Below are 49,055 nucleotides of genomic sequence, written 5' to 3'. Positions count from 1 at the left end.
GGCGACTATCGGGTAGGTCACTGCGTCCGAAAGAATTGGAGATCGTGGATAGGGTCTTTCGTCTTGTGACGGGCCAGCCGTGGTTCGACAAAAACGAATATTGTCTGGATGGTTTTGCTGTGCGGCTCAGTAATCTCGTTCGATCCGGCATCGTCAATCCATGCCAGCTTGAGACCGTCGCCGTCTTGTGGGCAATGACCGATTTCAGCCATGACATGACGGCCAGCCAGCGCGCGAAACTGATGGCGGCCCACGAAGCGAAGAGGCATCGACACCATGGACGATAGTTGGGTCGCGTCATAGACGCCGATCACTGCGACAGTGCCGCCGCCCACATCCCTGCTCATGAGGAATGCTCCGTGAGAAATTCGTTATTGCAGACAATCCAGCGCCAATCACCCTTCCCCACAATTTAGGAGGAAGCTGTTGATCTTGGAGGTGGCAATTTCTCGAACCATTTATATCCCCTTTGAATAGGGATTTGCTACTCGTTTGGATATTCTCGCCGCCGGTTCGTATCCCATCAAGACCTTTGCGGTTAAAAGTGGCGCGGGGCGTTTTTATTCCATGATTACATAGCAACTCGCCTTTCAGGCGATAGCTGCCTGAGACGATCTGCGTCACGCCCTGGCGGCAGTCCAAAGAGCCGGCTGTACTCCCGGCTGAACTGCGACGGGCTGTCGTAGCCGACGGAAAAGCCGACCGATGCGACGTCTTCGGATTCGGCGATGAGGCGCATGCGCGCCTCCTGCAGCCGAACCTGCTTCTGATACTGGATAGGAGTCATCGCGGTGACGGCGCGGAAATGGCGGTGGAACGTCGAAAGGCTCATGCCGGCGCGTTCGGCCATGTCCTCGATCCGGATGATCTCGGCATAATGGCTGCGGAGCCAGCGGATCGCGTGGCTGATCTGTGACAGGCGGCTGTCGGCAAGGCCGATCTGGCGGACAAGCCCGCCTTGGTCGCCGTTGAGCAGGCGCCAGAGGATTTCCCGCTCCAGGCCCGGCATAAGGATGGGGATGTCCTTCGGTCTTTCCAGCAGGCGGATCATCCGCAGGATGGCGTCGAGCAGATCCGGCGGGGCCGGGCTGACACCCATACCGGAAATCTCGACAGGAGGGCCCTCCGAGATCATCGCTTCGAGAAGAAGGGAAGCGATCGATGCCGGTCTCAACGTAAAGGCGACGGCAAGGAATGGCTCCTCTTCGTTGGCGAAGGCGATGTGACTGGTGATCGGCAAATCGACCGAGACGACGAGATATTGTCCGACGCCATAGTCGAAAATGCGCTCGCCAAGCACCGTCTGCTTCTGCCCCTGAATGACCACCACCAGCACCGGTTCATAGACATGACCGATCGGTTCGGTCGTGGTGCGGCAGATGGAGAGCTTCATGCCGCCTATGGCTGTGGGGATCGTGGCCAGTTCCTCTGGGCCGGTATGGCGTATGATGCGTTCTCGAAGCTCGATCAGGGGTTCCATGACTGGATATTCCATCACCGATCGAACTGTCCGGCAAGGGTAGGACGTATGAATCGAGCGTCATTGACAGGATCGTGCAAGAGTTTGCCATCATCGATCTACCGCATTGGGCTTGCTGCCTGCTTCAATCCCGTTGAAGCGCGCATTGGCCGAAACAGCCTGCGCCCCGGAAGGCAATCCGCTCGGCGGAGCCGCCGATCCTCGATAGAGTCAGGGAGAATAAGCATGAAACAGGTCCAACTTGGCAGTCAGGGACTGGTCGTCAGCGCCCAAGGGCTGGGCTGCATGGGAATGAGCACGACCTATGGGCCGAGCGACGAGCAGGAAAATCTGAGCACCCTGGCCCGGGCGCTCGATCTTGGCGTCACGTTCTTCGACACGGCCGAGGTTTATGGCCCCTTTGCAAACGAAGAATTGCTGGGCAAGGCCTTTGCCGGAAAACGCGACAAGGTCGTGCTGGCGACCAAGGTTGGGTTCGAGTTCACGGCTGACGGCAAGCTTGCGATGGTGGATGGAAAACCTGTGGTCACCGGCAGACCGGCGTATGTCCGGGCAGCCGTCGAGGGATCGCTTCGGCGTCTCGGGACTGACTTTATCGATCTTCTTTATCTGCACCGGATCGATCCGGAAACACCGATCGAGGAGACGATCGGCGCCTTGGCCATGCTCGTGAGAGAAGGCAAGGTCCGCACGATCGGCGTTTCCGAGGCGTCGGCGGCGACGATCAGAAAGGCGCATGCCATCCATCCGCTGACCGCCGTCCAGACCGAATATTCATTGTTCGAGCGTGGTGTCGAGTGCAACGACGTGCTCGGGACGATCCGCGAACTGGGCATTGGCTTCGTCTCCTATTCGCCGCTCGGCCGTGGCTTCCTGTCCGGCGAACTGAAAAATCTGGACAGTCTCGCGCCGACGGATTTCCGGCGGTTCGATCCGCGCTTCCAGGGCGATAACCTTCAGGCAAACCTGCGCCTTGTCGATCGCATCACCGAGATCGCCGCGAGCAGGGGCGCCAAGCCATCCCAGCTTGCCATTGCCTGGACGATGAACGCCGGGACTGTGCCGATCCCCGGCACACGACGGGTGAAATACCTTGAGGAGAATATTGCCGCCGCCGATATCATCCTGACAAGCGATGAATTGGCTGCACTCGACGAGGCCGCTCCGATCGGTGCCGCGACCGGGGATCGGTATTCCTCCGCCATGATGGAAACGCTGGGACACTGATCATGGATGCGTCAGCGAAAATCATCCTGGACCGGCGGGCATTGCTTCTGACGGCAGGCGCGGTGGCTACCGCCGCCGGGCTGCGACCGGCAAGCCTGAACGCAGCCGATAACGCCGCCAACACCACTTCGGAGATCACGATGCCTTCACTATCCCAAGAGATGCTCTACACCACCTCGCTGACGGCCACCACGCTCACCGGCGAGGCGGCAGATCGCGTCGCCATACGCGAGCTGATCGATGCCTGGGCGCATTTCGCCGACCGCAGGATGGCGGAAAAGCAGGCGGGTCTATTCACTGCGGACGGCGGCTACTCGATCTACGACGGCGATCCCATGACGCACCAGCCAATCGGAGCCCGTCGCGGCTTTGCCGGCATCGTCGAGGCGTTGGGAGCTTTGAACAAATACATACATACCACGCACTTCAACGGACAAAGCACCATCGTGATTAAGGGCGACCGCGGTGTCGGCGAATCCTATTGCCTGGCGCACCAGCTTTATGAGGAGAATGGTGAGCGGAAGCTTCAGATCCTGTCGATCCGTTATTATGACGAGTTTGCCCGCCAGGGCGGCCGGTGGCTGTTCGCCGACCGGAAGCTGATCATCGACTGGAGCGACACGCGGTCCTGGATGCCATAGGCTTCCGACCTAAGGCAATTCCGGCGATGGTTGTTTCAGGAGGCTCCCCTTTTTGAAGGGAGCGCAGAAAATCCGGCAGGTCCGGTGCTTGTGGCCATCAACGGTCCGCACGACATGCCGCGGCAGCGCTTCGTTCCCTTATCGGAACCAAAAAAATGGCCGGAAAAGGCAGTATTCTCTTCAAAAAGGCGCAATGGCGTTGTCCGGGGTAGCGTCGGAGCTCAGGTTCCGTTTAGCTTGCTTGCACAAAAACCTCCGGCTTGACGCCCATCATCGCGCCCTTGCGGCCATCAGTTTCAGGAGATAGGGACCGCCGACAATGGCGGCGAACAAGCCTGCTGGGATCTCATAAGGAAATATCACGTTGCGGCCGAGCCAATCGGCGGCAACCATGACAAGCGCTCCGATGGCGGCTGCGGCATAGGACTGGAGGAGAGGCTGCTGGAAGCCGGCTCTCGTCGCCATATGCGGAGCTAGGAGGCCGACAAAGGTCAGTGGCCCAACGGCAAGTGTTGCGGTTGACGTCATCAACGCCGCGAGGAGTATCAGTATGAAGCGTGAAAGGCTGAGATGCAGGCCGACGGCGCGCGACATACCTGTACCGAGCGGCAGGACCGTCAGCCATCTGGCAAGCGGCGGCAATGTCGCTAACAGCGCAAGACAGCTCGCTATGAGAAATGATGCTCGCGCTTGAGTCATTCCGTAAGTGCTGCCTGATAGCCATGCAAGCAGCGCGCTCATGCGCGGATCGCCCGATATCATCAGCAGCGCCGCGATAGCGCTGAACAGGGTACCGACGGTAATGCCGATCAAGATCATCGACTCCGGCGAGAAGCTCTGCCTGTGGCCGAAGAAGGCGATAGGTACCAGGATGGCGAGGGCACCGATCGCTCCTGCGCCAAGCTGTGTGCCGATGTCAGGTGCAGGAACGAGAAAGAGTAGAGAGATTATCCCCAGGCTCGACCCGGAGGAAACGCCGAGGATTTCCGGCGACGCCAGGGGATTCGCAGTCAGTCGCTTCATAATGATGCCCGCCACAGCGAGCAGTGCCCCTGCCGCCAGTGCAGCCATCGTGCGCGGCATCCGTAGCGCGTCGAGCTGCGGAAAGACCGATGCGGCACTGAAACTCCATCCTTGCGGGCCGTGCCCACATTCGACGGCAAGCAAGGTCAGGACCGCAACCGATAGCACAAGCAGGAATAATGCCACGCGGGGATGGCGTAATCGCCTGACTGCGGCTTCGGTCAGTCGCGGTGCTTCGCTCGTTTTCATCCGACGAATGAGAACAAGCAGGATCGGAGCACCGATCACGGCCGTTGCTATGCCTGTCGGCAATCCGGCACCGGGCGGCAGCAACAGTTGCAACAGTTGATCGGTTGCCAGCAGCATGGCGGCCCCAGCGGCTGCCGACCATAGGATTTGATCGCGAATACCATGCCGGCCACTCAGCCGGGCAAGCGCGGGCGCGGCAAGCCCGACGAAGGCTATGACGCCGACGACGCTCGTCACCAATGCCGTTGCGACGACCGTCACCGCCAGTGCGGCCAGTCGCACGTTACGGACGGACAATCCCAGGCCACGCGCACCCTCGTCGCCGAGTGTAAGCACTGTTAGGGATCGGGGGATGATGGTGACGGCGACCAGGCCGAGCCCCACCACCCAGGGCAGAAGGAGAAGAACCTTGTTCCAATCGTTCTGCACCAGGGATCCGGCACCCCAAATGTAGATCCCTTGCAACGCCTCCTGATTGAGAAGCAGGGCGATCGCCGAAAATGACCCGCAATAGAGCGAGATCAGCAGGCCACCGGAAATCAATCTGGCGGGGGAGAGTACTCGGTCCCAGGACAGCGCCAGTACCACTAGTGTCGCGGCCGACGCCCCGATCAGGGCCGCTATTTCGCGGCTGGCGGCCGGCAGTGCTGGAAACCAAAGGCCGCAGGCGACCAGGGCCAGTTGCGCTCCTGCGGGTACGCCGAGCGTCGTCGGTTCGGCGAGCGGATTCCTGAGGGTAAGTTGCATTAGCGCGCCGCAGCCGCCGAGAGATGCACCGGCGATGACGGCCATCGCGAAGCGAGGTATTAGGCTGTAGCGGAAAACGAGCTGGCGGATATCGTCGGGATCGCCGCCGAACATCGCCTGCCACCATTGCGCCAGCGGCAAAGCCCGTTCCAGATTATAAAGACTGGCAACGACGGCGAGGAGCGCGAGCGCTATCAACGGGATGATGCCGCCACGCGCAAGCCATGTCGGCCGTATTGATTGCGTTGCTGGCATCGTCATTTCGATTCCGCCAGTGCCATGCCGGCATGATCTGCAAAGCGGCCGGCGCTTGCGACACCGCCAAAGAACCACATGCTCGGCAATATGCTGATCCGCTTTTGCCGGACGAAGGCGAGGCTACGCCAGACAGCGCTCGTGGCGGCGATCTGTTCGAGATCCTGAGCCCCAAGGCCAAGATAGAGCAGATGCGCCTCTTTCTCGCAGACAAGCGCATCGATGCCGACAATCCCGAAACCCCAGGCACTTGTCGCACCCTGCCAGGCATTCGCAACGCCCATGCGATCGAGAACGTCCTGAAAGAGGCTGTTCCGGCCGAAGATCATCAGATGATCGGGATCGACGAAACGCGCGAGATAGACAGGGCACGAAAAGCCGGCCACTTGCTCGGCCGCCCTTGCAATGGCGCGATCAGATGTCGCGATGGCGGCCTCTGCTTCGGAGATGCGGTCCAGCCTGCCGCCGAGCCGCCGCAGTTCGGATGCCGCGTGCATATAGGGCGAGCCCGTGACCGCGTAGATGGATGCGGACAGGCAGGGCGCGATCTGCGGCAGCAGCGATATGGACGCTTCCTGGTTTTCGTTGGCGAGGATCAAATCCGGGGCGATCTGAACCAGCATTTCGAGATTGGGATTGCCGCGTAATCCGAGCTCGACGACATCGGTCGGCAGCAGCGGCTCACCAACCCAGGCGCGATAGCCCGCCACCTCCGTGAGCGCTACCGGAACCAGATTTAACGACAGGGCCATCTCCGCCAGGGTCCAATCCAGCACGGCAATGCGCCTGGCAGCGGGAGACGTTGCGGAAACGCCCTGCCGAGGGAGGACCGCGAGGTACGCTCCACCGGCAAGGGACAACAGATGTCTCCGCCGCGTTTGCATCACCATTGGTAAGTCAGCGTGCCCAAGACGCTGCGGCGATCGCCGTAGTAGCAAAGCGTCCCGCCATTGCAGGCTGCGACATATTCCTTGTCGAAGAGATTGCTGGCATTCAACGCGGCCCTCCAACCCTTCATCTTTGGATTTGCGGCACCGAAATCATAGGAAATCGCCGCATCGACCAGGGCGAAGGAGGGTACCTTGAAGGTATTGGCATCATCGCCGTAACGATCGCCACGATAACGAACCCCGGCGCCCAACCCGAGGCCGTTAAGCGGCCCGGAAGACACTTTGTAGTCGAGCCACAGAGAAGCCGCGTTCTTGGATGTGCCGACCAGCTGCTTGTCAAGCGTTGTCGGGTCGTTTGTCTTTGAATTCACCGCGAGCAGATAGGCATAGCTGAAGCGCAGATTGAGATCGTCGTCGAGGCTGGCCACGGCCGATAGTTCGATGCCTCTTGAATGCACTTCACCGGTTTGAACCGAGAAACCGGTACCTCCGGGGGAGGTATCTGGCGTCGTGACATTCGTTTGACGCAGATCGAATGCGGAAAGCGTGATGAAGCTGTCATAGCCGACAGGCTGGTATTTCACGCCGATCTCGTATTGCTTGCCTTCGGTCGGCTTGAACGGATTGCTGGAGCGGTCCGTTCCCGATGTCGGCTGGAACGACGTCGAATAGCTGGCATAGGGTGCGATGCCGTTGTCGAATTGGTAGACAACACCCAGCCGCCCCGTCGGCTTGTGATCCTTGATGTCCTGGCTCGTACCAGAGATCCGGTCGTCCGTATCGGTATCAGTCCAATCGTAACGCAGGCCGCTGACCACGGTCAGCCTGTCCAACGTCACCTGATCCTGGGCATAAACACCCAGCTGGCTAAGGGTCTGATAGGTATGACCGGTTATGGCAGGCTGGGAAATTCCCAGATTGTAAACCGGGTTGAAAATGTCCAAGGTTGGCACGCTGAAGTCTATGCCAAAGGTCTGCTCCAGCGTCGTGCGCTGATAGTCCAGGCCCACGAGGAGCTTGTGTTCGATATCGCCCGTATCGAATTTGACTTCGGCCTGATTATCGACTGTCAATTGGCCGAGCTGGTCGCGATCGTACAGGGCGTAGCGGTTCAGCGTCCTGAGATCCGGTTGCAGCCCATAGGCAAGTATGCCGCCGAATTTCGCATCCATGCTGCCGTAGCGCAGGTTCTGGCGAACAGTCACCGAATCGTTGAAGCTATGCTCGAACGAATAGCCGATGGTGCTGCTTTTCCTCGAATAGATGTCGAAGCTCGGATCACCGATGTTGCGGCTTGTCGGGATCCTGCCATTGGGATTGGGAAGAACCGTTCCCTGCGAGGGGAGGGTATAATATTCGCCGAGATCCGGATCGTACTGATAGCTGCCAAGCAGCGTGAGCTTCGTATCTTCGTCTGGTTTCCAGGTGACCGCCGGCGCAACGGCGAGCCGCCTGTCCTTGGTGAAGTCGACCTGCGCGTCGGCCAAGCGCCCGAGCCCGGTCAGCCGGTAGAGAAACTGCCCTTCCGGATCGACGGGGCCGCTGAAATCGAACATACCTTGCAGATGGTCATAATTGCCGCCCTGAATGGAAACTTCGTGGAACGGCTCTTCGGTCGGCATCTTGCTGACCATGCTGATGATCCCGCCCGGCGAGGCCTGACCGTACAATACGGAAGCAGGCCCACCGATCCGCTCGACCCTTTCGAGAAGATAGGGGTCGATCTGATTGATACCCCAAGAGCCGTCCGTCAGGCGAAGTCCGTTGAGATACTGGCTGGCAAGAAATCCGCGCGAGTAGAGATTGTCCCTGCGTGATTCCGAACCAAGCGGCTGCTCGACGCCGGCAACATAGCTCAGAGCATCACTGACGCTCTGGGCCTGGCGGGTCTCTATTTCCTTGCGACCGACAACTGAAATGGTTTGCGGAGTTTTGATGAGCGGCGTGTCGGTCTTGGTGCCCGTCGCGCTTTGCGTGGCCACATAACCGCGGATCGGCCCCCAGGCATTTTCCGCACTTCCCTGCACGACGATGGGGGCAAGCGCGGTCGCGTCGCCTGCCGTGGCGGAGGCGCTGCCATTGCCTTCCGATCCCGAGATCGTCACGCTTTTGGGGCCGGTAAAGCGATAGCTGAGCCCTGTTCCCGCCAGGATGCGTCCGAGCGCGGCCTGAGGAGTGAGCGTACCGCTTATGCCGCTGCTCTTCAGTCCCTGCACCCGCGCCGTATCGTAGAAGACCTGGATACCGGCCTTGTCTGCGAACGAAAGGATGGCGGCGTTCAGACTTTGAGCCGGGATCTTGAACACGATCGTTGCAGGCTCGGCGGCAGCCTTGCTCGTGGCACTCTGCGCGGAAGCGCCGCTCGCAAACGTCATTCCCAATAGCAGCGCCGTCGTGCTTGTCGCCCCTGCAAGTCCAACCAAAGCCGAGCGAACAAGGCTCTTCCCCTTCACTGTCATGAAATGCCCCTGAATTCGTCTGTCTCGCGTCCCCCTCGGACGCTTCTTAAAATAGGACGATTTCAGTCATGTTTTTCAGTAAGGTTTTTTGCAATTTTTTAATTTGGCTGAATTAACTGAGTAAAATCAATAGAGTATGGTGACAAACGGTGGAACCGAAATGGTGCGAATCTGGAGCTCCGTAGCAATCCGGGCAAGAGAATTTCCCAAGTCGCTGGTATCGAAAACCCCGCTGACATGAAGACGCGCAAGCGAATCCCGTGTGATGACGATCCGACCGCGCCGATATCTGTTCAGCTCGGCCACAACCTTGGAAAGTGGGACGTCGTTGAAGATAAGCTTGCCTCGCCTCCATGAGGTCAGTTGGTCGACATCTTTCTGTTCGATCTCGCCGAGGACACCGTCCGCCGAATATCGCACGGCCTGACCCGGCGACAATAGCACGTCGTGCGCGGTATCGGTGGGTCCGTTGACTGTAACCTTCACCCTGTGTTCGACGACGGTCACGTCAACGCCGTCATCACCATTGTCGACGGCAAATTGCGTGCCGACAGCCTGCGCCGTTCCGATGCCGCTTTTAACGACAAAGGGACGCGTCTCGTTGCCGGCTCTGGGAGCGGCGGTGAAGTAAGCCCTGCCGGAAAGCAGCTCGACACGCCGCTCGTGCTGGTCGAACTCAACAGTCAGCGCAGAATTTGAGCCTAGGTCGACAACGGTTCCATCCGTCAGCGTTACCGTCTTTTGCTCGCCGGGGGCGGTGGCATAATCGGCGGACATCAGGGCAAATGGATTTCCAAACCAGAAGAAGCCGAGGCCTATGGCGAGAAGAAGGGTGGCGGCAAGCGCCAGCGCCGGCCGATATCGGTATGGGTGCTTCGGAGGACAGGCTGGTGTCGTGTGAGATGGCCGCGGCATCGATCGCGTGGCTTGCGTTCCGACGATCTGCTTGAGACCCGCCAGCTCTCCCCATGTGCGGTTCGCAAGTTCAAAGGCGTCGCGATGGCGGGCATCGGCGGAAACCCATCTCTCAAAACGGAGGCGCTCGTCTGGCGAGACATGCTCCGCCCCAAGACGAATAACCCATTCGGCCGCCGCTTCCTCGATTTCCTTGCCTGCCTCTTCCGCGTCTGTCACGTCCGGATCCTGTATCTGTTTCACCACGACTCGAACCGCTGCAATCATAGGACGCTTCGAGGTGCCCTATCCGGTAAGCGTGGCGGGATTTTATTTTGCAGCCGACTTCCGAAGCCGTGTGGTGATGTGCAGCAAGGCCTTGGAAAGATGCTTCTGGACGCTGCTATCGGATATTCCCAGGTGGGCCGCGACCTGTGAATAGGTGAGCCCATCTATTCGATTGAGAATGAAGATCTTGCGCGTCAGCTCGGGAAGCTCGCCGATCAGCAGGTGGAGGCGCTCGAGCCGCAGTCGGGCATCGGCCTCGTCTTCCAGTGTCGGCCGGTCGTCCGCAATATCGGCCATGTCATCATCGCGCGTTGCATCGGTCTTCCTGCGCTGGCTCTGGCGGACGTGATCGATCGCGAGATTGTGGGCCGTGCGGTAGAGATAAGACCGCTCGTTGGAGATCGCTCCTCCGGCCGGCGAGGCAAGTTCCGCGTAACGCAGAAACGTTTCCTGGGTGAGGTCGGCAGCCGTGTCTGCGTCGCGAAGCTTCCTTGTCAGATAGGCCTGCAACTCGCGCCTGTGTGCAAGGAATAATCCTTTGAGTACATCGTCAGCCATATCGAGCGCCCGGTCAGAATGTCTTCCTAGCTCTATTTTAAAAGGGCTTCTGCTGTAAACCCACCAATTCGACCTGCCTCTTCGCATATTCACGACAAGCGCCGTGGCGATTAGCTGAACGAGCCCAGCCCCCCACAGTCGCGGTTAACGACGACAATGGACGATCCCCGTCGGTGATCATGGCGCATGGGAGCCCAAGCTGGACCGTCAGACACAACATCTTGTCGAGCATCTCCTTGATCTTGCTCTCCGGTTATTTGCGGTAGCAGAAGAGAGGAAGCGCCCGCGCGAAGGCTGGAATGGGCCGAAGCGTTTGACGAACAAGCCCAGATCGAGCAGGTGCTCATAGCACGGCCACCGTTTCGCTGGGAGGTCCGGGTCCGACTTCATAGGAGGTGTATCATCGACCGATATCGTCGCATCCCCTCCTTCTGCGTTCCAGCTCGTGCGCAAAGGCGCAAAAACGTCCCCAGGAGCACATCGCTCGCACTCCGTCATGCGGAACATGCCGGATCCAGTCCTCAATGCATGCTTCGCTGCGATGATCGCGGTTACTTTGGGTGACCAGGGCACGTCGATTAAAGGTTGGCCTCCTCCTCCTTCGGCTTGTGGAGGTCATATAGCTATCTTCTTGAGCGGTTGAACGAGTTTGATCTCACCTATTTTCATGGATAGTATTTCAAGGCGGAGGACGGCACAGCCACATCGCTTTTCTCGAATGTTTCGTCTTACTTTCGCAAGCACTGCCGCGGCAGATTGACAGTCAATGGAGGTCTCGCGAAGAAGAGTGCATCGGCGTTAGTCGAAAGCGGCTCGGCGACCCCCAACCTTATTGAACACTTTCCACAAAACCTGTCGCTTGCCGTCGCATGTGAAGAATTCTTTTATGCAGGTGGCGATACCGGCTATATCGACTTGTCCATCATACGACGGTGATTGAACGGTTCCGGCGTCGGGAAGGGGTAACGGACCCGACTTAACGCGTTATAGCGACTTGTAGGATTGCAACGGCACAACCGTCGGCCTGTCTGGGAGACCATTCCTTTCGGGTGAGCTGAGCTTCTATCACGGCTCCAAGTTCGCACTCGAAGGTCTGTCGGAAGCGCTGGGCAAGGAAGTTAAAGGCTTCGGGATCGCCGTGACGGCTGTCGAGCCTGGCTCGTTCCGCACCGACTGGGCCGGCCGTTCGATGAAGCGCGCTCCGCGCGCGATCGACGACTATGACAGCCTGATGGACCCGATCCGCGAGAAACGCCAGTCGATGAGCGGCAAGCAGATCGGCAATCCGGCAAAGCTCGGCGAGGCGGTGGTAAGGCTCGCCAACAGCGACAACCCGCCAGCCCATCTGCTGCTCGGATCGGATGCTGCAGCACTTGTCGACAGGAAGTTGGCCGATCTCAAGGCGGAATACGACGCCTGGAAGGACGTAACATTGTCGACCGACTTCACGGATGGCCAGGCGTCAGGCAATTGCTGGGCCTGACTTCGATAGATCGGCCTTCCGGCACATGTTGCCGAGGGCCGATTTCCCAGCAACAGACGTACTATCGCTTCCGGAAGGAACCGAACATGTCATCTGTCACGATCGCCGAGCCTCGAAACGCCGTGAGTAGAACCCGACTGGGATGGCTCCATGGATGTCTGGCCGCGCTCATATGGGGCGGCTATCTCGCCGTCTCCCGACAGGGGATAGTGGCGGGTCTTCAAGCCGCGGATCTCGCATTCTTGCGGTATGCCACGGCCACGCTGCAGATCGTCGGCCGGATCATCCTGACGACAGGTCTTGTCATCGCCGTCCGAGCCGGCACGGGCTCTTACAGATAATGAAACCAGAAGAAACCGTAAAAATGGTCGGTGTGAATTTCATCAATACGGCGGACAGCCATGGTCCGTACTCGACGGACGAACTGATCCACAAAGCTCTTCATCCCTATGACGGGTTCGCCCAGCTCGACGCTGCGGCATGAATATCCACCGAGGACAAGAAATCCATTCGGCCTCGGCGCAATGCGCCTCGGTCAATCAAAAGGAGAAACGAGATGGAAAATTCACCGGTATGGTTCATCACCGGCTGCTCGACCGGGTTTGGCAACGAACTCGCCAGGCAGGTTATCGCGAAGGGCGACCGCCTGGTTGCCACGGCACGTGACAAGGCGCGGCTGGCCGATCTCGCCAATGGCCATGACGATACAGTGCTCGCTCTCGATCTCGACGTGACCAAGCCCGACGAAATCGAGGCGGCGGTGGCGGCCGCGAAGGCGAAATTCGGCCGCGTCGATATCCTCGTGAACAATGCCGGCTACGGTTACATGTCAACGATCGAGGAAGGCGAGGAGGCGGAAATCCGCAGGCAGTTCGACGCGAACGTCTTCGGTCTCTTTGCGATGACACGCGCAATCCTGCCGCTCATGCGCGATCAACGAAGCGGACATGTGATCAACATCACCTCGGTCGCTGGCATCATCGGCTTTCCGGGTTCCGGTTATTACGCCACCAGCAAGCACGCGGTCGAGGGTTTCTCGGACGCGCTCGCGGCGGAAGGCAAGCCGTTGGGCATCAAGGTCACCTGCATCGAGCCCGGACCGTTCCGGACCGACTGGGCCGGACGCTCCATGACCCAGACGCCGAACAAGATCGCTGATTATGCCGAGACCGCCGGCGTTCGCCTTGCGGGCACCAAACAGGTGAGCGGCAAGCAGCCGGGTGATCCGGCCCGCGCCGCTGCCGCCATCATCGCCATTGCCGGCAGGGAGGATGCGCCTCGGCATTTCGTGTTCGGCGCCTTCGGCGTCGACCAGGTGGCGAAGCGCCTCAATGCGGCTCTTGAAGAGGTCGCGGCATGGCGTGAGGCGGGTCTTGCCACGGATTTCCCGGCTGAATAGCCGGGGTATCGAAACGACGGGCTGAATATCCTCCAACCCGTCCCGGATACGTCAGCAAGAACGCGGAAGATGACCTGGCGTGTCTTCGGGCACGCCAGCATGCCTCTGCGCGCCAGCTCTGGAAGAACTGCAATGGAAGACAATCAAAAAGCGCGTGGCCGGCTGGCCCTGCTCGCCCAGGCGATCGGGAGCTTCTGCATCGGCACATCGGAATTCTCCAGCATGGGCATTCTCCAGTTGTGCGCGAACAGAAGCTTTTGACGGAGGTTTTGACCGAGCTTCGCCGCTTAATGCCGTTCCTGCTGCTTGGCATTGATACGGACAACGATAGCGTATTTATCAACGAGACGATCAGGGACTATTGCGTTAATTCAGATATCGAATTCGCTCGCTGTCGCCCATACCGCAAAAATGATCAGGCTTATGTGGAACAGAAAAATGGATCGGTAATCCGGCGTATCGTTGGCTATCATCGGTATGAAGGCGTTGAAGCTGCGGCGATACTCGCGGAGCTTTATCGTTCTGTGCGCTTGTTCGTGAACTTCTTTCAACTTTCGTTTAAATTGCTGGAAAAGCGGCGAAATGGCGCGATGCTTAAGAAGCTATATTCTTCTCCTGCAACGCCACATCATCGGCTCTTGTCGGATGCACGGGCGGCGGTGGAGGTATGCAACCGCTTGTTGCGCATGCGCGAGCAATTCGACCTTGTGAAGCTCCTCCGCGACATTCGTGCAGGACAACAGCGGTTCGCCGACATCGCGCACCAGGGAACACCGTCAACCGAGGCTCCTAATATCGAGAGCTTTTTGCAAAGCCTGCGTATCGCGTGGACAGAAGCCGAAGTTCGTCCGACAGCGAAAGCGAAGCCAAAACTAAAACGTGAGCGACGGCGGCTCGACCCGCTGGTTAACGTCACAAATGATCTTTACACATGGTTTGAAGACGAGCCATGGAGAACCGGTCGGGAGCTACGGGAGCGGCTTCAAAGCATTTATCCAGGTGAGTATCCTGATGGACTAATCCGTACGGTGCAACCACGGGTGAAAGGCTGGCGCCGCGAGCGCGCGCATAGAATAATCTTCGGAATCGAACCTGGCAAAGCTGAACAGCTACCAGAGCTCACCGGAGGATGGGAGCATTCTGGTGAGGCAATATGCTATCCGTTCGGAGGCATTCTCCGATGAGGCATACGCGTCTCATCTTAGTTGTCGCGCTGCATGCCGCGACGCTAACAGTTTGATCCGCAAGGCGACGCATCATTCCAAGCCAAGCGACTGTTTGAGTTCGTCCGTCCGCTTCTAAGTGCCAGCCTTGGTAAAATCCTCAGCATATCGGCAGGCTCGGCGCCGATCATTGGCGCACTGAAGAGCATGGAATGGTCGGTCATTACGTCTCTCCGTTGCCGACAGAGGCGCGCATCACGTTTTGTTCTCTTTCAGGTTGTGTCACATTAGCATTTTGCGGCGCAATGGAAACATTTTGCGAACGCGATAATCCCAAGTTGGGTGCATTCGGCAGTGCGGCTTGACGGGTGGACGTAATACCGGCCATCAACCCGCCCCGATAGGTTGCTCTACCATCCGTCATTTTGACGACAATCAGCGCTTGCAAAGACTGCAGACTATCTCACCGCCATTTCGTGGAGGCAGCGGAGAAAGGTAGTTTTCGACGCGTTGCAGCTGCACTGGGCGTGCAACGATCCACGATCAGCCGATGTGTTCGCGATTTGGAATAGTAAATCGGCTCCAGTTTGTTTGAGCGCAATCATGCCGGTGTGCGCCTCACCGAAGCCGAGCAATATCCATTGGTACTCGCGGGCTGCTCCGCCGTGTGCCATGTTGGTCACATTCATACACCCACAGCATCCCAAATAAGGTCGGCGATCTCCTTCGAATGCGAAATCAACGACACATGGCTGGCGTCGAGTTCGATCGTTGTCGCCCCCATGCGCTTGGCCATGAAGCGTTCGAGATCGGGATCAATGGTCCGATCCTTGGTCGAAACCGCATAGTAACTGGGCTTGCTGCGCCAGGCAGCATTGGTGGTGCGTCCTGCGAGCAGTTCCTTGTGAAACGGCCATTGAACCGCGTAGAGTGCCCGCGCCTTTGCCTCTGGAAGGTCGCCCGCGAAATCGCGCAGGAAGGCTTCCTCGCTCAACCGTCCTTCGTCGCCGTCGAAGACGATGCCGGCGCTGGCAGGCGGCGTCGGGAATTTCTTCGCGAGCGCGCCATAATCCTCATCAGCGTCGGGTGCCCGCGCGGCGATATAGACCAGTGCGGACACGTTGGGATGCATACCCGCTTCGGTAACGATCATTCCCGAGAAACTATGGCCGGCAAGCACGGTCGGCCCGTCCTGTCGGTCCAGCGCCCGCCGCGCCGCGGCGACTGCGTCGGGAAGCGTAGTTAGCGGGTTCTGCACCGAGGTGACATTCAGCCCGCGCGCCTGCAGGCGCGGGATCACCTCGGACCAGGACGAACCATCGGCGAACAGGCCATGCACGAGCACAACATTGCGGGCTCTCGTGCCGGAAAGCGCCTGAGCCATTGTGCCACCGGAAGCGGCGACCGCGCCGGCGGCAATGGCTGTCTTCATGAAGCTGCGTCTATTGATCGTCATCGGAATGTTCCTTTCTTACTGTGTAGATGAGGCCTTTCCTTCAGACGCGCTGGTGCCAGCGGGTCCCCTTCATATTCGGCGATGAACTGGCTCGGGACGAGCTTCGTCCGCGGATCGCGTCGTGGGCCAGCGCCTGGCCGGCCCATGATCGGCGTCACTCAAACGCGCACGAATGCGAGCAGATCCGGGTTGATGACATCGGCGTGGGTCGTGAGCATGCCGTGCGGATAGCCCGGATAGATTTTCGAGGTGCCATTCCGCAGCAGCTTGATCTGCTTCAGCGCGGCATCCTTGTAAGGGACCACCTGATCATCATCGCCCTGCAGCACCAGCGTTGGCACGGTGATAGTCTTCAGATCCTCGGTCTGATCTGTCTCGGAAAAAGCCTTGATGCCTTCGTAATGGGCGAGCGCGCTGCCCATCATGCCCTGGCGCCACCAGTTGCGAATAACCGAGTCGTACACCTGCGCTCCCGGGCGGTTAAAGCCGTAGAACGGGCCGGACGGCACATCGATGAAAAACTGCGTGCGGTTGGCGGCCAATGCCGTGCGAAAGCTGTCGAACACCTCGATGGGCGTGCCTTCGGGATTGCCGTCGGTCTTGAGCATCAACGGAGGCACTGCGCTGACCAGCACGGCCTTGGCGACGCGGCCCTGCGGCTCGCCGTATTTGGCGACGTATCGGGCGACCTCGCCGCCGCCGGTCGAGTGGCCGATATGGACGGCGTTCCTCAGGTCGAGATGTTCGGCCACAGCTGCTGCGTCGGCGGCATAATGATCCATGTCATGACCGAGATCGGTCTGGGAGGATCGGCCGTGACCACGGCGATCATGCGCGACGACGCGATAGCCGTTGGCGAGGAAAAACAGCATTTGCGCGTCCCAGTCGTCGGCCGAAAGCGGCCAGCCGTGGTGGAACATAATCGGCTGGGCGTCCTTGGAGCCCCAGTCCTTGTAGAAGATCTCGGTTCCGTCCCTGGTTGTCACGTAAGCCATTGTCAGTCTCCTTCAGCTTTAGGGGCGAAGGCGGCCCCGGCGCCACCGGCAGGTCCGAGCCGGTCTCGGTCTGCGAGCGGGCATCAATGCGGCGACCAGAGATCGTCTGGCTTCAGGTCCGCGGTCGAGGCGCGTCCGATAAGCGCAAGAGTGCGATCCATCTCGGCACGCAGTAGGTCCAGCACGCTGATCACTCCGCGCTCGCCGTGTGCAGCGAGGCCATAAAGAGTCGCGCGACCCATGAGGACAGCACTGGCCCCCAGGCACAACGCCTTCACGATGTCCTCGCCGCGGCGGAAGCCGCTGTCGACGAGGACGGGAAGATTGGTCGCCGCGCACACCGCCGGCAGGCACTCGATCGGCGCGATCGCGCCGTCGAGCTGCCGCCCGCCGTGATTGGACAGGATGATCCCGTCAGCGCCCAGTGTTGCGCATTTCTGTGCATCCTCCGGGCGCAGGATTCCCTTGACGATCAACGTACCGTGCCAATTCTCGCGCAACCGCGCGAGCGCGTCCCAATCGAAGCTGGCGTCCATCTGGCGCGACATCAGTGCGGCCTGCGCGTTCACATCGTTCGCTTGTGCTGAAACGAAGTTGGCGAGTTGCGGCACGCCGTGCAGCAGGAAGTCGAGCGACCAGCGTGGATGCGTGGCACCGTCGAGAATCGTGCGAGGCGTGTAGCGCGCTGGGACATCAAAATGATTGCGCAGGTCACGCTCGCGATTGCCGTTCACCGCGACGTCGGTGGTCAGCACCAGCGTGCGATAGCCACTGTCCCAGGCGCGGCGGGTGAATGCGTCGGCCAGATCGCGTTGGACGACGTAGAGCTGGAACCAATGCTCTCCGCCCGAGCGCTGCGCGATCTCCTCGATGCTCATGTTCGATGCGGTTGAAAGCGCGAAGGGAATGCCGGCACGCTCGGCCGCACGGGCGAGCTTGAGATCACCCTCATGCCTGAAGATGCCGTTGAGGCCCGTGGGCGCGATGACCAGCGGCATGGAGACTTGGCGGCCGAACAGCGTGGTCGACAGATCTCGTTTGCTCACATCGGCCAACCGATGAGGTGCGAAGCGCGATGCTTGGATGGCGGCGTGATTGTGCCGGAGCCCGGCTTCGTCATCGGCTCCGCCTTCGAGATAGTCGAACACCATGCGCGGCAGGCGACGGCGGCCGAGGCGACGATAGCCCGCGACATTGAAAGGCGTGGCCATCTCATGCCTCCTTCGCCGCGGTGGTGACTTCGATCAGCGTCGGCATGCGGGCCTGGAGCGCGGCGGCGAATGCCTGCTGGAACTGCGCGTCGGTTTCCGCGCGGCTGGCCGAAAGGCCATAGCCTTGCGCCAGCGACACGAAATCGATCCCTGGCACCTCCAGCCCCGGCACATAGTTGGCGCCAAGCACGCCGGCGAACCATTGCAGGGCGCCGTAGATGCCGTTCTTCATGATGACGAAGATGACCGGCACATCATGCTGCGCGGCGGTCCATAGCGAGGTGATGCTATAATTGGCCGAGCCGTCGCCGATGACGGCGATCACCTGCCGGTCGGGTTCGGCCAACTGGATGCCAATCGATGCCGGCATGGCGAAGCCGAGGCCGCCAGCCGCCGCGAAATAATAGCTTCCGGGCTGATCCATGCGCAGCCGCTGCCACATATCCGCGGTGGTCAGCGTCGATTCGTTGACATAGATGGCGTCGCTCGGCGCGAGGTCATCGATCATGTCGAAAACGCGGCGCGGCTGGATGGAGCCGGTGCTGACCGGCAGCTTCGCGAACAGTTTGCGTAGCTCCGGCGCCGGGCGGGCGCTCTGCGCAACGCGATCCGCAAGTGCGGCAAGGATCGCACCAACGTCGCCGACGATCGCATCGCCCATCGGGGCGCGAACGGCCTCGTCGGGATCGCAGGTCACGGCGATGAGAGATGCGCCTGTCGGCAGGAACTGGCCGGGATCGTATTGGTGATAGCGGAAGACCGGTGCACCGAAGACCAGTACGAGGTCATGACCTGCCAGCCGTTCGGAAATCGCCGCGATGCCGGCCGGCAGCAGGTCGCGGAACAGCGGGTGCGTTGTCGGGAACGGGCAGCGCGGCGCGGAAGGGGCGACCCAGACCGGCGCGTTCAGCCGCTCGGCAAGGCGCACCGCATGGCCATTGGCGCGGGCGGCATCGACATCGGGACCGAGCACGATCACGGGATTGGTGCTGCCTTCGATCCGCTCGATCAGCGCCGCGATGGTGGCATTGTCCGGCAGACCGGCCGCTGTAACGCGCCGCCCGATCAGACGGGCGGATTCAGGGTCCGACGGCCTCGACCAGTCATCGTAGGGAATGGAGAGGTAGACCGGACCGGGTGCCGGGAGACTGGCCAGGTGGATCGCACGGCTCATGGCGAGCGGGACATCCTCGGCGCGTGCCGGCTCGGCCGACCATTTGACGAGTGGCCGCGGCAATTGCGTGGCGTCGATGTTGGTCAGCAGCGCCTCGACGCCGACCATGGCGCGGATCTGCTGACCCGAGGTGACCACTAGCGGCGAATGGGCGTTCCAGGCATTGGCGAGGCCCCCCATCGCATTGCCGGTGCCGGCCGCGGAATGCAGATTGACCAGTATAGGCCGTCCGGTCGCCTGGGCGTAGCCGTCGGCCATGCCGATGACCGCGCCCTCATGCAGACCGAGGATATATCGGAAGTCCGACGGGAAATCCTGGAGGAACGGCAGCTCGTTCGAGCCGGGATTGCCGAAAATGGTGGTCATCGCCTCCTGGCGGAGGATCTCGTAGCTGACTTCTCGAACCGTCTTCATGGTGAAGCCTCCTTGCTTTACTTTCGAAAAAAGGTACGCCCCGCTCATTCATGAATCCAATGAAGTGAATTTTGATTTAGATATTACTTTCGTCTATATTCCAGGCATGGCCGATGTGGATCTGAACCTTGTGCGGGTGTTTGTGGCGGTCTATGAGACCGGCAGCGTCAGTGCGGCGGCTGAGCGGCTGAACGTCACTCAACCCTCCGTCAGTCATGGGCTGGCCCGCCTGCGCGACCTGCTGCGCAGCCCGCTCTTCACGCGCGTCCGCCAGGGCATGACGCCGACCGCGCTGGCGGAAGAACTCTATCCTTCCTTTCAGGGTGCCCTGAGTTCGGTGGAGACGGCAGTGGCGCGTGTTCTTGCGTTCGACCCTACGCAATCGCGACGGACGTTCCGGCTCGCGATGACCGATTTTGGCGAGATCGCCTTCCTGCCCGCCATCATGCAGGCGCTTGCCACAAAAGCTCCCTTGGTCAGCCTGGACGTGCTCACCGTCCACATAGATACGGTCCGAGACTGGCTGTTCCACGGTAAGGCGGACGCCGCGATTTGCCTCGCCTTGCCGCAACTCGCCGATGCCCGCTGGGTGTCGCTCTTCACCGAACGCTATCAGTGCATCCATCGCATCGGGCATCCGCGCGTCGGACGTTCGATGACACTCGACGCCTACCTCGCCGAAACCCACGTCGCCGTGGCCGGCTCGACCGGCCACCATATTGTCGAGACCTATTGGCGTGAAGCGAAATTCGCTCCCAAGGTAGCACTGCGCCTGCCCAATCTCGGTGTACTGGAGGCCATCATTGCGAATAGCAACTATCTCGCCGCCGTGCCAAGTCGGATTGCGAGCGCTTTTGCCGCGATGGGACGTGTTGCCTCCACGGACATGCCGTTGCCACTTCCAGCATTCGAGGTGCGGCTGCACTGGTGGGACCATAGTGCGCCGACGGCCGAGGATCGGTGGTTTCGCAGCACCATTCTGGAAGCTGTTAAGATGCTTTGAGGCAGGGTCCTCGCGTCGGGGCGAGACAACCTGCGAATGTTCAGCTTCAGGAACAGGCGCTTGCTTACCGCTGTGCGTCATTGCGCGCGCCCAGACTACCCTCAGCGGCAAGTACCAATTTGCCTTTCCTACTGCCTTCGATCATGTCCCGGAGCGCCGCTGCGGCGTCCGCCATGGGATATATGCCGCCGATGTGCGGCTTTATGCCGGACATGCCGATGAAGTTGATCATGTTCACCATGTCGTTTCGGGTGCCCATAATGGATCCGAGCAAAGAGAGTTGCTGGCTCACAGTCTTAAGAAGTGGCAATCCCACCTCAGATCCCGTCGTGACACCGGCAAGGATGATCGTTCCATTGCGGGCGACTGAGCTGAGGCTATGTTCCCAGGTTGCTGGTCCCACATTGTCGACAACCACATCGACTTTTCGGGGCAGTGGCTCACCCGCTCTGAAGGTTCGTGACGCGCCGATCGGCTCCGCGTAAGTCGAGCCCGGATCGTCACGGCTGGTCGCCCAGACCTCGATACCGGCCGCCGCGGCGAGTTGGATCAGCGCCGTGGCCATGCTGCCCCGAGCGCCCTGTACCAGCAGGCGTTGGTCCGGCATCATGCCCGCTCGCACGAAAAGAGCTCGGTACGCCGTAAGCCAGGCTGTGCCGAGAACCGAAGCGACCTCCATCGATATGCCGTCGGGAATTGGGATCGCATTACGTCGTGGAATGGCGATGGTGTCTGCAAAGGTTCCCGGCAGGAATTCGCTGAAGATGTGCCAGTGGGGATCCAGCGTTTCGGTGCCCCGCCAATCGTCGCTGCCGACCACCGGATAGATGGCGATCGGCGTTCCATTATCGAGCGTGCCGGCGCCGTCATTCCCCAGGATAATTGGAAACCGGAGAGGCTCCGGGTGGTGCGTGATCCCTTGCAGGATGAAGAGATCGTGCCGGTTCAAGCTCGCATGGGAGATTTTGACTCGCACCCAGCCTTCTCGGATCATTGGTGCCGGCTGCTCGCCGATACGGAGCGCGCTCAGCGGGTTCTCCCGGCTGGGATTTTCAGCGTAAACGGCAAACATTTGACATGGCCTGTTCTCGGCAATCGGTGTTGGCGAAGAGCGAACAACAACGGGAGTGTGGCTAAGTCCTTGTGTGTGAAGCTACAGCCTTCCGCGTTGTTGTTCGCGTGTTGTCTCAAGCGGTGGGTATAGTGCCGCCGTCGATCACATATTCAGTTCCCGTAATTGCAGCAGCGCGCGGCGACGCGAGGAAAGTGATGAGGTCGGCCACTTCCTGCGGTTTCGTCGGCCGTCCGAGGGGTATGCCGCCAAGAGCGCCCATGATGATCTTCTTGCCGCCCTCGTAGTCCGTTCCCGCTTCCTTCGCGAGCCGCTCGGCGAGTGCGACGGCCGCATCGGTTTCAATCCAGCCCGGCGACACGCGGACCACCCTGATACCCTTTGGGGTCACTTCCTTTGAGAGGCTTTTGCTGTAGGTCGAGAGTGCGGCCTTGGCCGCCGCATAGGCGGTCGTCGATTCCGGGAGCGGCAACTCGTGCTGTATCGAGGTCACGTGAATAATGACGCCCGACCTCTGAGCGATCATCGATGGTAGAAGCGCCCGGTCGAGTCGAACCGCAGGCAGCAGATTGTGGTTCAATTCTTTCAGCCATTCCTCATCGCTCAGGGTAGCGAAGCCACCGGCCGGCGCACTCGAGCCGCCAAGCACATTGACGATGATGTCGATGCCGCCGAAATGGACCAGGGCCTCTTTGGCGACTTTCGCGCAGCCCTCGGCGGTCATAAGATCGGCAGCTATATAAAGGGGACCCTCCGCTTCGGCTTCGGGCACGGTCCTGGCAGTTGTCGCCACTCGCGCGCCTGCGGCCAGCAAAGCCCGAACCACGGCCGCACCCGTACCCTTGGTTCCACCCGTTACCAATGCACACCGGCCCTCCAGACCTAGATCGAAGTTCATTAGACGATCTCCAGGTGCGCGATCGTATCGCTCGCAAGTACGAAGGCGTAACGAAGATCTACCGGGCTGCCGGGGAAGTTACCGGTCAGGTGCGCAGTGACGATAACCTTTCCCCCATTGTCCTCAACGGCAATCGGCTTGCTGGTATATTCGTACTTGGTGGACGACTCCGCTTTCCATCGAGCAATGGCATCGCGGCCTGTGTGCGTTTGTCTTTCATCAACTACCACTGCATCAGGGGTAAAGCACTTGGCCACCGCGGCGCCGTCCTTTGTGTCTGCGGCAAAATAGTCTGCAATGGGCTTGGGAAGTATAAGGTGCATGAGTTGATCTCCGGCTCGACTTGAGTACCGGATAAAATTGCCTTAACGTCACAAAATCACAAGAACGCACGAAAAAGTAAGGTACTCACCAAAAAGTATGCCCCATCAATATACCCGGGAAACAGCGGCCGAAGGAGTTGAGGCCGCACTCAAGCTGCTCGAAGGCCGCTGGAAGCTGGTGATCCTGTTTCACCTATTCGGCGGACGGGTGTTACGCTTTTCCGATCTCGAACGTGCCGTTTCGGGGGTCTCCCAAAAAATGCTGATCCAACAGCTCCGGCAATTGGAGAACGATGGTATCGTGCGCCGCATTGTTCACCATCAGGTGCCCCCCAAGGTTGAATATTGTCTGACGGACTGGGGACAAGCATTGTGTCCGGCGCTCGATGCCCTGCTGACATGGGCATCGCAGCGGTAGCAAGGCGCTCGATGAACTGATGATCGATCGAACAACTATCATTTTGCCCATCGATTCTCGACGATCCGGGCTGCTTTTTCAGAGGACAGCCTGCTGACCCTAGAGTTACCACGCGGCCTTCGCAGGGATATCGTCTGGATTTCACAACGATTTTCGTTCAGAAACTTCCCTTTTTGCAGCGGCTTGAGCGGTTACGCAAAAAAGAGGATTTGCTCGCTTAAGAGGGAACCTGCGCAAGCGGGTCGAATGGCCAGATCCATCGAGAATGCTATATCAGCTTATCACTTGCTTCATTTGCAATGGTTCGGAGGAATGATCGTCCGTGTCGCGCATGTGGTGATGAAGGCCGAATTCCCGCTATTGCCAACGAACTTTAATCGAGCCTGTCGGTGGATGTAGGCCGATACCTCAACTGCCGCAATTGCTAGCGCACCACCTCCCTCACGATAGTTTTTTGAGGCTACCAGATTAGCTCACCAATCAACTAGAAATTGAAGTCGGTCGAGCGTATATATCTTCCAAAGATTTGGAAGGATTTTATAATGCGTCCGAACATGATGAAAGCATTGACGGCAAACGAAGCGGCGTCGGTCACCGGCGTTCCGTTGAAACAAGTTAATCGTATCATCGATGCGGGACTAATGCGGGGTTTCGTACGAAAAGAGCGCGGAAGCAGACTAGTTGCGTCCCAGGCATTGATTGGATTGCGGCTTGCCTATTTGACCGCAAATGCCCTTACGCCATCTGCGCGTCAGCGCATCCTTGAAAAGGTTCTGGCAGACCAAAGTCAAATGACCGTGCAGGAAGCACCGCTGCGGGTCGACTTGCAGCCATTGATAGAGGATGTAGAGGCTGGCCTGGACCGACTTGACCGAGCACGACAGGCAGTGAAATCGGACCCGGCTATCCTCGGCGGCGATCCGGTTTTTGCTGGCACGCGTATCGTCGTTCATAGCATTGCGGACATGCTCGCCTCCGGCGAAACAGCAGAGGCGATAGCAAAAGCGTATCCACAATTGAAGGAAGATCAGATCTCGATCGCTGCGGACTATACGCTTGCATATCCGAGACGCGGTCGCCCGCGCGGAAAACCAGCGTGGCGCGGGAAGGCAGCAAAGTCATCGCGAACCCTGAAATTCGATGATCTTCCGGTCGCATAGTGAAATTTCTGATCGACGAGTGTTTAGGACCCACGCTCGCGACAATGGCGCGCGAGCGTGGGTTTGAGGAAGCGACCTGAGTGCTATGGCTCGGTATGTCCAGACAGGGCGATCATACGGTCGCGCGCCGCGCAGTCGATGATGGCTATATCCTTGTTACCCCAATGCCGCGGATTTTCTTCCTCTTTACGAGCAGGAAGACGTTCACGTTGGCGTAGTCGCGCTAAAATACAGCCGCCAGCATAATGACATTGGAACTGCAAAAAAGACTTTCTCTGTTGACGTTGGAGACGCTTCACGGAGAGGAGCACTGGAATGAGGTTCTGGAGATCTCGGTTGCCGCGGACCTGCTGATTACGGTTGATCCCTCCGATCTGCCAAAGCCTGACAAATGACATACTTCTTTTCCGCCCCGCCTTGTCGCCGCCTTGGTCTGACCAGCCGCGGCTGCACCGAACCCCGAGGCGGGTTTCGGCCCTCCGGTCACGATCACATTTGCGCAACTCCTCCAGACAAGCCCGCACGAGAGACGCGGAGCGTGCGCGCCGTTCCACGCTTTCTGGCCATGCCGGATGGCGCCGTAGCCGGCCCGCTCGATCTCGCGACGCGGAAATTTCTCGTCCGGCGCCTTCAACTCCTGCAGGCACACGACATCAGGCTTCGCCTCATCGATCCATCGCAGCAGCACGTCGAGGCGGCCGTTTATGCCGTTGACTTTATAGGTAGCGAGTTTCACCGGCGCTTCCGTCATTGCTTGCGGTCGCCATTGTCGTCCTGGCGAGGCTTTGCGTCATGGCGGGCAGCGAGCGGGAGACGTCGACGCGCTCCTTGAACTTGCCTTCCTTGTCGCGGCGGACGCAACGCTTGTCGGTACCGGTATCGATCAGTTCGCGCTTGCTCATGGCAGGACTCCCTTGAAGTTGCTGCTTGGAGAAGCGCGCGTGATGATCAAAAGATGCATGCGATTCAGTGTGCTAGCGCAGAGATTGTTCGCACGATGGCTGCATTAGCCCGCTGTATGGGCCAAGATCTCGCGGACCTGCGTTGGGGTAATATCAGCCATTTCCCCGAGTTGTACGTGACCGGCGCGTTGAAGTTGAGCGACTACGTCGTCGGTGGAGATTTCGATAGGGGCGATGTCGGCCGTTTTGACCGGCAAGCCCATCCGGTGGAAGAAATCTTCCGTGAGATCGATAGCTTCTTCAGCTGCTGTCTTGTCGTCCGCCGCGGTGACCCCCCAAACGTTACGTCCATAGCGGGCAAGCATCATCTGCTTAGTGCTGGCCTTGAACCTCAACAGCGAAGGCATGACTAAGCTGAGCGTGCGAGCGTGATCGAGGCCATAGAGGGCGGTGATTGCATGGCCAATCATGTGAGTGGACCAATCCTGGCTCACGCCCGCACCGATCAAGCCGTTGAGCGCCTGGTTAGCGGCCCACATGACGTTCTCTCGGGCCTCGGGAGAATTGTCGTCAAGCAGCTTCGGCCCCCATTCGATCAGCGTGCGGAGCAATACTTCGCTAAAGCCGTATTGGACGGGCGTGTTTCCGGGAACGGTGAGATATTGCTCGACCACATGCGTGAAGGCATCGACGACGCCATTGCCGAGTTGACGTTTGTCCAGGCTCGCCATCGTGGACGGATCCATTATCGCGAATGTGGGCCGCGCGGCTTCGTTGGCGAACGGTATTTTCAGATTGCGCACCGTGGACGAAATTACGGATACAGCGTTACTTTCGGAGCCGGTTGCCGGCAAAGTCAGGATGCAGCCGATCGGCAGGATCTCTCGCGGATAGTTGCCAGCAGCGAAGTTGTCCCATGGATCGCGATCGGTGGCAGTGACGGCAGAGGCCAGGAATTTCGCCGCGTCGATCACCGAGCCACCGCCAACTGCCAGAATAAGGTCTGCATCGGATGTCCGCGCTGCTTCGGCTGCTCTCAAAATCGTCTCATAATGCGGATTGACTTCAATGCCGCCGAATTCCGTTAGTGTATAACCGGCAAGAGCGTGTACCACCTGATCATAGACGCCGTTGCGTTTGATCGAGCCGCCGCCGTAGAGGATGAACACGCGTCTTCCTGGGAGGATCAGGCTCCGCAAAGCGGCAATTTGTCCTTCACCGAAGACGATGCGCGTCGGGTTCTTGAATTCAAATTTGAGCATCATATCCCCTATTTCTGACTGCGGTCCGCGTCGTTGTTGAAGGTCAGTTCGACGTGACCGAAATCATGGAATTCGACTGCAAAATGCTGCCCCGGCTTTCCGAAGACCAAATCCGTGAAAGTACCGGTGGTAATGACCTCTCCGGCCTTGAAGCTTTTTTCCGACTGTACCGTCCGAATGAAATCCAAGGCCGGAAGCAAGGGATCAACACGAGCATGGCCACCAATCCGGTCGAGAATTGTCCCGCCGTCGCAAGTCAGCGTCACCCGCAATTTGGAAAGATCTATGCTGCGCCAGTCGGGACGGTCTTCTCCGATCACTAAGCCACCGTTCGACATGCGGTCCACAAGCCGATCGAGGATTGGTGTATCTTGATAGCTGACAAACCGGCTTGAGACGATTTCGATGACCGGGAAGGCCGTCAGGATCGCCTCGATCTCCGAGCGGGAATAGGGCTCGCACCGGCTTGGCAGATCACGGTCGAAACGAAAGGCAATCTCGCCTTCGACACCTAGCGGCGCATACATTTTGCTGGCAACCTTTGCCGGAGAAGCAAAGCAATCCGCTTCAAAAATGACGCCCCACATGGACGCACCGGTGGATGGATCGGTGGTCACTTTCCAGCCGCCGGGGTTTCCTTCAAGTTGTGCGACAAGCGCGTGCTGCATCGCAAGCGCCTCGGAGATTGACGAAGGCTTGCTGGCGACGGGCAATGCCGGAAGCCAATTGCCGCTTTTCGCCACATCACTGAGCAGCTCGATCGCCGTCTCCAGATCAGCCGATTTCATCGGCATTACTCCCCGCTCTCGAAAAATTGCTTGGCGCCGCGTGCAATCAGGTCGTTAATCCAGCCGACCCGGATGAAATCTTCGCGAACAGGTTTGCCGGCGGCACGAATGCGGCGCGAAGCGTTTTCGACGGCGGCAAGTACATCTGGATGTTTCGGATTGCCGGGATGTCCTAGTGATTGCGCCAGATCCATCATGCCGAAGCTCATATAGTCGATGCCCGGCAATGCGGCGATATCGCCGGCTGCATCGAGCGCGCCCACGGTCTCGATCATGATCGAAACGCACATATCTTCATTCGATTGCGCCATATGGGCCGGCATATCCACGATGCCCGCCATGAATTTCGGCCGATTGCCGCCGAAGGAGCGGTTGCCGACCGGTCCGAAATAAGCGGCATCGACAACGGCTTTCGCATCCGCCAGCGAGTTTACATGCGGCACGACGATGCCTTTTACGCCGCGATCCATGAACCTACAGATGGTCGCGGCGGACGGGTCTGGAACCCTGGCGATGGCGGTGATGCCATGCCGCTCAGCGGTCACGCAGGCATATTCCAGATCGCGGTTGTCGAAGGCGCCATGCTCGCCGTCGAGGTAGAGATAATCGATGCCGACGATCGCTAGAAGCTCAATGACGCCGGTATGAGGAAAGGTGAGGTGTAGCCCGCGGATCCCGCGTTGTTCGGCAATGGCGAGCTTGATGCTGTTGGTCGTGGTCAAGACAATTGTCCTTCCTGTGAAGTGGCGGGCCTTCCTGCCGGATCATCGGCTGCAAGCGCCGAACAAAATTTGCTGAGGGCAAGCATGCCTGGATCATCCAGACCCCTACTCTTGTCGCCATAGAGGCGGGCGCGGCCTATCCGATTGGGCTGGTCGCGAAATGTTTCCAAGGCTTCATTGGCAGACTGAGCTGCCGCGGCAAGGTAGGTGGAAGGTTCGGCATCGCCAAGCGCTTTGGCAATGGCCTGCAGGCCATCGATCACGGTCTTATCGCCAATGGCTGCACCACCACGCGCCAGCATCGCGGCGCATATGTCGCTGATGAGTTCGGGAATGCGTTCGGCGGCGAGGGTGGTTTGCGTACGGGTCGCTTTGGAAAGCGTCATCAACGCCGTCATCACCAGTGTGCCGAGGCTGGACCCTGTCGAAGTCGACGCCGCCATGGCAAGGTTCATGAAGGCAACGCCCAGATCATCGGTAGAGCTGAGATCGACCCTGGCCATCCCGTCGGCGAGTCGTTTCAGCATGCCGCCGGTATCGCCGTCGCCAAGTTTTGCATCGGCGGCGTTCAATTCGTTTTCAGCGCCGGTAAAACAATCCTGTGCCTGCCGGACCGCTTGCGAGATATCGGAAACGGCAATCACCATCAGCCGACCCTCCAGAATGGGCAGGAGGAAGGGGCCTGCAGGAGGTTTTCGATTTCGTCGTCAAGAAAACACAGGCTAAGCGATGCCCCGGCCATTTCCATCGACGTCGTATAGCGGCCGACCAATGGTGCCACGATCTCCCAGCCAGCAGCCCCAAGCTGTGCGGCCACACGCCGATAGAGAATATAAAGTTCCTCTAGTGGGGTGGCACCAAGGCTGTTGACCAGTAGGGATAGGCGGGTTCCGGTGCTTGCAGGCGCGCTGGCTAGCAAGCGTTCGACCATTTCATCCGCGAGCGCATCGGCAGGCTTGATACGATCTCGCCAGATTCCAGGTTCGCCATGAATACCCATGCCCATTTCGATCTCGCCATCCGGTAATTCGAAGGTCGGTCCGGCCGCGCCCGGCACGGTGCAAGGCGCCAAGGCAAAGCCCAGGGTCCGGGTCCGCTCAACCGTTCGGCAGGCGATCTCGGTGACGTCGGCGAGTGTGCCACCTGCCTCGGCAGCCGCGCCTGCCGCCTTGTAGGCATAGATTATACCTGCAACGCCGCGTCTCTTTCCGATCTGATCCGCGTCGGCGCTGGCGATATCGTCCGTGCCTAGCACGGTGGTGGTCTCTATGCCTTCCATCTCAGCCATCTCACAGGCCATATTGAAGTTCATCCGGTCGCCGCCGTAATTCCCATAGAGGCAAAGAACGCCCTTGCCGGTATCGGCTGCGGCAATGGCTTCGCTGCAGGAGGCAACATTCGGGCCTTCGAAGACATTGCCGACCGAGCAGGCGTCCAGTAGCCCCGGACCGACATAGCCGGTGAAGAGCGGCAGATGCCCGGAGCCACCTCCGGAAACGACACCGACCTTTCCTGCGACAGGGCCGTCGACGCGTCGGATCACTCTCCCGCTCGTACCATGACGAATAAGGGACGGGTGGGCGAGAACCAGCCCGTTCAACATCTCATCGACATAGTCGCGTGGGCTATTGATCAGTTTACTCAAATCGGATCCTCATATGCTCATTGATCTGCGGGCCAGGATGAACGCCGCAATGGCTACATCAGATGGTTTGCGGATGAGTATTGGCGGATGGGTGCGCCATCCAGGAATGCCAGAATGTTTTCGACGCTGTTGCGGTAAAATATCTGGTACATTTCGCGCGTGCCGTAGCCGACATGCGGCGTCAAAACGACATTTGGAGCGGTGCGCAATGGGTGTTCGGCAGGCAGGGGCTCTTCGTTGAAGACATCGATCGCCGCCTGAATGCGCCGGTTGCGCAGGGCTTCCAGCAACGGCTGCTCGTCGATAAGCGGCGCGCGGGAGGTATTGACCAGAACGGCACCGTCACGCATCCGCGACAGTTGCGCGCGACCAACGATCTTTTCCGTCTCGGGCGAAAGAACCAGGTGAAGCGAGACGATGTCGGCGCGGGCAAAGAGATCGTCAATGGAAACGGCTTCCACGCCGGCGGCCGCGGCTTTGTCATCGGTCATGCTGCGGCTCCAGGCAATCACATTCATGCCAAGCGCGCGGCAATAGTTTGCAATATGGCCACCGATCAGCCCCAGGCCGAGGATGCCGAGCGTCTTGCCGGCCAGGCGAAATCCCGGTGGGACATTTTCCAGGAACGAGCCCCCCTTGATGGATGCATCGCCTTCCGGAATGCGACGGGCGGCGGAAAGCATCAATGCGAGCGCGTGTTCGGCCGTATCCTGGCCATCCTCGCCGCCGCCGGTAATCGAGACGGTGATACCACGACGCAGCATCTCGTCGAGCCCCCGGGCGCGCCTACCGGTCATGTTGAAGAATTTGAGGCGCGGCAGGCGAGAGATGACGTCATTGGAAAAGGCCGTGCGTTCGCGCATCGCCAGGATAATGTCGAAATCGGCAAGTGCCTTGACGACATCGTTGGAGCTGCCAAGCGGCTGATGGAAGAATACCACCTCCGCGCGAGCCGTCAGCGCTGACCAGTCGGTGCTGTGTTCGGCGATGCGTTGCCAGTCGTCCAGCACTGCCACACGTATTTCCGGACGAGCCTGTGGCTCCCCGCTATAATCGACATTGTGCGAAGGCATTGATTATCCTCGATTATTGTATCAAGCCGATCGATAGCCAGGGCACTAGCGCGATGATCACCACTCCGATGGTGAGGATTGCGAGATAGGGCCAGAGATGGCGCATCGCATGATTGGGATCTGCGCCGCCGATGGCGCAGGTGATGTAGAAGCCGACGCCGAACGGCGGCGTGAAGAGACCTAGGCTCATCGCCAGGATGGCCACGATGGCATAGTAGATGTCGTTGATCCCCAAACCTTGGGCGATTGGGAACATTAGCGGTCCGAAGAGAACGATGGCCGGCAGGCCTTCCAGGACACTACCGAGAATGGCGAACAGTAGGATTGATAGCGCCATAAAGGTCGGCATGCCGCCGGGCACTTCAGCAATAGCGTCGGCGAGTGTCTGCGAGAAGCCGGATTGGGTGATCGCCCATGCCATCCCCGTTGCGGCGCCCGTCACGAAAAGAATGGCGCCGGAGAGCGATGCGGTCGCCGCCAGCATCGGAAACAGCCGCTTCCATTCGAATTGGCGGTAAAGCACAAGGCCCACGAGCAGCGTATAGACGGCGCCGACCGTCGAGACCTCGGTGGCGGTTGCCACACCTTCAACGACGGCACTTCTAATGACAAAGGGCAACAGCAAGGCAGGCAATGCGACGAAGAAACTCTTCCACAAAACGCTTCGCTTCACGGAGGGCGTATCGTTTTTGGGTGCTTTTCGCGTCCGATACCAGACGAAGGCGCAAAGCATGACGCCGAGCAGGACAGAGGGCAGCAAGCCGGCGGTGAACAATCCGGCGATCGATAGTCCGGTCACAGAACCGACCGCAATCAAGATCAGGCTCGGGGGCACTGTCTCGGTTTGAGCACCGGTGGCCGCCAGCAAAGCAGTCATGGCGGCACGGTCGTTGCCGAGCTTTTCCATCTCGGGAAACAGTGCCGGTGCGATCGCTGCCATGTCGGCAGCTTTGGATCCGGATATGCCGGAGACCAGGTACATCGCCGCTATAAGCACATATTGCAGGCCGCCACGAACATGGCCGAGCAGGTTCGACAGAAAGGCGATCATACGCTGCGCCATGCCGGTCATTTCGATCAGCAGGCCGAGGAAGACGAATGTCGGAATGGCGAGCAGAAGAAGCTGAGACATCCCGGCATCGAGCCGCGCCACCAGAATTGATGGAGGCACATAGGTGCCCAATGTCAAGTAAGCAAAGGTGGCTGCGCCGAAAGCGAAGGCTATCGGGATGCCAACAAAAACCATGAGCGGCACGCCGACAAGGAAGAAGATCGCCAAATTGGCCTGATCGAGATCGAGAAAAGTAGATTGCAGCAAAGCCAGCGCACCGGTCGCGACAATCGCCACAGCGAGCGCAATTATTGATATCTTCAAAGGCATGTTACGCAGGCGAAATAAAGCGGCGATGATCATCAGGCCGATGCCGACCGGCATCGCGGCAGCGCGCCAGAACATCGATATTTCCAGGCTGGGGCTAATGACGCCGGCTTCAGTTTGCACATGCTCGAACGAGGGCGGCAGCAATAGCACCAGGAAAACCAACACGATGACAACTGCGAACCCTGACAGATAATCCTGCCAGGACGCGGGAAGCATCGATACGAAGGTCGTCATGCGCATGTGTTGCCAGCGCCGAAGGGCTAGCGCAGAGCCGAGCGTTCCCAGCCACAAGAACAGGATGGAATTGAACTCGTCCGTCCAGATGAGCGGATGATGGAATGCATAGCGCGCGACGATGCCGACAAAGAGCACGACGATCTCTATGGCCAGCAAAACGGCAGCGATGGCGGAAATTGTCCCGAGAAAAAGCTCGTCGAGCGTCGTGATCCAGCCCGTCTTCCGACCGAGATCCGCCGGCTTTCCAACGGTCTCGCTGGTCAAGATGTTCGTTCCAGCCATGACTTCCCTCCCTGATTAGCTTGCCGCCGCCATCGTCCGTCGCTTCGCGGTGGCGAGGGCGGCTGCGGGGTCGGAACAGTCTTTGACGAAATCCCTGAGTTCGGCATTGAACCTCTCGGCTGCTTCGAAGAAGACTGAATGTCCGCATCCGTCATAGAGGCTCAGCGTCGCATGCGGGATAAGTCTGGCGGTGATGACTGCAGCATCGGGGAGGACCAGAATATCATCACGGCCATGGACGATGAGGGTGGGAACAGTGACGCGCCGCAGGGCGGCCTCGGAAATCGCCGGCTCGGTCCACCATTTTCCGATCTGCTGACGGATCTCGAACGGGCAAACCATGTTGTAGCCGAGGGCGAAGGCGAATTCGTCAGCATCCGGTTGAAGGCCGAAGCAGTTACGCAAGAAAGCCGAGGTAATATCGATCCGGCTGCCGAGATCGTCGATATCGAGTTTCTGGACGACAGCGTTGCCGGGGCCGATGACCTCGGGCACCTCCACCGGGCGGCAGGACAGGAAGCCGACACCACTCAATTGCGTATCACCATAGTCGACGAGATATTGCCGAACGATGCGGCCACCGAGCGACCAGCCGGCGAGGATGGGCTTGTGCAGCTCCATCGCATCCATGACTGATTGTACCTCGCCGGACCAGCGCTTTCCATCCTGGTACCATTGGTCGCCGAAAGGCTTATCTGAGAGGCCATGACCGCGCGGATCGAAGGAGATGATACGGAACTTCTGCATCTCCGGCGCCGAATACTGCTTGACGAAGGACAGGTAGCTCTGGGCAACGCCGGTGACCAGCAGCAGTTCGGGGCCGTTCGGATCGCCCCATTCCCTGACTTCGAGTTCGATGCCGTCAGCGGTCTTGACGCGACGACGGTGGCCGGCCGGCCGGCTTTCCAAAACACTTGTCAATTCGATCTCCAAATCAGCGTCGACCTTGAGGCTGCTTCACATTATGGTCAGCCGAGCGGACCGGTATAGTGTTCGAGACGGGTCCACGCCTCGTCTCCGATCTGCTTGCGCCAATTGGCATAAAAGCCGGCCTGTTTCAGCTTGGCGCGGAAAGAGTCTGTTTCCGTCGTGTTGATCGCCAGTCCCTTGCCCTTCAGCTGGTCGATGAGTGACTGGTTGAGCGTAACAAGATCGGCTCGCTGCAAGACGGCTTTTTCACTGAAGACCGTGTTGGCGATGTTCTGAATATCTTCCGGCAGGCGTTTCCACGCTGCGCCATTGGCGATGATCCAGAAGCCGTCCCAGACATGATTGGTTAGAGACATATATTTCTGTACTTCGTAGAACTTGCCGGTATCGATCTGGGACAACGGATTCTCCTGACCGTCGACAACCTTAGTCTGGAGCGCGGTGTAAATTTCACCGAACTGCATGCTGACGGGCGCAACACCAAGCCCCTGGAACAACGAGACGAGCGGTGGAGCGCCCGGCACCCTGAGCTTCAGACCGGTAAGATCGTCGGCCGTGTTGATCGCGCGTGCGCTGTTGGTGATTTGCCGGTAGCCAAGATCCCACATCTTATTCATCGGTACGAGATTGGTATTGACGGTGATCTGATCGCGGACATAGGAACCGAGATCGCCGTCCATCGCTTCCCAGACCTTATCGTAGTTCGGGAAGGCGAAGCCCATCCCGTCGATTGCGGTCACTGGCAGAACGGATGCAAGGATCAGGCCGGCAGCGGGGAAGAACTCAACCGCGCCGCTTCGGACCTGCGACAACAAATCGTTGTCGCCGCCGAGCTGGCTGTTCGGGAAAACCTGAATGTTCAGGCGTCCGCTGGTCTTTTCGAGAATCTCGGCTGACGCCTCGACTAGGCGCTTGCTGAAAGGATGGTCGGCCGGCGTGCTATGGCCAAGCTTATAGCGAAATTGTGCTCCCATAGCGCTGGACGATATGGTCGCGGCGGCGACGGCCGCAGCCGCTCCGCCCATGAAATGACGGCGATTGATATGCATCTGAATTCCTCCCATTCCTATGTCTGTCCAAGCGGCCGTTCCTCTGGTGCCGATCTCAGCCTTTTCTTCAGTCAGTTTGTATCATGGCGTGACAGCGATGCGGACGCCATTGCCAATTCGTGAACCGGCGTGCGCGGTTGGCGAAGGTCTCGCGATAAGACTATCGTTCGAACGTAAGGTCTTGTATTGACTATAGTTCACACAAAAGCGCAGCGAACAGCGCTTGAACATCCTTGATTGCCGATAGCATCGTCTGAAATCGGGATGCTTCAGTTTAAACGACATTCGAGCGATCGCTAGGCGTTCGGAGGAACGCGTGGCGCTCTGGGGAGGACCATTTGACACGTGTCGACTTGATTACACTCAGTCTTTTCATTGCCGTGGCGGAGGAGACGAGTCTCGCCAAGGCTGCAGAACGGGAGCATCTCGCGGCTTCGGCCATCAGCAAGCGTTTGGCCGATCTTGAGCTGAATTTCGATATCAAGCTGTTCGAGCGCAAGCCGAATGGCATGTTTCTGACAGCCGCCGGTTCGGCGCTTCTGCATCATGCGCGGCTCGTCATGCGCAATGTTGCCGATCTCGAAGCCGAACTGCAGGATTTTTCCGCCGGCGTGCGGGGTACCATCCGCGTTCAGGCCAATGCCACCGCCATGGCTCGCTATCTGCCGGAGGATCTCAAAAGCTTTCTTGTTCTTTATCCGGAGGTTCGTGTTGAGCTTGATGAGAGCACAACGCCGGATACGTTGCGCGCCATCGCCGACAATGCCGCCGATATCGGAATTTATGGCGACGTCATCGTTCCCGCCGACCTGACGTCGCTTATCTATCGCGCAGACCGGCTCGCGCTGCTCGTACCCCTCGATCATCCTCTTGCCGCAAAGGAGTGTGTTAGCTTCGCCGATACCGTGGAGTATGACTATATCGGAGCGCCGAAGGGCAGTTCTATCGATACCGCACTGACGCGAGCGTCGACCGATCTCGGCGTGTCCCTGCGGATGAGCACCAGAACCTCCGGTTTCGACGCGATCAGTCGCATGGTTGCCGCGGGGCTCGGGATCGCGGTCGTGCCGGACAGCGTTGCAACCAGCTATGCTGAATCGTTGAATGTAAAGGTTCTGAAACTGAATGAACGTTGGGCGGAGCGGCGGCTCATGATCTGCGTTCGCAGCATCGATGCGCTGACCCCCGCAGCTGCCGCGTTTCTCGCCCATCTAAACTGCACTTGATCTAAATCCGCTGGCTGCGGCGGCGACCCGGAACAGTCGTCGCCGCTCATTGATCTTATTTCCGCTCGACAGACGCCCAGAAGTCGCATTGATGCTGTGTGGCAAAGTTGGTCACGCTGCGGGACTGAGGCTTATTGAGCGATTGCACAGGACCGGCCTTGGCCTCTTCAAATCGTGGCCAGGCGGGGGCACCTTTGCCGCTTGGATTGCCGGTGCGGGCAAAATTTGCCCAATAGGCACGCATCTGTTTGCCGAGCGCCTTCTGGGCATCGGTCATCTCAGGCGTGCCTTTGAGCGTAATGCTGCTGAGATTAAAGAGATATTGCAGCTCGCTGAAATGGCCGGCGCGATAGGGGAAGCTGATCGGTGGGGCAACGATCGAACGCGCATCCGTATCTGCCATCTCATATTCGAAGGTAGGCGAATACTTCGCCATGATCCTGTTGATCTCATAAGCTGGGCAGGCGATGACGCCATCGGTGATGACCTGGGCTGCGGCAAGACCGGGAACCTTGTATTTCTCCGGGTCGTAGGTCTTTGCGATCGCTGGAATAGCCGCGTCGGTGAAGCCGACGCGGGGGATGAACGATCCGATGCTCTGGAGCGCCTTGTTGTACTCCTTAGCGGCCAAGGGAGCCCCGGAAAGATCGAACATGAAGCCGGCGATCAGGTTGCCCTCGTCATGATTGGTACCGTTGATGACAGGCACGCGATTGTATTCGCCTGCCTTCAGCGCGTCGGTGATTGGTCCCGTCAGCAACTTTCCATCTATGATCGTGGCGATCGGCGTTGCCTCTGCCGAAACAAGAGCATCGACAGGGGCTTTTCGCAGGCAGGCGGCGGCTGTCGGGCTGGCATCTGCCGGGCAACCCACTTTTTGCGCTAAGGTCTTGCCTTGATCTTCCGCGGCCTGCAATGCCTCGTCGGCCGGTGCGCCGCTTTCGATGATAGCCTTTTGGAACAGACCGGCCGCCATCGGCGATACGATATGCGTATAGATACCGATCGCGCCCGCCGATTCCCCGAAGATCGTCACGTTGTTTGGATTGCCGCCGAAGGCAGCGATGTTGTCGCGAACCCAACGCAACGATTGCTGCTGGTCGAGCAGTCCGTAGTTTGCAACGACGTGATCTTCCGCATCGAGGGCCGGATGGGCCAAAAAGCCGAGAGCACCCAGGCGATAGTTGACGGTAACGACGATGACATCGTTTTCCTTTGCCAGGGCATCTGCGTCATAGACATCGCCGGAGCCACCGGTAAAGCCGCCGCCATGAAAGAACACCATGACTGGCTTCCGCTGCCAGAACTTCATGCCCTTTCCGTCCGTGGGGACGGTAACATTGAGGAAAAGGCAATCTTCATTCGAGGAGGGCGTACCCCAAGGGCTCTTGCCTTGAGGGCATCCGGCCCCGGGCTTGGTTGCGTCCACCGTACCGCTCGCTACTATGGCCGGCACAGGCGGCTTCCATCTCAGATCGCCGGTCGGCGCCTGCGCGTAGCGGATCCCCATGAATTTCGCGAGGCCCGGCGCCGAGGTGCCAACGAGTATCTCCTGACCGCTGTCGACCTGAGGGGCAGCGGCGGAATAAGCCGATGGTGCGGAGAAAAGTGCGGTAGCAACTGCCGCGGATAGCAAAAGGCGTTTGCCGCCGCGCAGCGGCGCGATCAAAATATACATTTCGTTCCTCCCAAACACAGATGCCCGAAGGCGTCCGTTACGACCGTTTTGGTCTCCAAGCCGATGCTTCCCAAACAGAGACTACGCACACAGACACCGGGATGACCATTTCCAAATCAAGAACGGGCGTCCGTGGAATGAGAAGGCATGACGGTCAGCGCAACGCTTAACGGAGTGCCGGCGCCGCCAGTCGTTTCGAATAGGCGGTCAGCGAATTTAGCACTCATCCGGCCAGCCAGATGAATACCTATGGCCAGCTAGTCCTTTGCCCGACGGCGAGCAAACCCGCGTGTCATCGCTCGATCAAAAGCAGCAGATACCAAGCTGCTCTCCGCGGCTGTGGACATAAGCGGCGCCAATGAAGGAGAAAAGTATCGAGGACGCTGGACCCAAATCACATGCCAGGCGTCGTCTGATTTGTCTGTTGATATGGAAACTCCGGAATGGCATGGAGATACCGGCGCCATGCAACGGCCTTCTCGACGGTATTCGAGGGAATGGATCCCGGGTTCATATCGTTTATTTTCCGGTCAATACGGTCAGGGCAGCGCATTCGCGCCGGGCAGGTTCACGTTGTTCCCAGACTCGGCTGCCTGAAGAACGGAGTGTCCCGGCGATACCGTGACAAGAAAATCCTGTCTGCCATGATCCGGCAGTTGGACAAGGGCTGGTTTCCGGCCGGTGCGGCGTCGACCGATGCGGGGCACTGCGTCAAGCAGATTCCGGGTATACGGATGTTGCGCATTTTCAATGATCGCCGCGGTGGGGCCACTTTCCACGATACGCCCGCGATACATCACTGCGATGCGGTCGCACAGGCGGGCCACCACAGCCATGTCGTGTGAGATAAAGAGATAAGATAGTGTGCCACCTTTCTTCAGGTCGATGAGCAGGTCGAGTATTTGGGCCTGGATGCTGACATCCAGCGCCGAAACTGGCTCGTCGGCGACGACGATCGCGGGCTCGGGCGCCACGGCGCGGGCGATGGCGATGCGCTGGCGCTGGCCGCCGGAGAATTCGTGTGGATATCGCTCGGCGTGCTCCCGCTTCAGGCCTACCCGTTCCAGGAGATCCGCCACCCTTTCGTTGATGTCGCGCCAGTCCAACAGGCCACGCGCATAGAGACCTTCCCCGATCTGACGGGCGATCCTCAGCTGAGGATTGAGTGACGAATAGGGGTCCTGGAAGATCATCTGGCATTGCCGCAGCTTTTCGCGGCGTAGCGCTGCCGGCAGATCGTCGAGGGGATCCCCTTCGATGTGGAGTTTGCCTTGCGTCGGTGTCTCCAGACCGACGGCGACGCGGCCAAGCGTCGATTTCCCCGAGCCGCTTTCGCCGATGATGCCCAACGTCTCGCCCCGCGCGAGTTCCAGCGTCACGCCGTTGAGCGCATGGATCGTGCGTCCGTTCGACAGGAAGGATTTGCTTATGCCGTCTAGCTTCAGGATTGGTACTGAGTTCATGTCGCGATTGCCTTGATCCGGTTATAGCGCTCGCGCATCGCCTTCTCGACGGTAAGATGCGAAGACAGCAGCGCCTTTGTGTAATCGTGCCGCGGTGAACCGAGCACGGTTTCCGCCGTCCCGGTTTCAAGTATGCGCCCGCCGCGCATAACGGCGACGCGATCGGCCGTTTCGGCCACGACGCCGATGTCGTGCGTAATCAGCAGGATGCCCGAACCGTAGCGCGATTTGAGGTCCACCAAGAGATCCAGCACCTGCGCCTGAACGGTCACGTCGAGTGCGGTCGTCGGCTCGTCGGCGATCAGCACACCCGGACGAAGCGCCAGGGCGGCGGCAATCATGACACGCTGCCGCATGCCTCCCGAAAGCTGGTGCGGATATTGCGCGAGCACGCGGCCGGATTCCGAAATGCCCACATCCTCCAGGCAGGTGCGCGCCGTCTCGAATGCTGTGTGCCGCTTCATGCCCTTGTGCCGTAGAAGGCCTTCGGTCATCTGGCGCGCGATCGTCAACACTGGATTGAGAGACGTCATCGGCTCTTGAAAGATCATTCCGATCTTCGCGCCGCGGACATCTTCCATGGCCCTGCGTGGCAGGGCCGAAATATCCTGACCGTCGATTCGGATCGTTCCGGTCATCCTGGCCGCCTCCGGCAACAGCCGTAGGATCGACAGCGACGTCATGCTCTTGCCGCTGCCGGATTCACCGACGAGCGCCAGGATTTCTCCCTTTTCGAGATCGAAGCTGATATTTTCTACGGCGGTAAAGACGCCGCTGCTGGTCTGGAAGGAGACGGTCAGGTCACGAACGCTCAAATAGGGCTCGCTCATGGCTGATCCTTTCGACGCGGATCGACAAGGTCGCGGAGACTGTCGCCGATCAGGTTGAAGGAGAGAACCGTCAAGCAGATCGCAAGGCCGGGGAAGATTAGTATCCAGGGCGCCTTGGTTATGTAGTTTCGGCCAGAGGCGAGGATCGCGCCCCATTCCGGCGAAGGCGGCTGGACACCGAGGCCGAGGAACGATAGACCGGCCGCCGATAGGATGGCGGATGAAAACCCGAGCGTCGCCATGACGATGAGGCCCTGGCTGATATTCGGCATGACATGCACCCGCACCAGCCTTCCCGATCGTATTCCGGCAAGCCGGGCTGCCTCGATATAGGGTTTGGCTCTTTCGGCGGCCGCCAGCCCATATGCAACCCTGGCATAGAAGGGGACGAGGCTAATTGCGATCGCCAACGTGGCGTTTCCTATTCCGGGTCCCAGGAAGGCGACGAGTGCCAGGGCGATCAGCGTATCGGGAAACGAATACATCACGTCGATCAATCTCAGCAGGATCGTTTCTGCCAGACGGCTTCCAAAGGCGGCGACGAGGCCGATCAGACCGCCGAAGACGATGCCGCTGACGACAGCCGTCAACCCGATGCCGAGCGACAGCCGGCCGCCGAGCAGAACCCGGCTGAAAAGGTCGCGCCCGAATTCGTCTGTGCCGAAGAGATGCGCCGCCGATGGCGACGACAGTCTTGGGCCGGCCGCCATGCGCATAGGGTCGAAGGGTGAGAGGTAGGGAGCCAAAAGCGAGACCGCGACGATCGCGAGCGCAAGCCCCACACCGAGAACGACGCTGAACGGAAGCCGCCGCCGCAAGACGGCCGATTGTGGTGCGTCGCTCATCTTTGCCTCATGCGGGGGTCGAGGAAGCCGTAAAGAATGTCGATGAGCATCGAGACGATTACGACGGACGTTGCGAAAACGACGATGAAGCCTTGGATCATCGGATAGTCCCTTTCCAGCATGGCTTGTACTGCGAGGCGGCCGATGCCGTTCCAGGAGAAGACGTTCTCCACGATGACCTGACCGCCCAGCAGGTAGGCAAAGACCAGACCGACGACCGTAACGATGCTGATGAGTGCGGGCTTGAGCGCATGAACGAGAAGAACCTGGTGCTCACGCAATCCTCTGGCGCGGGCGGTGCGGATATAGTCTTCCGCCAGCACCTCGACCAATGCGGAACGGGTCATACGCGCCACGAGAGCACAATAGGTCAGCCCGAGCGTCAGGGCAGGAAGAATGATGTTCCGCCAGTCCGTGCCTGCAACGGGTAGCCATCCGAGCTTGAGGGAGAATAGCTCGATCATGATCAGCCCCAGCCAGAAGCCCGGAATGGAGACGCCGAGCACGGCGACGACCATCACCGCAGTATCCGCCAGCTTGCCCCGATTGATCGCAGCAAGAAAGCCGAGCGGTATGCCGATCGCCAATGCGATAGCAAGTCCCGCAACGGCGAGCGCGAAAGTGTTGGGTAGGCGCTGGAGGAGGAGGGTGGCGACCGGTTCGTTACCCCTGATAGTAGTGCCGAGATCGCCTTGCAGGACATGCCAGAGATAAAGTGCGACCTGGTGCCAGACGGGAAGGTCCAGACCGAGCCGCGCCCGCATCTGCGCCATCACTTCCGGCGTCGCCGTCACCGATTGCGCCATCATCGCGGTCACGGGATCTCCTGGCACCACATGGATCAGAATTCCTGACAGCACGATGACTGCAATGACGGTCGAAAATGCAAGAAGCACTTTTTTTGTAATCAGAAGAAGCATCGCTACCCGGCTCGAACGTGGTGCTGCCTCGCCCGAAGGCGGAGCAGCACGGTCAAATCATTGTTTGAGGGTGACGTCATTGAACAGAAGCGAGACCATAAAGCCCATTTTGAAGCCCTCCACCTTCGAGGTGGAAGCCATGAGCCAACCCCAGCCTGGCGACAGTAGCGGAATGGCGTAGGCGTTTTCCATGAGATATTTTTCGATATCGTGAATCTTGGCCGCGCGCGCATCGCCGGAGAGCTGCCGCTGCTGCTCGAGCATGGCGTCGACGTCGCTGTTGAGGCCCATGTTCACGAAACCAGGGCGCTTCCACAGGAAGTAGAGGTAATCGGGATCGACGCCGGACATGCCCATAGTCCAGACGGCTGGCTCGCCGTCCGTATGATCGTTGTAACCCTTCATATAATCGAAGTCGGCCGCCACTTCGCGCGTTTCGATGTCCGCCCGCACACCAATCGCTGCAAGATCCTGCTGCATGATTTGATGCATCTGATCCCAGCCGGGCAGCTTGTGCACCAGGAGCTTCACCTTCAGAGGATTTTCGGGCGTGTAGCCATATTTCGCCATTATCGCCTTGGCGGCATCGGGATCGTATTTTACGCCCCAGGTCGCGCAAAGAGCCTCATTCGTGGAGAAGAGGTTTGGTGCCACCGGGCAATTGGCGGTGTTCACTAGCCCTTCGAACGCGATGGAAGCATAGGCGTCGCGGTTCATGGCCATACCGATCGCTTTGCGGATATCGGGGTTGTCCAGCGGCTTGATCTTCCAGGTGAATGCAGCCAGCATTTGCTGGCCGGACAACTGGGCCGCGTAGACCTTGAAATTGCTATCGCTCTTCAGATCGGTGGCTTCTTCCAGGGACGGCTCGACCATGTCGGTCTCTCCGGAGCGCAGGGCCGCCATTCGCGCAACATCTTCCGGAATAACCTTGAGCGTCAGCTTGTCGATATGCGGCTTTCCGGGATTCTCAATCAGCGGATTGAAATTCTTATAGTCCGGATTGGCCTCAAGCTGGATGCTGTCGTTTCGGATCCAGCTCACGAGCTTGAACGGCCCGGTGCCGATCGGCTTGAAATCGCCGCCTTTGACGGAAGAGGGGCAGATGAAGGCAGCCTGAATGCTGGTGAGGAACGAAGCAAAGGGACCATAGGGTTCGGACAATTGCACCTTGAGGACCTTGCCGTCGACACTGCTGCCCGTGATCGGCCCCCAGGCGGATAGGTTTGGATTGACGGTTGCCGGATCGAGCGCCCGGTCGAGGCTTGCCTTTGCGGCTGCGGCATCGAACGTTGTGCCGTCATGGCATTTGATGCCGTCGCGGATCGTGAACGAATACATCTTGCCGTCCTGCGACATCGACCAATCGCTGGTAAGCCCCGGATGGACCGAGCCATCCTTGTCCATCGTCAGAAGCGTATCAAAGATCAGGTTGGTGACCTGAAGGGATTGGGTTGTGCTCGCCTTCTGCGGGTCGAGGCTATCGGCATCGACCGAGCGGGCGACCGTAAGATCCGTCGCTTGCGCGGCCAATCCGCCGGCCGTCATGGTCAGCGCTATTGTCGCAGCCAATGCCCATAGGCGTTTCCGGGAGGAAATGTATTTCATGGCAATCTGTTCCCCTTTTCGTTTGACTTGCATGTTAGGCAATGGAGATCGGCGGTCTCTTGTCGCTCCAGGGTCTGGCGGTCTCCAGCTGCGACGCCAGGCGGAAAAGCAGGCCTTCGGCGGCCGGCGCAGCCGCGAATTGGACGCCGATCGGCAACCCTTCGTTATTCCATACTAGCGGCACGGACATGGCTGGCGAGCCGTTGACGTTGAAGATATGTGTGTAGGGCATCCACGAAAGGTAGAATTCATAATGGAGCCGCATCGAGGTCGAATCCGGAAAAGCCTCGTGACGCAACGGCGGCTGTGCCAGCGTCGGCGACAAGAACACATCATAGCGATCGAAAGTGGCGGTGACTGCGGCTGCGACCGCATGCAGGCGGGTCGCGGCGACATTGACGTCGACTGCGGTAATCTGGTTACCAGCCTCGATCATCTCCCACAGCATCGGTGGAAAATCGTCCGCGGTCAGCTTACGGCCCAAGGCTGCTTCCTCAAGCCGCATATCGGTCGCATATTCAGCGAGAATGAAGGTTTCAAAGGCGCTCCAACCGTCCTCCGGCAATTCGATGTCGAAAGGCTCGCAGATGTGGCCGAGGCTTTCCAGAAGCTTGATCGTCTCGGCGGCAGCCGCGATGGAATCGGCATGCGTCGCCGCGCCGTAGGGAGCCCTTGTCGAAACGGCAATGCGCAGCCTGCCGGGATCGCGCCCGACCTCGGCCGCGAAGTTGCCGCCGGCCGGGCTGTTGAAGAACTGGCCGCGATAGGTTCCCGCTGTCGCATCGAGGAGGATCGCGCTGTCGCGGACAGAGCGGGTCAACGCATGTTCGACGAGCATGCCTTGCCAAGTGCTGCCTGAAGGGGCGACGGGATTGCGCCCGCGGCTCGGCTTCATGCCGAAGCAGGCGCAGACGGACGCCGGCACGCGGATGGAGCCGCCGCCGTCGTTGCCATGACCCATCGGCACGACTCCCGCGGCGACTGCCGCCGCCGTGCCGCCGCTCGAGGTGCCCGCGGTCCGCGTTACGTCCCAGGGGTTGTTCGTTACGCCGTGGGCGCGGGAGCGCGTTGTCCAGTCCATGGCGAGCTCCGGAACAGCAGTCTTTCCAAAGATCACCAGACCGGCCTTCTTAAAACGCCGCACGAGCTCGCTGTCTTCCCCCGGCTTGATCGCGGCGCGGGGCGGCCATCCCGCGCCGGTCGGCTGTCCGCCGTAGTGTGCCGTGAGGTCTTTCAGCAGGAACGGCACACCTTTGAACGGACCTTCGCCGAGATCCCGGTCAATGAAGCGCCTGGCTTCATCTTCGAATATGGCGACGACGGCGTTTAACTTATTGTTGGTCGCATCGACCGCGGCGAGCGCCGTATCCAGCAGTTCATCCGGCTTGACCTCGCCCTTGGTCACAAGTTCGGAAAGCCCGGTGGCATCATATTTTCGGTACTCTTCTAGCTGCAACTTCATCATCCCCACTATCGAACTGCCCAAAATTACGGCTCGCCCACATTTTTGGCATGATCCTGAAGGGTGAAGGACGAAAATAACTTCATATCACACCAAAGGGTGATACAGATGGTGTCGTCGCTATCCATCTCATGCGGAGTTCTGGTGTCGCAACAAACAAGTTTGATCAACCGGCGTCTGTTGCCTCCGCGCGCATCTCATGGGGTCGTCAATCGGCCTCGCCTGACGATGCTGTCGCAGATGTTGACGCAACATCGGCTCGCTTTGGTTCACGCGCCGGCAGGTTCGGGCAAGACCACGCTTCTTTCCCAATGGCATGAAGCGCTTCGGGAGTCCGGTGTTCTGGCAATCTGGTATTCCGCCAGCGAAGACGATCGGGATCCGCTGGGATTTGCCGATGGGGTCATCCGTGCCGTGGAAATTACCGTCAGCTCTAGCGGCGCTGCGATCCCGTCGCTGGACCAGCCCGATGCGCTCGCGCGGCTCGTCACGATTCTTTCGGAGAGGGCGGCCGCAGGCCCGATCGCGCTTTTCATCGACGACTATCATCTCGCCGAAGGTGGCGATGGCGGGGAGACCATCAATCGCATCCTTTCGGCGCGCGTTTCCCAGCTGACGATCGTGCTGGCAAGCCGCCATCGCCCGTCCATTCCGATCGGAAGACTGCGCGTCAGCGGTGAGATGATCGAGGTTCCCGTCGAGGACCTGCGTTTCAACGAGGCCGAGACGGAGAATTTTTTCAAGCTCGCGTCGTCAGTTTCGCTGACGGCGGACGAAAGCCGGCAGATGCTCGACTATACCGAGGGGTGGGCGGCGGGACTTCGTCTGGCTTCCCTGGTTCTGACCAGGACGCCGGAAGCCCTGGCGATTTCCGTTCCCGTGGGAAGCCACCGGGCCTTTGCGGAATATTTCTTGGAAGAGGTCATACTCGGCCTGCCGGAAGCTGTTCATACGTTTCTTAGCAAGACATCGATCCTCGACACGCTGAACGCCAGCTTGTGCAACGCCGTCACGGGCCGCGACGACGGAAACGAGATGCTGTCCTTCCTCGACGAGGCGCAACTGTTCATCGCCGCCCTGCCGGGAACGCAGCGCTGGTACAAGTACCATCATTTGTTTCAGGAATTCCTGCAGGCCAGGCTATATGCCGAGGCGCGCGCCGATCTCTCTGATCTTCATTCCAGGGCCGGCCAATGGTTCATCGAGAACGGATCGCCGATGGACGCCGTGCGTCACGCCTTCCTGGCGCGCCGTCCCGACTGGGCCGCTGAACTGATCGAAGGCTATTGCCTCTACGACTATCTCAGTCACGGCCGCTTCGAAACCTTTTCTCGGTGGATGCAACAACTGCCGCGCGAGGCGAGAGAGGAACGGCCGCTGCTGCTTTTTCTGCAGATTTGGCGATCGATCAATCTGAGGCGGTTTCCGCAGGCCGAGCAGACGCTGCGCACGATTGAGGCCGCCGCCGCCGATCCCGGCAACCGAATGTCGAACATTGCCCGGAGTACCGGACTTGATGTCGCAGGCCGGCTTCATCTCATGCGTGCGCTGATCGGAGCCTACGGCGGCGACCTTGCGGCCGGTCTTGACCATATCAGACAACTGGAAGGCAGGGAGCTGGACCAGCTTGCCTTCGGCCAGGTCGATCTCGATTCCATTCACAGCTACCTTGCCTTCCACAAGGGGGATCTGGAATTGGCTGAGCGCCTGACATGGCGTGCAAACGGCATTTACGACGGAATGGCGTGCCATTGGGGCGGCATTCACTCCCGCTGCATCGCCGCCATGTCCTATCTCGCCCGCGGCTGGATCGGCGAAGCAGAGCATGTCATACGGGATACGCTGCAGGTCGCCGATCGCAATTTCGAACAGCATTCCTACATGGTCGCCCTGCCATCGGCCTTGCTCGGCATTATCGTTTATAATCAGGGCGACCTCGCGCAGGCTGAACGATTGTGGCTACTTGCCATTCCATCGGAAAAAGCCACGGATGTTTCCGGCCTTTGTGAAAGAGTGCTGATCGCGACAGTCGGGCTCGCCCGGCTCTATGATATGAGCGGTCGATCGGACGAGGCCACGGCGCTGCTCGTCCGCGCAAGTCGACGAGCCTATGAAAGCGAGGATTTCCGTTTGGAGTTTCAGCTCGCTGTGGAACGGGCGGATCGACTCTTTCGCCAGGGAAATGCCGCAGAGGGCAGGCGCGAATGGGAAAGGCTCCTGCTGCAGTTGCCCGAAGCCCGGCGACGCTATCCTACATCCTCGTGGCAAATATGGGACCCTTTTGCAGTCGTGGAATCGCGGTTCCTGTCGGAAATCGGCCAGACGGAGGCTGCGGTCGAAGGGCTCAAGCTGGTCGCACAGGCAGCGCGACAACAGGGCCGCGTATCAAGCGAGCTGCAAATCGGCAGGTTTATCGAACAGCTCGAAAAAGCGGGACCTTCTGACGCCGGCAGCGAGCATCCGGAGCTCAAACATCTTCTCGACTATTATCTCAACCCCCTGCCGACAAGTATGGCCCAAACGGTCCATAACGCCAACATCGTCCGAAATGCGGGAGCGGGCATGTTGACGCAGAGGGAGGAAGATGTGCTGGAGCTTCTGAAATGGGGCTTGTCGAATGGCGACATTGCCAGACGGCTCAATATCAACCTGAATACCGTGAAAACCCATACAAAGAATATATTCTCAAAGCTCGGCGTGAAAAGCAGAACTCAAGCTGTATTGAAAACCATGCCGAATGATTAACAGCAGCCGATCCGGATATGGCGTTTTCATCGATGTATCGGTGATGACGCCAGATTTTTGGATGCTTGCTCCCATCATCCGCCTGTCATATCGGGAAAAGCGGATGTATTGTTCTGCGCCGGACAGGCTGGACGCACCGCCGATCTGAATGTCATAGAGGATCCCGAAAGGCAGTTCGAAGCCGGTTGGGACAACTTGGCAGCGGTGCTGGCTGTCGCCGGCTGCACTTGGTCGAAATGCCATTATATCATGTGCACATGAGCGAGCATATGGATTTGTTTCGAACGGTGAAGAAACGAGTATTTCCACGCGCTTCCTGCGCATGGACAATTATTGGAGTGGCGGAGCTCGCCCATCGCGATCTGCTGGTCGGATATTAAGGCGATGGCGCTCGTCCCCGATCGGAGTTGATCCGCTTTTCCGCACAACAAACCCGCAAGAATTCTTGTTCACTAGCCGCGCAAGCGACGGATTAAGGGCTGCCGTAGTGCTATCCGACTTTGCCGCGAGGCCTCCAATCAGCGGGCGACGGCGCTACGAAGGGTTTTCGCCAATGGATCAAGTTGCGGATAAGCAATGATGTTGTATCGCTAGCGTGGTCACACTCGGCCTCTAACTTCTCATGAAGTTGTGTCTTCGCAACAGCTACGGTACCGATGTAGACCCTTAAAGCAAAGCGCTCTGAACTCCACTGCGAATCCCGCCGGTGGAGTGAGCGATGTTAGCCCGAGCGCTTTATCTCGATGGAATGGTTCGAAAGCGCCATGCAATGGAGGTGTTTTGTAGCCATCAGCTATTTCAAGAATCAAGACGCAAGCAATTTTCCAACACTATCTATGTTCTGCGAGTTTGGAGTTGTCATGGATGGACAACGGGAAATGTTGCGTTGATATGAGCCGAAGGGTCCGGCCTCAGTTCGAAAGCAATGCAATGGGATTTCTAAGCTGGCTACACATCAAGATGGTTAGATTGGGTAGTCGGCGACACGCTGCCATCCTGCCGCATTTCCTCGTCGGGCGGGAATTCGCCTGGCCGGTATCCGACGAAAATCATGCGCTTATTCATCGGATACTGGACAGTTGCTGGGCCTTCCACGGCCGCGTCGCCTCGCGCGAGCAGGTCCAGAT

At 59.2% G+C, this 49,055-nt stretch carries 47 protein-coding genes and 1 pseudogene; 15 read left to right on the top strand and 33 right to left on the bottom strand.

Annotated features, from left to right (window positions below; translation table 11 throughout):
* Positions 1–287 (top strand): hypothetical protein (locus GR212_RS37000; RefSeq protein WP_204326878.1); only part of this gene is annotated, 287 nt, incomplete at its 5' end.
* 284 nt (positions 288–571) lie between these two features.
* On the opposite strand, the gene GR212_RS33845 is transcribed toward GR212_RS37000, so the two are convergent.
* Positions 572–1,480 (bottom strand): AraC family transcriptional regulator, encoded by a 909-nt coding sequence (locus tag GR212_RS33845; RefSeq protein WP_163993887.1) that lies wholly within the window; start codon positions 1,478–1,480, stop codon positions 572–574.
* Between the two features lie 225 nt (positions 1,481–1,705).
* On the opposite strand from GR212_RS33845, the gene GR212_RS33840 reads away from it, so the two are divergent.
* Both GR212_RS33840 and GR212_RS33835 read left to right on the top strand, forming a co-directional pair.
* A complete protein-coding gene (locus GR212_RS33840; RefSeq protein WP_163993885.1) occupies positions 1,706–2,707 on the top strand; it encodes an aldo/keto reductase in 1,002 nt (333 codons plus the stop codon).
* A gap of 2 nt (positions 2,708–2,709) precedes the next feature.
* Positions 2,710–3,348 (top strand): nuclear transport factor 2 family protein, encoded by a 639-nt coding sequence (locus tag GR212_RS33835; protein ID WP_204326877.1) that lies wholly within the window; start codon positions 2,710–2,712, stop codon positions 3,346–3,348.
* A gap of 270 nt (positions 3,349–3,618) precedes the next feature.
* On the opposite strand, the gene fhuB is transcribed toward GR212_RS33835, so the two are convergent.
* The 5 genes from fhuB to GR212_RS33810 form a co-directional block, all read right to left on the bottom strand.
* The gene (fhuB, locus tag GR212_RS33830; RefSeq protein ID WP_163993883.1) at positions 3,619–5,628 is read right to left on the bottom strand and encodes a Fe(3+)-hydroxamate ABC transporter permease FhuB; all 2,010 of its coding nucleotides are present in this window, start codon (positions 5,626–5,628) and stop codon (positions 3,619–3,621) included.
* Entirely contained in the window at positions 5,625–6,482 is an 858-nt protein-coding gene (locus tag GR212_RS33825) for an ABC transporter substrate-binding protein (RefSeq protein ID WP_163993881.1), read from the bottom strand. Before GR212_RS33825 ends, fhuB begins: the two co-directional genes overlap by 4 nt.
* Positions 6,483–6,505: 23 nt before the next feature.
* Positions 6,506–8,971, bottom strand: a complete 2,466-nt coding sequence (locus GR212_RS33820) for a TonB-dependent siderophore receptor (RefSeq protein WP_163993879.1) — start codon at positions 8,969–8,971, stop codon at positions 6,506–6,508.
* A gap of 126 nt (positions 8,972–9,097) precedes the next feature.
* The gene (locus GR212_RS33815) at positions 9,098–10,105 is read right to left on the bottom strand and encodes a FecR domain-containing protein (RefSeq protein ID WP_163993877.1); all 1,008 of its coding nucleotides are present in this window, start codon (positions 10,103–10,105) and stop codon (positions 9,098–9,100) included.
* A gap of 90 nt (positions 10,106–10,195) precedes the next feature.
* Positions 10,196–10,711, bottom strand: a complete 516-nt coding sequence (locus GR212_RS33810; RefSeq protein ID WP_163993875.1) for an RNA polymerase sigma factor — start codon at positions 10,709–10,711, stop codon at positions 10,196–10,198.
* Positions 10,712–11,735: 1,024 nt separating this feature from the next.
* Between GR212_RS33810 and GR212_RS33805 the strand changes: the two genes are divergently transcribed.
* From GR212_RS33805 to GR212_RS33775, 6 genes are all read left to right on the top strand, one after another.
* A complete protein-coding gene (locus tag GR212_RS33805) occupies positions 11,736–12,194 on the top strand; it encodes an SDR family NAD(P)-dependent oxidoreductase (protein ID WP_348643594.1) in 459 nt (152 codons plus the stop codon).
* An 86-nt stretch (positions 12,195–12,280) separates the two neighbouring features.
* Positions 12,281–12,535 (top strand): hypothetical protein, encoded by a 255-nt coding sequence (locus tag GR212_RS33800; protein ID WP_163993873.1) that lies wholly within the window; start codon positions 12,281–12,283, stop codon positions 12,533–12,535.
* A gap of 215 nt (positions 12,536–12,750) precedes the next feature.
* Positions 12,751–13,593, top strand: a complete 843-nt coding sequence (locus GR212_RS33790) for an oxidoreductase (RefSeq protein WP_163993871.1) — start codon at positions 12,751–12,753, stop codon at positions 13,591–13,593.
* A gap of 69 nt (positions 13,594–13,662) precedes the next feature.
* A complete protein-coding gene (locus GR212_RS33785; protein ID WP_163993813.1) occupies positions 13,663–13,854 on the top strand; it encodes a hypothetical protein in 192 nt (63 codons plus the stop codon).
* An 8-nt stretch (positions 13,855–13,862) separates the two neighbouring features.
* Positions 13,863–14,777: a hypothetical protein gene (locus tag GR212_RS33780; RefSeq protein ID WP_163993869.1), complete on the top strand. Its 915-nt coding sequence runs from the start codon at positions 13,863–13,865 to the stop codon at positions 14,775–14,777.
* Between the two features lie 455 nt (positions 14,778–15,232).
* A complete protein-coding gene (locus GR212_RS33775; RefSeq protein WP_348643593.1) occupies positions 15,233–15,328 on the top strand; it encodes a helix-turn-helix domain-containing protein in 96 nt (31 codons plus the stop codon).
* 113 nt (positions 15,329–15,441) lie between these two features.
* On the opposite strand, the gene GR212_RS33770 is transcribed toward GR212_RS33775, so the two are convergent.
* From GR212_RS33770 to mdlC, 4 genes are all read right to left on the bottom strand, one after another.
* Positions 15,442–16,212 carry an alpha/beta fold hydrolase gene (locus tag GR212_RS33770; RefSeq protein ID WP_163993868.1) on the bottom strand — a complete coding sequence of 257 codons (771 nt, stop codon included), beginning with the start codon at positions 16,210–16,212 and terminating at the stop codon, positions 15,442–15,444.
* A gap of 158 nt (positions 16,213–16,370) precedes the next feature.
* Positions 16,371–17,207: an alpha/beta fold hydrolase gene (locus tag GR212_RS33765; protein ID WP_163993865.1), complete on the bottom strand. Its 837-nt coding sequence runs from the start codon at positions 17,205–17,207 to the stop codon at positions 16,371–16,373.
* An 83-nt stretch (positions 17,208–17,290) separates the two neighbouring features.
* Positions 17,291–18,418, bottom strand: coding sequence for an alpha-hydroxy-acid oxidizing protein (locus tag GR212_RS33760; protein WP_163993863.1), 1,128 nt, complete (start codon positions 18,416–18,418; stop codon positions 17,291–17,293).
* Position 18,419: 1 nt separating this feature from the next.
* Entirely contained in the window at positions 18,420–20,006 is a 1,587-nt protein-coding gene (gene mdlC, locus GR212_RS33755) for a benzoylformate decarboxylase (protein ID WP_163993861.1), read from the bottom strand.
* Between mdlC and GR212_RS33750 the strand changes: the two genes are divergently transcribed.
* Positions 20,005–21,009 carry a LysR family transcriptional regulator gene (locus GR212_RS33750; protein ID WP_163993859.1) on the top strand — a complete coding sequence of 335 codons (1,005 nt, stop codon included), beginning with the start codon at positions 20,005–20,007 and terminating at the stop codon, positions 21,007–21,009. The genes mdlC and GR212_RS33750 overlap by 2 nt on opposite strands.
* Positions 21,010–21,073: 64 nt before the next feature.
* Here the strand turns inward: GR212_RS33750 and GR212_RS33745 are convergent, their stop codons facing one another.
* The 3 genes from GR212_RS33745 to GR212_RS33735 form a co-directional block, all read right to left on the bottom strand.
* Positions 21,074–22,081, bottom strand: coding sequence for a zinc-binding dehydrogenase (locus GR212_RS33745; protein ID WP_163993857.1), 1,008 nt, complete (start codon positions 22,079–22,081; stop codon positions 21,074–21,076).
* A 115-nt stretch (positions 22,082–22,196) separates the two neighbouring features.
* The gene (locus GR212_RS33740) at positions 22,197–22,979 is read right to left on the bottom strand and encodes an SDR family oxidoreductase (protein WP_163993855.1); all 783 of its coding nucleotides are present in this window, start codon (positions 22,977–22,979) and stop codon (positions 22,197–22,199) included.
* Positions 22,979–23,302: a nuclear transport factor 2 family protein gene (locus GR212_RS33735; RefSeq protein WP_163993852.1), complete on the bottom strand. Its 324-nt coding sequence runs from the start codon at positions 23,300–23,302 to the stop codon at positions 22,979–22,981. The genes GR212_RS33740 and GR212_RS33735 overlap by 1 nt, the downstream gene beginning before the upstream one ends.
* Before the next feature lie 97 nt (positions 23,303–23,399).
* Between GR212_RS33735 and GR212_RS33730 the strand changes: the two genes are divergently transcribed.
* A complete protein-coding gene (locus GR212_RS33730) occupies positions 23,400–23,720 on the top strand; it encodes a winged helix-turn-helix transcriptional regulator (RefSeq protein ID WP_204326876.1) in 321 nt (106 codons plus the stop codon).
* 542 nt (positions 23,721–24,262) lie between these two features.
* Positions 24,263–24,880, top strand: a complete 618-nt coding sequence (locus GR212_RS33725; RefSeq protein ID WP_163993850.1) for a DUF433 domain-containing protein — start codon at positions 24,263–24,265, stop codon at positions 24,878–24,880.
* Positions 24,881–24,963: 83 nt separating this feature from the next.
* Here GR212_RS33725 and GR212_RS33720 read toward each other — a convergent pair whose 3' ends face one another.
* From GR212_RS33720 to GR212_RS33665, 12 genes are all read right to left on the bottom strand, one after another.
* Positions 24,964–25,278 carry a hypothetical protein gene (locus GR212_RS33720; protein WP_163993811.1) on the bottom strand — a complete coding sequence of 105 codons (315 nt, stop codon included), beginning with the start codon at positions 25,276–25,278 and terminating at the stop codon, positions 24,964–24,966.
* Positions 25,176–25,616 carry an endonuclease/exonuclease/phosphatase family protein gene (locus GR212_RS33715; protein WP_348643592.1) on the bottom strand — a complete coding sequence of 147 codons (441 nt, stop codon included), beginning with the start codon at positions 25,614–25,616 and terminating at the stop codon, positions 25,176–25,178. The genes GR212_RS33720 and GR212_RS33715 overlap by 103 nt, the downstream gene beginning before the upstream one ends.
* Positions 25,597–25,782: a hypothetical protein gene (locus tag GR212_RS33710; RefSeq protein WP_163993808.1), complete on the bottom strand. Its 186-nt coding sequence runs from the start codon at positions 25,780–25,782 to the stop codon at positions 25,597–25,599. Before GR212_RS33710 ends, GR212_RS33715 begins: the two co-directional genes overlap by 20 nt.
* A gap of 104 nt (positions 25,783–25,886) precedes the next feature.
* The gene (locus GR212_RS33705) at positions 25,887–27,047 is read right to left on the bottom strand and encodes an iron-containing alcohol dehydrogenase (protein ID WP_204326875.1); all 1,161 of its coding nucleotides are present in this window, start codon (positions 27,045–27,047) and stop codon (positions 25,887–25,889) included.
* Positions 27,048–27,052: 5 nt separating this feature from the next.
* On the bottom strand, positions 27,053–27,832 hold the full coding sequence (locus GR212_RS33700) for a 2-keto-4-pentenoate hydratase (protein WP_163993846.1): 780 nt from the start codon (positions 27,830–27,832) through the stop codon (positions 27,053–27,055).
* Positions 27,833–27,837: 5 nt separating this feature from the next.
* Complete coding sequence (locus GR212_RS33695) at positions 27,838–28,554, bottom strand: HpcH/HpaI aldolase family protein (protein ID WP_163993844.1); 717 nt, start codon at positions 28,552–28,554, stop codon at positions 27,838–27,840.
* Positions 28,551–29,201: a DAK2 domain-containing protein gene (locus GR212_RS33690; RefSeq protein ID WP_163993842.1), complete on the bottom strand. Its 651-nt coding sequence runs from the start codon at positions 29,199–29,201 to the stop codon at positions 28,551–28,553. Before GR212_RS33690 ends, GR212_RS33695 begins: the two co-directional genes overlap by 4 nt.
* Complete coding sequence (locus GR212_RS33685; protein ID WP_163993841.1) at positions 29,201–30,199, bottom strand: dihydroxyacetone kinase subunit DhaK; 999 nt, start codon at positions 30,197–30,199, stop codon at positions 29,201–29,203. The genes GR212_RS33690 and GR212_RS33685 overlap by 1 nt, the downstream gene beginning before the upstream one ends.
* A gap of 53 nt (positions 30,200–30,252) precedes the next feature.
* Complete coding sequence (locus GR212_RS33680) at positions 30,253–31,272, bottom strand: D-2-hydroxyacid dehydrogenase family protein (RefSeq protein WP_204326874.1); 1,020 nt, start codon at positions 31,270–31,272, stop codon at positions 30,253–30,255.
* Positions 31,273–31,285: 13 nt separating this feature from the next.
* A complete protein-coding gene (locus GR212_RS33675; RefSeq protein WP_163993839.1) occupies positions 31,286–33,172 on the bottom strand; it encodes a TRAP transporter large permease subunit in 1,887 nt (628 codons plus the stop codon).
* A gap of 15 nt (positions 33,173–33,187) precedes the next feature.
* Positions 33,188–34,093, bottom strand: a complete 906-nt coding sequence (locus GR212_RS33670) for an alpha/beta fold hydrolase (protein WP_163993837.1) — start codon at positions 34,091–34,093, stop codon at positions 33,188–33,190.
* A 47-nt stretch (positions 34,094–34,140) separates the two neighbouring features.
* Positions 34,141–35,151, bottom strand: a complete 1,011-nt coding sequence (locus GR212_RS33665) for a TRAP transporter substrate-binding protein (protein WP_163993836.1) — start codon at positions 35,149–35,151, stop codon at positions 34,141–34,143.
* 338 nt (positions 35,152–35,489) lie between these two features.
* Between GR212_RS33665 and GR212_RS33660 the strand changes: the two genes are divergently transcribed.
* The gene (locus tag GR212_RS33660) at positions 35,490–36,377 is read left to right on the top strand and encodes a LysR substrate-binding domain-containing protein (protein WP_163993834.1); all 888 of its coding nucleotides are present in this window, start codon (positions 35,490–35,492) and stop codon (positions 36,375–36,377) included.
* Positions 36,378–36,432: 55 nt separating this feature from the next.
* Here GR212_RS33660 and GR212_RS33655 read toward each other — a convergent pair whose 3' ends face one another.
* The 7 genes from GR212_RS33655 to GR212_RS33625 form a co-directional block, all read right to left on the bottom strand.
* Positions 36,433–38,055, bottom strand: coding sequence for a carboxylesterase/lipase family protein (locus GR212_RS33655; RefSeq protein ID WP_163993832.1), 1,623 nt, complete (start codon positions 38,053–38,055; stop codon positions 36,433–36,435).
* 539 nt (positions 38,056–38,594) lie between these two features.
* Entirely contained in the window at positions 38,595–39,518 is a 924-nt protein-coding gene (locus tag GR212_RS33650) for an ATP-binding cassette domain-containing protein (protein WP_163993830.1), read from the bottom strand.
* A complete protein-coding gene (locus tag GR212_RS33645) occupies positions 39,515–40,348 on the bottom strand; it encodes an ABC transporter ATP-binding protein (protein ID WP_163993828.1) in 834 nt (277 codons plus the stop codon). Before GR212_RS33645 ends, GR212_RS33650 begins: the two co-directional genes overlap by 4 nt.
* Positions 40,345–41,193 carry an ABC transporter permease gene (locus GR212_RS33640; RefSeq protein ID WP_163993825.1) on the bottom strand — a complete coding sequence of 283 codons (849 nt, stop codon included), beginning with the start codon at positions 41,191–41,193 and terminating at the stop codon, positions 40,345–40,347. The genes GR212_RS33645 and GR212_RS33640 overlap by 4 nt, the downstream gene beginning before the upstream one ends.
* A complete protein-coding gene (locus tag GR212_RS33635) occupies positions 41,190–42,113 on the bottom strand; it encodes an ABC transporter permease (protein WP_163993823.1) in 924 nt (307 codons plus the stop codon). The genes GR212_RS33640 and GR212_RS33635 overlap by 4 nt, the downstream gene beginning before the upstream one ends.
* Before the next feature lie 57 nt (positions 42,114–42,170).
* Positions 42,171–43,721 carry an ABC transporter substrate-binding protein gene (locus tag GR212_RS33630; protein ID WP_163993821.1) on the bottom strand — a complete coding sequence of 517 codons (1,551 nt, stop codon included), beginning with the start codon at positions 43,719–43,721 and terminating at the stop codon, positions 42,171–42,173.
* Between the two features lie 34 nt (positions 43,722–43,755).
* The gene (locus GR212_RS33625) at positions 43,756–45,183 is read right to left on the bottom strand and encodes an amidase (protein ID WP_246726181.1); all 1,428 of its coding nucleotides are present in this window, start codon (positions 45,181–45,183) and stop codon (positions 43,756–43,758) included.
* Between the two features lie 240 nt (positions 45,184–45,423).
* Between GR212_RS33625 and GR212_RS33620 the strand changes: the two genes are divergently transcribed.
* Positions 45,424–47,928: a LuxR C-terminal-related transcriptional regulator gene (locus GR212_RS33620; RefSeq protein WP_163993817.1), complete on the top strand. Its 2,505-nt coding sequence runs from the start codon at positions 45,424–45,426 to the stop codon at positions 47,926–47,928.
* Here the strand turns inward: GR212_RS33620 and GR212_RS33615 are convergent.
* Positions 47,869–48,237 (bottom strand): hypothetical protein, encoded by a 369-nt coding sequence (locus tag GR212_RS33615; RefSeq protein ID WP_163993815.1) that lies wholly within the window; start codon positions 48,235–48,237, stop codon positions 47,869–47,871. The two genes, GR212_RS33620 and GR212_RS33615, sit on opposite strands and share 60 nt — an antisense overlap.
* Positions 48,238–48,918: 681 nt before the next feature.
* On the opposite strand from GR212_RS33615, the pseudogene GR212_RS37400 reads away from it, so the two are divergent.
* Positions 48,919–49,055, top strand: a pseudogene (locus GR212_RS37400) (sugar phosphate isomerase/epimerase); the annotation flags it as partial.

This window comes from Martinezella lusitana (genome assembly GCF_010668395.1).
Classification (GTDB): Bacteria; Pseudomonadota; Alphaproteobacteria; order Rhizobiales; family Rhizobiaceae; genus Rhizobium; species Rhizobium lusitanum_A.
Note: the sequence above shows the minus strand (reverse complement) of the source record. Positions and strands in the feature narration are given on the sequence as shown.

What these genes read in the sequence shown, in the direction of transcription:
- GR212_RS33835 (WP_204326877.1), top strand. Translation starts at nt 2,710, where the DNA reads ATGGATGCGTCAGCGAAAATCATCCTGGACCGGCGGGCATTGCTTCTG.
- GR212_RS33640 (WP_163993825.1), bottom strand. Translation starts at nt 41,193, where the DNA reads ATGAGCGACGCACCACAATCGGCCGTCTTGCGGCGGCGGCTTCCGTTC.
- GR212_RS33760 (WP_163993863.1), bottom strand. Translation starts at nt 18,418, where the DNA reads ATGGCCACGCCTTTCAATGTCGCGGGCTATCGTCGCCTCGGCCGCCGT.
- GR212_RS33840 (WP_163993885.1), top strand. Translation starts at nt 1,706, where the DNA reads ATGAAACAGGTCCAACTTGGCAGTCAGGGACTGGTCGTCAGCGCCCAA.
- GR212_RS33810 (WP_163993875.1), bottom strand. Translation starts at nt 10,711, where the DNA reads ATGGCTGACGATGTACTCAAAGGATTATTCCTTGCACACAGGCGCGAG.
- GR212_RS33765 (WP_163993865.1), bottom strand. Translation starts at nt 17,207, where the DNA reads ATGGCTTACGTGACAACCAGGGACGGAACCGAGATCTTCTACAAGGAC.
- GR212_RS33820 (WP_163993879.1), bottom strand. Translation starts at nt 8,971, where the DNA reads ATGACAGTGAAGGGGAAGAGCCTTGTTCGCTCGGCTTTGGTTGGACTT.
- GR212_RS33620 (WP_163993817.1), top strand. Translation starts at nt 45,424, where the DNA reads ATGTTGACGCAACATCGGCTCGCTTTGGTTCACGCGCCGGCAGGTTCG.
- GR212_RS33790 (WP_163993871.1), top strand. Translation starts at nt 12,751, where the DNA reads ATGGAAAATTCACCGGTATGGTTCATCACCGGCTGCTCGACCGGGTTT.
- fhuB (WP_163993883.1), bottom strand. Translation starts at nt 5,628, where the DNA reads ATGACGATGCCAGCAACGCAATCAATACGGCCGACATGGCTTGCGCGT.
- GR212_RS33630 (WP_163993821.1), bottom strand. Translation starts at nt 43,721, where the DNA reads ATGAAATACATTTCCTCCCGGAAACGCCTATGGGCATTGGCTGCGACA.
- GR212_RS33845 (WP_163993887.1), bottom strand. Translation starts at nt 1,480, where the DNA reads ATGGAACCCCTGATCGAGCTTCGAGAACGCATCATACGCCATACCGGC.
- GR212_RS33720 (WP_163993811.1), bottom strand. Translation starts at nt 25,278, where the DNA reads ATGTCATTTGTCAGGCTTTGGCAGATCGGAGGGATCAACCGTAATCAG.
- GR212_RS33700 (WP_163993846.1), bottom strand. Translation starts at nt 27,832, where the DNA reads ATGAAATCGGCTGATCTGGAGACGGCGATCGAGCTGCTCAGTGATGTG.
- mdlC (WP_163993861.1), bottom strand. Translation starts at nt 20,006, where the DNA reads ATGAAGACGGTTCGAGAAGTCAGCTACGAGATCCTCCGCCAGGAGGCG.
- GR212_RS33740 (WP_163993855.1), bottom strand. Translation starts at nt 22,979, where the DNA reads ATGAACTTCGATCTAGGTCTGGAGGGCCGGTGTGCATTGGTAACGGGT.
- GR212_RS33645 (WP_163993828.1), bottom strand. Translation starts at nt 40,348, where the DNA reads ATGAGCGAGCCCTATTTGAGCGTTCGTGACCTGACCGTCTCCTTCCAG.
- GR212_RS33690 (WP_163993842.1), bottom strand. Translation starts at nt 29,201, where the DNA reads ATGGTGATTGCCGTTTCCGATATCTCGCAAGCGGTCCGGCAGGCACAG.
- GR212_RS33625 (WP_246726181.1), bottom strand. Translation starts at nt 45,183, where the DNA reads ATGAAGTTGCAGCTAGAAGAGTACCGAAAATATGATGCCACCGGGCTT.
- GR212_RS33675 (WP_163993839.1), bottom strand. Translation starts at nt 33,172, where the DNA reads ATGGCTGGAACGAACATCTTGACCAGCGAGACCGTTGGAAAGCCGGCG.
- GR212_RS33725 (WP_163993850.1), top strand. Translation starts at nt 24,263, where the DNA reads ATGCGTCCGAACATGATGAAAGCATTGACGGCAAACGAAGCGGCGTCG.
- GR212_RS33650 (WP_163993830.1), bottom strand. Translation starts at nt 39,518, where the DNA reads ATGAACTCAGTACCAATCCTGAAGCTAGACGGCATAAGCAAATCCTTC.
- GR212_RS33745 (WP_163993857.1), bottom strand. Translation starts at nt 22,081, where the DNA reads ATGTTTGCCGTTTACGCTGAAAATCCCAGCCGGGAGAACCCGCTGAGC.
- GR212_RS33705 (WP_204326875.1), bottom strand. Translation starts at nt 27,047, where the DNA reads ATGATGCTCAAATTTGAATTCAAGAACCCGACGCGCATCGTCTTCGGT.
- GR212_RS33710 (WP_163993808.1), bottom strand. Translation starts at nt 25,782, where the DNA reads ATGAGCAAGCGCGAACTGATCGATACCGGTACCGACAAGCGTTGCGTC.
- GR212_RS33750 (WP_163993859.1), top strand. Translation starts at nt 20,005, where the DNA reads ATGGTGAAGCCTCCTTGCTTTACTTTCGAAAAAAGGTACGCCCCGCTC.
- GR212_RS33735 (WP_163993852.1), bottom strand. Translation starts at nt 23,302, where the DNA reads ATGCACCTTATACTTCCCAAGCCCATTGCAGACTATTTTGCCGCAGAC.
- GR212_RS33655 (WP_163993832.1), bottom strand. Translation starts at nt 38,055, where the DNA reads ATGTATATTTTGATCGCGCCGCTGCGCGGCGGCAAACGCCTTTTGCTA.
- GR212_RS33680 (WP_204326874.1), bottom strand. Translation starts at nt 31,272, where the DNA reads ATGCCTTCGCACAATGTCGATTATAGCGGGGAGCCACAGGCTCGTCCG.
- GR212_RS33635 (WP_163993823.1), bottom strand. Translation starts at nt 42,113, where the DNA reads ATGCTTCTTCTGATTACAAAAAAAGTGCTTCTTGCATTTTCGACCGTC.
- GR212_RS33665 (WP_163993836.1), bottom strand. Translation starts at nt 35,151, where the DNA reads ATGCATATCAATCGCCGTCATTTCATGGGCGGAGCGGCTGCGGCCGTC.
- GR212_RS33785 (WP_163993813.1), top strand. Translation starts at nt 13,663, where the DNA reads ATGACCTGGCGTGTCTTCGGGCACGCCAGCATGCCTCTGCGCGCCAGC.
- GR212_RS33730 (WP_204326876.1), top strand. Translation starts at nt 23,400, where the DNA reads ATGCCCCATCAATATACCCGGGAAACAGCGGCCGAAGGAGTTGAGGCC.
- GR212_RS33800 (WP_163993873.1), top strand. Translation starts at nt 12,281, where the DNA reads ATGTCATCTGTCACGATCGCCGAGCCTCGAAACGCCGTGAGTAGAACC.
- GR212_RS33770 (WP_163993868.1), bottom strand. Translation starts at nt 16,212, where the DNA reads ATGACGATCAATAGACGCAGCTTCATGAAGACAGCCATTGCCGCCGGC.